This window comes from Uliginosibacterium sediminicola (genome assembly GCF_039631295.1).
GTDB lineage: Bacteria > Pseudomonadota > Gammaproteobacteria > Burkholderiales > Rhodocyclaceae > Viridibacterium > Viridibacterium sediminicola.
On sequence record NZ_JBDIVE010000003.1, the window covers coordinates 77,335 to 133,231 of the forward strand.

A 55,897-nucleotide genomic window follows, 5' to 3' on the forward strand; every position below is an offset into this window, starting at 1 on the left:
TTTTGTCACCCAGGTGGCGGTCGGCAAGCGCGAAAAGCTCAGCGTTTTCGGCGATGATTACGCCACGCCGGACGGTACCGGCGTGCGTGACTACATTCACGTCGTGGACCTCGCCGATGGTCACGTCAAGGCGCTGCAGCGTCTGGCGCAATCGCCTGGCGTGCTGACCGTGAACCTGGGGACCGGGCGCGGCTATTCGGTGCTCGAAGTGGTCAAGGCGTTCGAAGCGGCCAGCGGGCGCAGCGTGCCTTACCAGATCGTTGCCCGCCGCCCTGGCGATGTCGCGCAGTGCTGGGCCGATCCGGCGCTGGCCGAGCGGGAGCTGGGCTGGCGCGCCACGCGCGGCCTCGACGACATGTGTGCAGATTCCTGGCGTTGGCAGAGTGCCAACCCGGACGGTTATTGATCTTAGAACTCTATAGAGGGATTTCTCCATGTTGCAACCCGTCATTCTTTCCGGTGGTTCTGGCAGTCGTTTGTGGCCCCTGTCGCGCGAGCAATACCCCAAGCAGCTGCTGCCGCTGACGGCCGATGAAACACCGCTGCAGATCACCGCGACGCGCCTTAACGGCCTCAAGGATGTGGCCGTGGCTGAGCCGATTGTCGTCACCAACGAAGAGCACCGCTTCATCATTGCCGAGCAGCTGCGCCAGATTGGCAAGGCCAGTGAGCGCATCGTGCTCGAACCGGTGGGCCGCAATACGGCGCCGGCGCTGCAGCTGGCGGCGGTGGTGGCGCAACAGGAGGGCGGTGATCCGGTGCTGCTGGTGATGCCGGCCGATCACGTGGTCAGCGATGAAGCGGCCTTCTGCGCCGCGATCCAGGAAGGTTTCGCGCTGGCGCAAGCGGGCGCGCTGGTCACCTTCGGCGTGGTGCCGGATCGTCCCGAAACGGGCTACGGCTATATCCGCGTTGGTCAGGCCGTGAGCGGCGCAGCAAGTGCCAAGCAGCTGGCCGCTTTCGTCGAGAAACCGAATGCTGCGAAGGCGGCTGAATATGTGGCCAGCGGCGAGTTTCTGTGGAATAGCGGCATCTTCATGATGAAGGCCTCGGTCTGGCAAGCGGCCTTGCTGGCACTCAAGCCGCTGATCGCCAAGGCCGGCCTGGATGCCGTCGCAGGCGCCAAGCGCGATGCCGATTTCATCCGTGTCGACAAGGCGATTTTCGCTGCCTGTCCGTCTGACTCGATCGATTACGCCGTGATGGAAAAGCTCGGCGAGCACCCCGAACTGGGCGCAGCCATCGTGGTGCCGCTGGATGCCGGCTGGAACGATGTCGGCGCCTGGGACGCGCTGTGGGATGTCAGCAAGAAGGACGCGCAAGGCAATGTCACGCGTGGCGATGTGATGCTGCACGGCAGTGAAGACAGCCTGGTGTTTGCCGGCAGCCGCCTGGTTGCCGCAGTCGGCGTCAAGGGTCTGGTCGTGGTCGAAACCCCGGATGCCGTGATGGTTGCCGACAAGGCGCATGCGCAGGATGTCAAAGCCATCGTCACGCGCCTCAAGGCAGAGGGCAAGACCCTGGCGCTCAACCATCGCAAGGTCTACCGTCCCTGGGGCTGGTACGACTCGATCGACATGGGCCCGCGCTTCCAGGTCAAGCGCATCGTCGTCAATCCGGGCGCCAAGCTGAGCTTGCAGATGCACCATCACCGCGCCGAGCACTGGATCGTCGTCAGCGGTACGGCCGAAGTCACCAATGGTGACAAGGTGCTGCTGCTCTCCGAGAACCAGTCGACCTATATCCCGCTGGGCACGGTGCACCGTCTGGCCAATCCGGGCAAGCTGCCGCTGGAAATCATCGAGGTGCAGTCGGGCTCCTACCTGGGCGAAGACGACATCGTGCGTTTTGAAGATACCTACGGCCGTACAGCCTGAGCGTAAGGGCCGCGCGTCGCGCGGCCCGATTTGTGCAAGAAGTGGAGCGTGGCATGAGCGAGCAGCGCAATGTTCTGGGTGGTCCGCTGATGGCCTGCAGCTACGCCCCGCTGACCGGTTTTTTCCGCACTGGCTGCTGCGAGACCGATGCTTCGGACCGCGGTCTGCATGTTGTCTGCATCAAGGCGACGGCAGGCTTTCTCGACTACAGCCGCCGCGTCGGCAATGATCTGTCCACGCCGCGCCCCGAATACCGCTTCCGCGGTGTGCAGCCGGGCGACCGCTGGTGCTTGTGCGCCTCACGCTGGCTGGAGGCGCATGAAGCCGGCGTGGCGCCGCCGGTGGTGCTTGAAGCCACCAATGAGGCGGTGCTGCAGCTGATTCCGCTCGAACTGCTGCGCGCCCACGCGCTGGCCTGAGCGCAGACGCCTCAGCTGAAGCTCAGGCGATCAGCGAAGGCCACCGATTCCAGCAAGACCCTGTTCACTTCACTGCTCGACAGTCCGAGCGCTTCGGTTTGCGTGCGCAAGGCATCCGGGCGGAAGCTTTCGCTGGCAACCGCCAGTTTCAGCAGCGGCGCATACGAGCCCTCGTTGCGCAGCAGCGCGTCGCCGATGGCTGGCGGCAGGTTCATTTGCGCCAGCACCGCGTCGAGCCGTGTGCCGAGCAGGATGTGCAGCAGCGAGAAGGCGCCGGTGATGAACAGATTGTCCAGTTCGCCCTTGGCAAAGAATTGCGCACCGAGCTTTTCCATGAAATGCCCGCGCGTGATCGCGGCCTGCATCACCGCAGGCGCGGTGGCGCTGCGACTGGCGGAGACCAGCAAGACCGACAGCCATTTGTTGAGCTTGTCCATGCCGAGGATGGTGACGGCGTGGCGGAACGACTGCACCTCGACCATCAGGCCGAAGGCAGCGGAGTTGATGTACTTGAGCAGCTGGTAGGAGAGCGTCACATCCTGCTTGAGCGCCGCTTCGACCTTGGCCACTTCGGCCTCCTCGCGAACCAGATTGAGGACGCGGATGATGCCGGCGTAGGACGGCGCCAGTTCCTTGGCGACCGGCACGCCATGCAGGAAGAACCAGCCCGCCGCCCCATCGTAGCCGCGTTGCACGGCCTGGCTGAAGGCCGGCAGATCGGGCAGCCCCCAGGCCAGGGACAGGCCGGGAACCGGGCCGGGCGAGGGTAGCTTGTTGGCATCGGCCATCACGAAACGGCAGTCGACATCAGCGGGCCATTGCGCGCCCGGCTGGTACCAGCTGAGCGCCAGCGGCATGCCGGAGGCGTTGAGCTGGGCGATCAGCGCCTGGGTTTGCGGATATTGCAGGGCCGGGCCGGGGATTTCGACCAGGGTGTTCTCGGGCGCTTGCCAGTTGAGCAGCTCGGCGGTGGGCACCAGCTTGCCCAGACTCACGAACACCAGACGCCCCTGCGGCCAGTCGGCACTCAGCTCATTCAGGGCGGCGGCGGCGGTCGCCACATCCGGCGCGTGAAAGATCAGGCGGTTGGCGGTGATGGCGCCTTGCTTGTTGATGACCGGCTCACGGGTGATAAGCACTCCGGCTGACATGTTTGCGTTTCCTCGATGGCAGGTCTGGCCTGCCTGCTGCAAGCGGATCTTGCGATCCGTGTGGGTCGTCAGGGCCCGAGGCTTGCGTACCGGGCGCCGTGTGGCGCCGGTGTGCAAGGCATTCAGGTGCTTTGCGTGTTATCGGCAGAGAACGTGAAAGCATCAGCAAAAAATGCGTCAGCCGACAATCGGCACTGCGTTACAAAGTCCTGGCGCGCGGCGTCGATCATCGCCGGCGCGCCACAGGCATAGACCTCGAAGGCGGAGAGGTCCGGCAGGTCGGCGATCACCGCCTGGTGCACCAGGCCGCTGCGGCCCGACCAGCTGTCGGCGGGCGCATCGGAGAGCACCGGCACGTAGTGCAGGTCGATGCCCGCGTCGCTCGCCCAGCGCGTGGCCAGCTCGTGCTGGTAGAGGCCGTCGAGCGTGCGTGCGCCCCAGTAGAGGTGCATCGGCCGGCGAATGCCGCGCGCGATCATGTCTTCAATGATGCTCTTGATCGGTGCAAAGCCGGTGCCGCCGGCAAGGAAGACGATGGGCTTGTCACTCTCGCGCAGGTAGAAGCCGCCCAGCGGGCCTTCGATGCGCAGGATGTCGCGCTCCTTCATCGTGCCGAACACCTGCTCGGTGAAGAAGCCGCCCGGTACATGGCGGATATGCAGTTCGATGGCTTCGCTCTGCTGTGGCGGATTAGCCAGCGAGAAACTGCGACGACGACCGCCCGGCAGCAGGAAGTCCACGTACTGGCCGGCGAGGAAGCGGAACGGGTCATTGGCCGGCAGCTTGAGGCTTACCACCATTACATCGGGCGCTGCCTTGCTGAGGCTTTGCACGCGGCAGGGCAGCTTGCGCACCGGGATGTCGGTGCTGCGGCGTACTTCGCGGCATTCCACCGTCAGGTCTGACAGCGGGCGGGCGCAACACATCAGTGCCATGCCCTGATCGCGCTCGGCCTGCGGCAGGGTATTGGCGGGCGAGCGGCCATGATCGACTTCACCGCTGAGCACGCGTGCCTTGCAGGCGCCGCAGGCGCCGTCCTTGCAGCCGTAGGGCATGATCAGTTCGGCATCGAGTGCCGATTGCAGCACCGAGGTATCGGCCTGGGCGCTGAACTGGTGGCCGGCGGGTTCGAGTTTGACGCTGAATGAGGCGGGTGAGGACATGATGAAATGGGGCGTGTGATAATCGGCTGAATGAAAAGAATCCTGATCCTTGGCTGCGGTGACGTTGCCCGTCGCGCCTTGCCCTGGCTGTGCCAGCGTTTCGAGGTGCGGGCGCTGGCGCGCAGCGCCGAGTCGGCCGCAGCCTTGCGCGCGCTCGGCGTCGTGCCGGTGATGGGCAACCTCGATACGTTACGCAGCTTGCGCCGCCTCGCCGGGCTGGCCGACATCATCCTGCACTGCGCGCCACCCCAGGAGCAAGGGGCGGACGACCTGCGGACGCGACATCTGCTGGCCGCCTTGGCGCGGGGCCAAAGTCTAGCACGCAGCCTGGTCTACATCAGCACCAGCGGCGTCTATGGCGATCACGCCGGCGCAGCAGTCAGCGAGGCCGCGCCGCAGCGCGCCAGCACCCCCCGTGCGCGTCGCCGCGTGGCGGCCGAGCAGCGCTTGCGGCGTTTTGCGATCACCCATGGCGTGCGTCTGAGCATTCTGCGCGCGCCCGGCATTTACGCCGCCGAGCGCCTGTCGCTAGCGCGTCTGCAACGTGGCGATCCGGTCTTGCAGGCTGACGAGGATGTGTTCACCAACCATATCCACGCCGATGATCTGGCGCGTGCGCTGATCGCCGCGATGTTCCGCGCGCGGGGTGGGCGCAGCTACAACATCAGCGACGATGCCCAGCTCAAGATGGGCGACTACTATGATGCGATGGCTGACATCTTCGCGCTGCCGCGGCCGCCCCGTGCGACGCGTGCAGAGTGCGCGCAGCGCCTCTCGCCGATGATGATGTCGTTCATGGGCGAATCGCGCCGTCTCGACAATCAGCGCATGAAAGCCGAATTACGTCTGCGCCTGCAGTGGCCCGATGTGCTGTCGGGGCTGCAGCGCATCGCCCGGACGCAGGGACGCAGCGCTTGATGTACGCTGTCAGCTTCTCCGGCCTTGTTTCCATGCAGTCTTTTGAGGATCAAACCTGATGCTTTACCTGTGGCTCAAAGCGATACACGTGTTCTTTGTCATCAGCTGGTTTGCAGGCCTGTTTTACCTGCCGCGCATCTTCGTCAACCTGGCCCAGGTGCCGGAAGCCGGCGCCGAGCGTGCGCGCCTGCTGGGCATGGCGCTGCGCCTCAAGCGCTTCATGCTGCCGCTGATGATCGGCACCTGGCTGTTCGGCCTGGCGGTGATCTTCAGCAATGGCATGGAAAGCGCCAGCGTGTGGTTCCACCAAGGCTGGCTGCATGCCAAGCTGCTGTTGGTGCTGGTGCTCACTGGCTATGATGGCTACTGCAAGCACCTGCTGCGCGACTTCCAGAACGGCCGCAACAGCAAGAGCCACGTCTGGTTCCGCTGGTTCAATGAAATTCCGGCAGCATTGCTGCTGATCATCCTGATCCTGGTGATCATCAAACCTTTTTGAGTACTGCGCCCTGTGCGCGGATGAAATGAACCGATATGAGTGAAACCTTTTTTTCGCCCTGCCCGCGTGGTCTGGAGCAGTTTCTGGTCGACGAGCTGCGGCGCTTTGGCGCGCATGACATCGAGACCGTGCACGGCGGCGTGCAGTACGGCGGCGACTGGCAGCTGGCCTGGCGCACCAATCTCGAAAGCCGCATCGCCACGCGCGTGCTGTGGAAGGTCGGCCGCACGCGCTACCGCAGCGAGGACGAGATCTACAAGCTCGCGTATGCCACCACCTGGGCCAAGTGGTTCACGCCCGAGCAGACCATTCGCGTGTATGTCACCGCCATCAAGTCGCCGCTCAAAAGCCTCAACTTCACCACGCTGAAGATCAAGGACGGCCTCTGCGATCACTTCCGCACCGTCACCGGCAAACGCCCCAGCGTGAATACCGAAGCGCCGGACATGCGCATCCACGCCTTCATTACCGAAGACAGCTGCACGCTCTATCTCGACACCTCGGGTGAGCCGCTCTACAAGCGCGGCTTCAAGCCGGCCAAGGTCGAAGCGCCGCTCAAGGAGAATCTGGCCGCCGGCATCCTGCTGCTTTCCGGCTGGCAGCCGGGGCAGAACTTCCTTGACCCGATGTGTGGCAGCGGCACCTTCCTCGTCGAAGCCGCGCAGATGTCGCTGGGCATTGCGCCGGGCCTGGGCCGCAGTTTCGCTTTCGAAAAATTCCGTCACTGCGAGCAGGCAGCCTGGAAGCGCGTGCGCGCCATGGTGCAGCAACAGCGCAAGGGCGCCCAGGCGCTACCGATCTTCGGCGCCGACATCGATCCCTATCAGGTCGCCGCGACCGAGGAAAACCTCGCTGCCGCAGGCTTTGACCACACCCAGGTGGAGATCGTCGTCAACGACGTCATCGATCTCGAACCGCCTGCCGACGAAGGTGTGTGGGCCAGCAATCCGCCGTATGGCGTGCGCCTGTCGACCGGCGACGAGCTGGCGGAGTGGTATCCCAAGCTGGGCGACACGCTGAAGAAAAAGTGGGCCGGCTGGAACTGCTACCTGCTGTCAGCGGATACCGAGCTGCCCAAGCTGATCGGCTTGCGCGCCAGCAAGAAAACGCCGCTGATGAATGGTGATCTGGATTGCCGCTTGTATGAATACAAGATGCTCGCCGGCAGCGCGCGGGAGACATTCCGCTAGAGCGGGAAGCGCAAGCTCAGACAATGTCCAGATTTTGCGCGCCGGCGAGGAAGTCCTTGTCGGAGTGCTTGCTGTTGAGCTTGATCTGCAGGCGCAGGTCGTTGACCGAGTCGGCGTTGCGCAGCGCGTCTTCCAGTGTGATCAGCCCTTGCTCGTGCAGCTCGAACAGCGACTGGTCGAAGGTCTGCATGCCCAGCTCGCGCGAGCGCTTCATGACTTCCTTGATCTCGTGCACTTCGCCCTTGAAGATCAGGTCGCTGATCAGCGGTGAGTTGAGCATGATCTCGACGGCGGGGACGCGGCCCTTGCGATCCTTCATCGGCAGCAGGCGCTGCGAAACCATCGCACGCAGGTTCAGCGACAAGTCCATCAGCAGCTGTGCGCGACGCTCTTCGGGGAAGAAGTTGATGATGCGGTCAATCGCCTGATTGGTGCTGTTGGCGTGCAGGGTGGCCAGGCACAGGTGGCCGGTTTCGGCGAAGGCGACGGCGTAGTCCATGGTTTCACGGTCGCGGATTTCGCCCATCAGGATCACGTCGGGCGCTTGCCGCAGGGTGTTCTTGAGGCCGGCTTCCCAGCTGTCGGTATCGATGCCGACTTCGCGCTGGGTGATGATGCAGTTCTTGTGCGTATGCACGAACTCGATCGGGTCTTCCAGCGTGATGATGTGGCCGTAGCTGTGTTCGTTGCGGTAGTCGACCATCGCCGCGAGGGTGGTGGTTTTACCGGTGCCGGTGCCGCCGACGAAGATCACCAGGCCGCGCTTGGACATGCCGATGTCTTGAATGCTGAGCGGCACGCCAAGCTCTTGCAGGCTGGGAATCTTTTGCGAGATGGTCCGCGCGACGAGGCCGACACGGCCTTGCTGCAGGAAGGCATTGACGCGGAAGCGACCGATGCCGGCCGGCGAGATGGCGAAATTGCATTCTTTGGTGGCTTCGAAGTCGGCCGCCTGGCGGTCGTTCATGATCGCGCGGGCCAGCTCCGAGGTGTGCTGCGGGGTGAGCACCTGGTTCGACTGCGGAATGATCTTGCCATCGACCTTGATCGCCGGCGGAAAGCCGGCGGTGATAAACAGGTCGGAGCCGCGCTTGCTGACCATCAGCTTGAGCAGGTCGTTCATGAACTTGCTGGATTGATCGCGTTCCATGGTGCTCATCCTTGTCGGGGTCGCTTGCCCGCTGTCTGCGGGTCAGTCTGTGTGAGTGTCGCGGGTGGCTCAGTTGCCGCCGGGGAAGTTGTCCTTGTTCATCGCGCGCGGTCTGGCTTCGGCCGCCGAGATGATGTTGCGCCGGACCAGGTCTTGCAAGTTCTGGTCCAGGGTCTGCATGCCATATTGCTGACCGGTCTGGATCGAGGAGTACATCTGCGCGACCTTGTTCTCGCGGATCAGGTTACGGATGGCCGGGGTGCCGATCATGATCTCGTGTGCGGCGACGCGGCCGGTGCCGTCCTTGGTCTTGAGCAGGGTTTGCGAGATCACCGCGCGCAGCGATTCGGAGAGCATCGCGCGCATCATTTCCTTTTCTTCAGCGGGGAAGACGTCGACGATGCGGTCGACGGTTTTGGCGGCAGACGAGGTGTGCAGGGTGCCGAACACCAGGTGGCCGGTTTCAGCCGCTGTCATCGCCAGGCGAATGGTTTCCAGATCGCGCAATTCGCCGACCAGGATGATGTCCGGGTCTTCACGCAGCGCGCTGCGCAGTGCGTTGGAGAAGGACAGCGTGTCGCGCGAGACTTCGCGCTGGTTGATCAGACAGCGCTTGGATTCATGCACGAACTCGATCGGGTCTTCGATGGTCAGAATGTGACCGTACTCGTTTTCGTTGATGTAATCGATCATCGCCGCCAGCGTAGTCGATTTGCCCGAACCGGTCGGGCCGGTGACCAGCACGATGCCGCGCGGTTGCGTCGCAATGTCTTTGAAGGTGCGCGGCGCATTGAGGTCTTCGAGCGACAGCACCTTCGAGGGAATGGTCCGGAATACCGCGCCGGCGCCACGGTTCTGGTTGAAGGCATTGACGCGGAAGCGCGCCAGATTCGGCACCGCGAAGGAGAAGTCGCATTCGAGGAATTCTTCGTACTGCTTGCGCTGCCCGTCGTTCATGATGTCATACACCATGGCGTGCACGTCCTTGTGCTCCAGCGGCGGCAGGTTGATGCGGCGCACGTCGCCATTGACGCGGATCATCGGTGGCAGGCCGGCCGACAGGTGGAGGTCGGAAGCCTTGTTCTTGACGGAGAAGGCAAGCAGTTCGGTGATGTCCATGGCGGTCGGCAGTCTCGAAGTTGAACGTTGCGATACGGGAAGGCCGGGCCTTCCGCGCTGCTATACTTTCGGCGGCATTCTGTTGAAGTCGAGGCCGCGGGCCTCGTTATGCACACGGACGATTATATGACGGCGATTGCCGGGAACCTGCAAGCAATTCGCGCTCGGATCGATGCCGCTCGGCGGGAAGCTGGCCTGGGCTCGGCGGTCGATCTGCTCGCGGTGGCCAAAACCTGGCCCGCCAGCGCGGTGCGCGAGGCGGCTGCGGCCGGGCAGCAGGCGTTTGGCGAGAACTATGTGCAGGAAGGCGTCGAAAAAGTGCAGGCGCTGCGCGATCTGGCCCTGCAGTGGCACTTCATCGGGCCTTTGCAAAGCAACAAGACGCGCGCCGTCGCCGAGCATTTCGACTGGGTGCATACCATCGACCGCCTGCGCATCGCCCAGCGCCTGTCCGAGCAGCGTCCGGCGGCGCTGGCGCCCCTGCAGCTGTGTATCCAGGTCAATGTCAGTGGCGAGGCGAGCAAGAGCGGCGTGTCGCCGGAAGCCGTCCATGAGCTGGCACATGCCGTCGCCGCCTTGCCGCGCCTGCGTCTGCGTGGCCTGATGTGTATTCCCGAAGCGACTGAAAATGCGGCACTGTTGCGCAGTCGTTTCGCCCAGTTGCGTCAGTTGCGCGATGCGCTCAATGCCGAAGGGCTGGCGCTCGATACCCTGTCGATGGGCATGTCGCATGATTTCGAGACGGCGATTGCCGAGGGCGCGAGCATGGTGCGTGTCGGCACCGCCATTTTCGGCGGCCGCCCGCCGAAAGCCGAGAGTGGCAAGGAGGCAGCCGTTCTGCCCTGAGCGTCGAGAGGCGTCAGGCGTGCGGAGTTGTGCAACTCCCCAGGCCTCACTCCTCACACCCCTAGGGAAACATGAAAATCAGTTTTCTCGGCGGCGGCAATATGGCCTCCGCACTGATCGGTGGCCTGCGTGAGCAAGGCTTTGCCGCGCAGGACATCCAGGTCGTCGAATTGCTCGAAGCCGGCCGCCAGCGCCTGGTCGAGCAGTTCGCTGTGCGCGTCCAGGCCGCTCCTGACGCCGCCTTCCTTGCCTGCGATGTGCTGGTGCTGGCGGTCAAGCCGCAGCAAATGCGCGAGGCCCTGCAGCCGCTGGCGGGCCAGCTGGCGCAGCAGATCGTGGTGAGCATTGCGGCGGGCTTGCGCCTCGCCGATCTGTCGCGCTGGCTGGGTGGCTACACGCGTCTGGTGCGTGCCATGCCCAATACGCCCTCGCTGATCGGCATGGGCATGACCGGTCTTTACGCCGATGCCAGCGTGCCGGAGCAGGGGCGCGAGGCCGCCAGCCGCATCATGCAGGCGGTCGGGCGCAGTGTCTGGCTCGACAGCGAGGCGCAGATCGATGCGGTCACCGCCATCTCCGGCAGTGGTCCGGCCTACGTGTTCTATTTCCTCGAAGCCCTGCAGGCGGCGGGCGAGTCGCTGGGCCTCGACAGCGCTGCGGCGCGCATGCTGGCGCAGGAAACCTTCGTTGGCGCCTCGGCCCTGGCCGCGCGCAGCGAAGAGAGCCTGGCCGTGCTGCGCGAACGTGTCACCTCCAAAGGTGGCACGACCGAGGCCGCGCTGCGCAGCATGACGGCGGCCGGCTTGCCGGCAAGCATTGGCCACGCGGTGCTGGCGGCTGCACAGCGCAGCGCCGAACTGGGCGAACAACTTGGCAAAGATGCCTGAACCGACGCGAACCTGACATGCTCATCCAAATCCTTGTCTATCTGTTGCAAACCGTCATCGGCTTTTTCACCATGGTCCTGCTGGTGCGGACCGTGATGCGCTGGATGCGGATCTCCTTCATCAACCAGGTCGGCCAGTTCATCCTTGCCACCACCAATTGGGCGGTGCTGCCGGCGCAGCGCTTCCTGCCGATGGTTGGCCGCCTGGATACCTCGGCGCTGGTGCCGGCCTGGTTGCTGCAAGCCGTGCTGGTGGCGATCATTGCCCTCTTGCAGGGCTACGGCCTGGCCGATCCGGTCGCGCTGGCGGTCAAAGCCTTGCTTGGCGGCGCCATCGAACTGCTGCGTTCGGCGCTCTATTTGCTGATGTTTGTGGTGATCATCAGCGCGGTGATTTCCTGGGTGAATCCCTATTCGCCGATCGCGCCGACGGTCAATCAGCTGACCCGTCCCTTCCTCGATCCGATCCGCAAGATCGTGCCGCCGGTGGCCAATGTCGATCTCTCGCCGCTGGTCCTGCTGGTGGTCGTGCAGATCCTGCTGATTGTGCTGGGTCAGCTGTGAGCTGGTTGCGGCGGGCCTCGGACGGCTCGGTCACCTTGACCCTGCATGCGCAGCCCGGCGCCAAGCGCACGCAGTGGGCGGGCATGCACGGTGAGGCGCTGAAGATCCGCCTCGCCGCGCCACCTGTCGATGGCAAGGCCAATGCGGTCCTGATCAAGTTTCTGGCGGAGTTTCTGGGCGTGCCCAAGATGGCGGTGAGCATCCTCGGCGGCGAGTCTTCGCGCCACAAGATCGTCTGCGTGGAGCAGGCCAGCGACGAAGCACTGGCGCGCCTGGAGCAGGCCGCGCGCGACGACGATACCCGCTTGGGCGCCTGATCAGACCGCTTCGACGCGGTTCTTGCCGGCGCGCTTGGCGCGGTACATGGCTTTGTCGGCGCGTTCGATGACCGGCTGGGCCTCTTCGCCGATCTGCCGTTCGGTGACGCCGGCGCTGAAGGTGATCAGCAGCTTCTGGTTTTCGTAGAGGAAGAAGCGCTTGGTCAGCTCGCGCTGCAGGCGCGTGATGGCGATGATCGCGTCATCGATGGGTGTATCCGGCAGCAGGATCACGAATTCCTCACCGCCATAGCGGCCACAGGAATCCTGCGGGCGCAGTGTTTCGCGAATCACCTGGGCCAGATGCTTGAGCGCATCGTCGCCGGTAGCGTGGCCGTAGGTGTCGTTGAGCTGCTTGAAGTTATCGACATCGAGCAGCGCAATGCACAGGCGCGACTGGCGGCGTTGCTGGCGAGCCATCTCGCGGGCCAGCATTTCGTCGAGCCCCTTGCGGTTGAGGGCGCCGGTCAGCGGATCGTGGCGCACCAGCTCGCTGGCCTGCTGCAATTCGTCTTCGAGGCGGCCGATTTCGCGATACGCCTGATCAACCGTGGCGCGCAGGCTGGTGAGTTCTTCCTGCGAGTGGCGGGTGCGGTTCTCGATGATGCGTGTTTCGCTGAGCACATCATCGACCAGGCCGGAGAGTTCGATGATGCTGTCGGCCTTGCTGACGCGGTCGGCAAAAATTTCGATCTTGCTCTGGTACTGGCCGGTCGAGGTGGCCAGCTCGCTGAGGTGGTCGATGAAGTGCGCCAGCATGTTGCGCAGCTTGTCGTGCGCTTCAGACAGGCTGCGCTTGAGCGTGCCTTGTTTGTAGATCACGTCGCGCAGGCGTTCGCGCAGCTCGTCGAGCACGTTCTTGTCGAGCGGGCGCGAGAACAGTTCGAGCACCATGCTCATCTGGCCTTGCAGCCATTTGTCTTCGACCGAGAGTTCGGCGATGTTCTCGATGACCAGCTGCAGCAGATTCATCAGCGCCTGGCGGATATAGCTCTGGTCCTGCACGACCAGCTGCACCTTGCGCGAGAATTCCTTGAGATGCGCGCTGAATACCTGCTCGTCCAGATCATTCGGGTTTTGCAGCGCGCGTGACAGGCTGGCTGCTTGCTGCACCAGCTCGGGCGTGTCGATCAGCAGGGTGCCGATGGCGGTTTCCAGGGTCTGGCCGATCAGCTCGCGCCAGGTGTCCGGTGCGCTGAGCAGGCTGTTGCTGGGGGCCGATGTCGTCGTCGGCCCGGAAGCGGCAGCGCCGGACTCCGCAGGCAGCGCGCCCGGCGTCAGGGCGCCACTCACCGGCTCGGCGGTGCCGCCCTGGGTCCAGCCGCGCAACAGGCCTTGCAGACGGGTGTAAAGCAGGCCGCTGTCGCTGCTGCTGGCGTCGAGCACATGGGAGAGGGCGTCAAGCTTGTTCAGCGAAGTCAGGCCGGTGATCGGCCGCTCATACTGCATCACCAGTTCGCGGATCAGCGAGCCCCAGGCCGGTGGTGTGGCGGTGGTGTCGCTGAAAAAGCTCACGAATTGCGTCTTGAAGCCTTGCCAGTTCTGCTCTGCGATGGCGTTTTCAAAGCGCCGTGCCAGCTTGACCTGTTCGCTGTTGACGCGTGGCAGTGCCACGGCAATCTGCTTGAGCTGACGTTCGGGAAAGATTTCTTCCGCGCTGGTGCCGGCGATCTGGTGGTAGAGGTCGCGGTAATTATCCGGCGTCGGCGGCTTGCGCTGCGTGGCCAGGCGAACCAGCACTTCGCGGGCGATTTCCGAGGGAGTCAGTTCTGCCATGTCATCACACTATTCGACGAGGCCATGCTTGAGGCCGTAGTGGGTGAGCTCTGCATTGTTGCGCAGCTTCATTTTTTCGAGCAGCCGGGCGCGATAGACGCTGACCGTCTTGACGCTCAGATTCAGCTGCTCGGCGATCTGCGTCAGGGTTTTGCCCGAGGAAATCATGCACAGGGTCTGGTATTCGCGGTCGGAGAGCTTCTCGTGTGGCGGGCGCTCCACGTCTTCGCCGATGGCATTGGCCAGCTCTTCGGCTACCGCAGCGCTGACGTATTTCTTGCCCGAGGCGACCTGGCGAATCGCCGTCACCAGCTGTTCGGGCGCGCCTTGCTTGGACAGATAGCCGGCCGCGCCAGCGCGCAGCGCGCGCACTGCGTACTGCTCTTCCGGGTGCATCGAGAGGATCAGCACCGGCAGTTTGGGGAATTCTTTCTTGACCAGTTTCAGGGTGTCGATGCCATTGCGGTCGGGCATCGAGACATCCATCAGCACGACATCGCAGGGCGTTGTGCGCAGCAATTGCAGCGCCTTGACGCCACCGTCGGCCTCGACCACGACCTCCATATCATCGGTGTCGGAGAGGATCTGTTTGAGTCCATGCCGGATGATGGCATGGTCATCTGCAATCAGTACGCGAATCTTGGAAGCCATGGTGCCGAATCTATCTGTCGCTTTCATCCCTGTCCACCGGGAAAAGCGATGCTCTCCCTGCCCATTTCCTGTCGCAGCGGATGCAGGGGCGCGCGCAGCACGACCGTGGTGCCATGTGGTGCGCGCGGCAGCAGTTCCATGGTGCCGCCGAAACCCTTGAGCCGTTCGCGGATGCTGCGCAGGCCGAATGACTTGGGTTTATGCAGATCGGCACTGTCCATGCCACGGCCATCGTCGCTGACTTCGAGGACGATCTCATCACCCTCCTGCATCAGGCGCACTTCAACCTGCTTGGCACCGGCGTGTTTGCTGATATTGGTGAGCGCTTCCTGATAGGTGCGGAACAGGGCAATCGCCGCTTCCTCCGAGGTCTCGATGTCGTGGTCGGCGCACAGCACTTCGCAGGGAATGCCGGTACGGTGCTGGAAGTCCTCGGCGTGGCTCTCTACTGCCGCAGCCAGGCCGAATTCCTTGAGGATGCCCGGCCGCAGTTCGCGTGCGACGCGGCCGGCGGTGGTGATGGCGTCATCGATCATCGCTTCGATCTGGCGTACACGCTCGATCAGGGGTGACTGCGGATCGAGCTTGCCACCGAGCAAGGAGACCGAGATCTTCATGCCCACCAGGGTACCGCCAAGCACGTCGTGGATGTCGCGCGCAATGCGGTCACGTTCTTCTTCCTTGATATTTTGCAAGTGGTTGGACAGCTCGGCCAGCTGTAGACGCGAGCTGCGCAGCTCGGCTTCGGCCAGCTTGCTCTGGGTGATGTTCCACATCACGCCTTCCCAGATGTGCTGGCCATTGTCGAGGTCACGCGGCGAGCAGCGCAGATTGATCCATTTGACGTCGCTGCCCGAAGTCAGCACGCGGCCTTCCCAGTTGAGCGTGGTATGCCGCTGCGAGGCCAGCTGCAAGGCGCTAAGGAAGTCCTCGCGGTCTTCCTGCACGATCAAGCCCACCAGCGGATTGTCGAGGGTCAGGAACTCGTCGGCATCGAGCCCCAGCAACATCTGGCAGGCCTCGCTGACATACAGGAACTGCGGCAGGCCTTCGACCGAGACCTGCATCTGGAACAGCATGCCCGGCACATTGGCGGCCAGGGCCTGGAAGCGGGCGTCGTTGACCCGCATGGCGTCAAGCGCAGCGCGGCGCTCCTGGCGCATCCGCGCTTCGCGGCGTTCGCGCTCGATCACCGCCGCCAGCCGGCCGACATGCTCCTTGTCCAGGCAGTCCTGTGCGCCGGCCTGCATCACCTCGCACGCCGCCGCTTCATCAACGGTGCTGGAGATGGCGATCAGCGGAATGTCACGATTGTTTTGCTGCAGCAGGCTCAGCGCGCTGAGCACCGGACAGTCCTGCGCGTCGAAATCGGCAATCACCAGATCCCAGGCATCGCCGAGCAAGGCATCACGCAAGCCGGCTGTGCTGGCCACGCGGCTCGCCTTGACGCTGTAACCGAGCTCGCCAAGCTGCGCACATAGCTTTTGCATCTGCGCTTCATCGTCCTCGACAAACAAGACGCGCAAGGCGTTTGAACCGGTGTCGGCCTGCATTGATGACTCCTGGGCAATGATGGTGAGCGGCCCATGATGGCGTGGTCATGGGGGCGGCGCCTGAAGATAGCATGAAGGCGCAGCCTGCAAAGTTTTACCCCGTTCGGGCAGGTGTTGAGCTGTCCGCCGAACTGTCATTTGACAGTCTATCGGCCGGCCCACTAAACTGCGTGCCCCTGCTTCTGGCAGGGAATGTGTCGCCGCTTTAGCTCAGGGGTAGAGCAACCGCCTTAAACATGTATGAGTGCCTCGGAGGAAACTCCGGGAGTAGAACTGCTCAAATTCGGGGAACGCTCCAGTTCGCAAGAACCAGCCAATCCCGAGCCAAGCTCCGGCAACGGGGAAGGTGTAGAGACTAGACGGGCAGCACCTAAAGCTACGGCCAGGGTGAAGGGATAGTCCAGACCACGAACATCCATCAGGGTGGCGGCGAAAGCCGAAGTGCGTAAGGTAAGCGGTAGGTCGTCAGTTCGAATCCGACAAGCGGCACCAGGAATTTCAGGGCAGTGTTGTCAGACCGCCTCAGCGGCAAGGTTTATTTGTGAGGTTTTCGGCGAATATTCTTGACAACAGTGAGTCTGTACTACATAATCTTTCTTCTCTGACGCGGGGTGGAGCAGTCTGGCAGCTCGTCGGGCTCATAACCCGAAGGTCACAGGTTCAAATCCTGTCCCCGCAACCAAATAAACAAGGGCTTAGTCATCTGACTAGGCCCTTTGTTTTTGTGCTGTGCCGTTCAGTTGGCGAGCAGTGGCACGCCGGTCAGGCTCTGGATGTGTTCAAAGCTGACGCCGGGTGCGCGCTCGACGAGTTGAAGCCCGGTCGCGTTGATGTCCATGACGCCCAGGTCGGTGATGATGCGCTGCACGACGCCCTGACCGGTGAGCGGCAGGGTGCAGTGAGGCAGGATCTTGAGCTCGGTGCTGCCATCTTTCTTGCGGGCCACATGCTCCATCAGGACTACGACCCGCTTGACGCCCGCCACCAGATCCATCGCGCCACCCATCCCCTTGACCATCTTGCCGGGGATCATCCAGTTGGCCAGATCGCCCTGGGCGCTGACCTGCATGGCCCCGAGAATGGACAAATTGATTTTGCCGCCGCGAATCATGGCGAAGCTGTCGTGGCTACCGAAAATGGCGGAGCCGGGAATTGTGGTGACGGTCTGTTTGCCGGCATTGATGAGGTCAGGGTCGACTTCTTCTTCGGTCGGGAAAGGCCCCAGGCCAAGCATGCCGTTTTCGCTCTGCAGCCACACCTCGATGTCGCCCGGAACGTGATTCGCGACCAGGGTGGGCAGACCAATCCCCAGATTGACGTAAAAGCCGTCTTGCAATTCGGCTGCAGCACGCGCAGCCATTTCCTCGTGTGTCCAAGCCATTATGCGTGCTCCTGCAATTGACGGGTCGTGCGTTTTTCGATGCGTTTTTCCGGGTGGGCGTTGTGCACTAGGCGCTGCACATAGATACCGGGCAGATGAATCTCATCGGGTGCCAGGGTGCCCAGTTCGACGATTTCTTCCACTTCAGCGACGCAAACCTGGCCTGCCATGGCAGCGGCTGGATTGAAGTTGCGCGCGGTCAGGCGGAATTGCAGATTACCGGCGCGATCAGCGCGCCAGGCCTTGACCAGCGCGACATCGGCGCGCAGGGCGCGCTCCATGACATAGATTTCGCCGTCGAATTCGCGCAGTTCCTTGCCTTCGGCGACGACGGTGCCGACGCCGGTGCGTGTGAAAAAGGCCGGGATGCCCGCGCCGCCTGCTCGCAGCTTTTCGGCCAGGGTGCCTTGCGGAGTGAATTCCAGCTCCAGCTCACCGGCCAGGTACTGGCGTTCAAATTCCTTGTTTTCGCCGACATAGCTGGAAATCATCTTGCGGATCTGGCGGCTCTCCAGGAGTTTGCCGAGCCCGAAGCCATCGACGCCGGCATTGTTGGAAATGACCGTCAGATCACGCACGCCGCTGTCACGCAGGGCGTCGATGAGGGCTTCGGGGATGCCGCATAAACCGAAACCGCCGACAGCCAGTGTCTGGCCGTCGGCAACGAGATCGGCCAGGGCCTGCGTCGCAGATGGGTAGAGTTTGTTCATGTCTCGCTATCTCTGTTGGACGCAGGCATGCACGCCCTAGGCCTGCCTGCGGACTCGGGTGGAACGGCTTGTTTTGCTTGTTTCTGCTTGTGCAGGGGCGTCCGGATAGACACTGAGCAGAGTCAGGTCTAGATGTTCTGCCAGGCTGTCGCAGGCCTGTGCCTGATTGCGCGACAGGATGGCCTCGACCAGCTGGCGATGGATGTCGACGAACTCGTCGAGATCCTGGCTGGTTTTCTGCAGCATCAGCTGGCGATAACGCTGTGCCTGGTCATACAGAATGCTGCGCACCATGCGCATGCGTTGGGAGCTGCAGGCGGCCAGGAAGGCTTCATGCAGATTGCGGTGGGCTTGTTCCAGATCGTGCGCACCGGCGCTGCTGCGCCCTGCCTTGATGACAGCAGCAAGACCCTCAAGTCGGGCAAAGGCGGCACGGATGCCCAGTTCCCACTCGTGATCGCCGGCCGCAAGGGCATCACGCAAAGCAGCCAACTCGACGAGCTGGCGCAGACGGGTGATGTCTTCCAGATCCTCACGCGAAATGGCCGCCACGCGGAAGCCGCGCCGGCTGTCAGCCACGACAAAACCCTGGGAACTCAGCTGTGACAGCGCTTCGCGCAGGGGCGAGGCGCCCATGTCATAGCGTTCCTTGAGTTCGGCGATCAGCAGCTTCTGCTCGGGCACCAGCACGCCATTGACGATGTCGGCGGATAGGCGTTCAACGGCAATCTCGGTCAAGGTGCGGGCAGTATCGCTCATCCGGGTGTCTCCCTTTTCTTTCTATTGAAGCCGGAAATTTTGCCATAGTTTATCGGGGAAACACCTATTTATCGATTTGTTGACTTTTATCGATAAAATTTTATAGTACCGACAAACAGAGCGAGACATCGATTTCGCCGAACATACGGGACCGCCATGCCGGCCCAACAGGAGACAACACGTGAAAGTCCAAAGATTTGTGGACCTGTCTGTCGCGCTCGACCCCGCGGTTGCGTCTGATCCGCCGGGCTTGCAACCGCAGATTGACTACATCGACCACCAGACCGGCGCACGTCATTTATGCGCCATGTTCCCGGGCCTGCGTGCCGAAGATCTGCCGGATGGCGAAGGCTGGGCGGTGGAGGATCTGCGGATCCATACGCATTGCGGCACCCATATGGATGCGCCTTGGCATTACGCCTCGACGATGGATGGCGGCAAGCCAGCCATGCCGATCGACGAGGTGCCGCTCGATTGGTGCTTTCGCCCTGGCGTCAAACTGGACTTCCGAGCCGTGCCCGACGGGCATGTGGTGAGCGCAGCGGAGATTGCGGCAGCTTTCGAGGCCATCGAGTATCGCCTGGCCCCTTTCGATATCGTTCTCATCAATACCTCGGCAGGGGCTGCCTACGGCCAGCCGGACTACATCAATCGCGGCTGCGGTCTCGGGCGCGAGGCCACGCTGTGGTTGCTGGAACGTGGTGTGCGCGTGGTCGGTACGGATGCCTGGAGCTGGGACGCGCCCTTTGCTTACACACGGCAGCGTTATGCAGCTACTGCTGATCCTCGCATCATCTGGGAAGGTCACAAGGCGGGCCGTGAGATGGCTTACTGCCAGATGGAAAAACTGGCGCAGCTTGATCAGTTGCCCGCGCATGGCTTCATGGTCAGCTGCTTTCCTTACAAGATTCGCGGCGCCTCGGCGGGCTTCACCCGCTGCGTCGCTCTATTCCTGGAAGAGGTAACCCAATGATTCTGGCTACATTCCATCGCCAGGATGGTGCACTTGCACTGGGACTGGTGCAGCGCGAAGCCGGGCTCATCATTGATGCGCAGGTCGCAGCGCAAAGACTGGATGGACGCCCGGAGCCGCGCTTTCAGAGCATGTTGAGCCTCATTGATGGTGGCCCGGCGGCACTTGATCGCCTGCGCGAGCTCGGGCGGCGTGCCATGGCGGAGGGGCTTGCCTGTCTGCCCCTGTCGTCAGTGCGACTGGCAGCTCCGGTGCCACAGCCACCACAGATGCGCGATTTCTCTGTGTTTGAAACGCATATGCGCAATGCCGCTGTGGGTATGGCGCGCTTGCGCCGCCACAGACAGCAGGCGGATTGGCCTTTGCCGGTTCCCGAGCAGATTCAGATACCGGAGGCTTTTGTGCAGCAGCCGGTGTATTACAAGACCAACCGCTTCAGCGTAGTCGGTCATGAGCATGAGGTGCAATGGCCGCGTTACAGCCAGCGTCTTGATTACGAGCTGGAATTCGGCATCTTCCTGGCCCGCAGAGGACGGGATATCAGCCGCTCGCAGGCACGCGACTACATCTTCGGCTACACGATTTTCAATGATTTTTCTGCGCGTGATGCGCAGGAATTCGAAATGACTGCGCCATTTGGTCCGACCAAGGGCAAGGACTTCGATACCGGCAATGTGCTGGGTCCGTGGATCGTTACGCCAGATGAGCTGCCAGATCCCTATGCCCTCAGAATGAGTGCACGGGTCAATGGCGAGCTGTGGTCGGATTGTTCCAGTGCGGGCATGGTGCATCAGTTCGAAGACATGATTGCGCATGTCTCGCGTGACGAGACCTTGCATGCCGGCGAGTTTTTCGGTTCGGGCACAGCGGGTGGTGGTTGCGGCCTCGAACTGGATCGATGGATTCAGCCTGGCGATGTCATCGAGCTTGAAGTCGAGGGCATCGGCAAGCTGCGTAACAGGGTCGTCCGGAGTCCGTGATGAGCCCTTGACCTGAATCGCAGCCGTTCATTCCGGGAGAACCACAAGCGTCATCAAGGCGCCCCCCGTGCTGGCATCCGACGCGGATGCCAGAAGGATCCGGCAGCATCACCCACCAGCAGAGGAGACAGCAATGCGAAAGCAACACTCGCAGGGCGGCGGCTTGCCCGCCGCAGGAGGCGCCCCGCGGATTTTACCGATGGTTCTTGCCCTCAGCCTGGGCTTGGCCATAGGCCGGCCGGCCTTGGCGTTCCAGTTTGATTTTGATGACCCGGACTTCAAGGGCGCTTGGGACAATACCCTCAAATACAATGCCGCTTGGCGTGTTGCAGGGCGTTCCAATAACTTGGTCAGCGCCACGCCGACAGGTGGCAACAATAATCAGGATGATGGCGACCGTAATTTCACGAAGGGCCTCATCTCCAATCGCATCAATCTGCTCTCCGAGCTGGATCTGGCCTATCGCAAGACCGGCCTGCGGGTCAGCAGCGCCGCCTGGTATGACAGCGTCTACAACGGTAAAACCGGTAATAACCAGGCCAGCACGCTGAATCAGACCTCCACGGCGGCGGGTGAATTCCCGACGGCGACACGTGATCTGATGGGGCATCACGTTGAATTGCTGGATGCCTTTGCCTACAGCAGTTTCGGCATTGGCAAGGAGAGTACTGCCACCGTGCGCGCGGGTCGTCACACTCAGGTGTGGGGCGAGTCGCTGTTCTTCGGATCGAACGGCATGGCGGGCACGATGGCGCCAACCGATGTGCAGAAGCTGCAGGCAGTGCCGAATACCCAGTTCAAGGAGGCGATGATGCCGGTCAATCAGCTCTCCGGCAATCTGCAGCTGAACAGTGATGTGACACTGGGAGCCTTCTACCAGCTTGAGTGGGAGCCGAATCGTCTGGCGCCGTCTGGCAGCTACTTCTCGACCAGCGATACCACGGGTGCGGGCGCCGAGAGTCTGAAAGCCGGCCCTTTCCGCTATGACCGGACTGCCGATGTATCGGCGCGCGATCAGGGGCAGTATGGTCTGCAGACCAAGTTCCACCTGCCATTCAGCGATGCGGACTATGGCCTGTATTTCGTGCGCTATCACGACAAGTCGCCGCAGGTTGTGCAGTCGAATTTCCTGACGGGTCCGGCCAACGGTGTGCTCGGCACCTACGCCCTGGTTTATCCGGAAAAGGTCAGTGCTTTCGGCGCCAGTGCCTCGAACACCTATGGTCCGGTGAATCTCGCGGGTGAAACTTCGATCCGCTACAACGCTCCGCTGGTCAGTGCGATTCCTGCCGTCACGGGCGGCGCTCAGTCAGATAACAACAATAACCCGCGCTATGCCGTCGGCAAGACTGCGCACGCCAATCTGTCGATGATCTGGAGCATCGCGCCGAACGCCCTGTTCAATGAATCGAGCCTGGTGGCCGAGGTGGCGGGTAATCGTCGTCTCAGCATCAAGCAGAACGCTGCTGCGCTGGACCCGAATACCACGCGCAATGCCTGGGGCTTCCGGATGGTGTTCACACCAACTTACCGACAGGTCTTCGATGGTCTCGACCTGAGCTTCCCGATCGGAACCGGCTACAACCCGCAAGGTCGCTCGTCGGCAGTGTCTTCCTTCAATAACAACTTCATCGATGGCGGTGGTGATCTGAGCATCGGCATGACGGGCAGCTACCTGGATGCCTGGCGCTTCAGCCTCAACTACACGCATTACTACGGTAGCAAGCGCGGCATGTTTGTCGTTGGCCAGGTGCCGCCACCGCGTACCTACGATCAATCGCTGGGAGATCGCGATTTTGTCGCCTTCTCTGTGTATCGCACATTCTAAGAATTCCAGGAGACTCACATGCATGCTCATCTACGCGCCTGCCTGCTGATCAGCTTGACCGCGGCCGCTACGCACTTTGGCGCAGCGCAGGCCGCTGTCAGTGCCGAGGAAGCTGCCAGCTTGAAAACCAGTCTGACCCCCATGGGGGCAGAGAAAGCTGCGAACAAAGACGGAACCATCCCGGCCTGGGATGGCGGCGTCGCATTCAGCAACAAGCCGATCACTGGTCGGCGCAGTGATCCCTACGCCAACGAAAAGCCGCGTCTGGTGATTACGGCCAAGAACATGGAGCAATACGCCGACAAGCTGAGCGACGGCGTCAAGGCCATGCTCAAGCGCTATCCGGACAGCTTCCGTCTGGATGTCTACCCCACCCATCGCACGGCGGCGTTGCCACAGTGGGCGTATGACAATACCTTCAAGAACGCTACGCGCGGCAAGCTCATCGAAGGGCCCGGCGGTCCGCAGCCGGACAATGTGCAAGGTGGCGTGCCTTTCCCGATCCCCAAGTCGGGAGCCGAAGTCATGTGGAACCATCTGTTGCGCTGGAAGGGTGAGGCCTGGCATTGGGATGCCACCCAGTACGTGGTGACCGCCGATGGCAAGGCGGTGCTGACCAATAATGGCGCTGCCGATCAGCAGTCACCGTACTGGTTCAAGGATGGCTCGCCGGAGAATTTCAGTGGTGACTATTACAACCTGCGTCTGGTCAACGCCGGGCCGCCGATCCGCGCCGGCGAAGCCATTGTCGCGCGCTTGAACCTGAATGAGGATAAGAGCAGTACCTGGGTCTATCTGACCGGGCAACGCCGCGTCCGCAAATTGCCCAACTCCTGCTGCGACACGCCGTCACCTACCACGGCTGGATTGATGAGTGTTGATGAGCTGGAGGTGTTCACCGGCAAGCTGGGGCGCTTCGACTGGAAGCTGCTGGGCAAGAAAGAGCTGTTCGTGCCCTACAACTCGAATCGCACGCTGCAGCCTGGCAAAGATGCCGATGTGCTGGGCAAGGGGCACCTCAACCCGGATGAAGTGCGCTGGGAGTTACACCGCGTGTGGGTGGTCGAGGCCACCTTGAAGGCAGGTGAGCGTCATACGGCGTCGCGCTCGGTCTACTACGTTGATGAAGACTCCTGGTATGCCTTGCTCGGTGATCGTTGGGATTCCAAGGGCCAGCTGTGGCGAAACATGTGGGCGCTCCCCATTGTGATGCCCGATCTGCCGGGTATCACAGCCAAGACCTTTGGCTATTACGACTTGCTGGCAGGTACCTGGTACGTCAATGGCCTCTTCAACGAAAAGAAGGAGCAGTACCGCCTCGTGCCGACATTCCCCGCAACGCACTTCACGCCGGATGCGCTGGCGGCTGAAGGTGTGCGCTGATGCCTCGCAGGGTTGCCGAACAGCCTTGTCTGGCAGCCCGGACTCCGAGCAGGAAACGATGATGAAAATCCTTCAATCTCTTTTGCGCGCAGCAATGATTCTGGGGGCCTGGCTGGCCGTGCAGAGCGGTGTTGCTGCGCCACTTGAAGATCCATTGCTGCGCCCAGCCATGCGCAGCTTGCGCGCGCAGGGAGCCGTCATGCAGGCGGTGGTGAGAGCCGGATCGCGCCTGGTCAGTGCTGGCGAGCGGGGCATCATCCTGCTGTCGGACGACAATGGTTTGCATTGGCGCCAGGCTGCGGTGCCGGTGAGTGTCAGCCTGACTGCGCTGAGCTTTCCGAGTCCGCGCAAGGGTTGGGCTGCTGGCCACGCCGGCGTCCTGCTGCATACCGAAGACGGCGGTGAAACCTGGCAGCTGCAGCTCGATGGTCGCCGTGCCGCCGAGCTGTATGCTGAATCTGCGCGCAACAGTAGCCTGAGCGATCAGGCTGCGCTGACGCGCCTGCGCCAGGATGCCGAGCGCATGCTGGCGGATGGCCCGGACAAGCCTTTCCTGGACGTGCACTTCGTTTCCGATTACGTGGGCTTTGCCGTCGGAGCATACGGTCTGGTTTTTCGCACCCGCGACGGTGGCCGCCAATGGCAGCCGTTGATGGGGCGCCTGAGCAATCCCAAGGCCTTGCATTTCTACGCAGTGAAAGGCATGCCGCGAGCCATCTATCTGGCTGGGGAGCAGGGCATGTTATGGCGCAGCACTGATCTTGGTGAGCATTTCGAGCGCTTGAGCAGCCCGTATTCCGGCAGCCTGTTTGCGCTGCAAGTCTTATCCGACGAGGCCTTGCTGGTGGGGGGCTTGAAAGGCCAGGTCTTCCGCTCCAGCGATGCTGGTCGCAGTTTCAGCCAGGCCAGCGGTGTCATGCCTGTCTCGATCAATGCATTCGCCAAGCAGGGTGACGGCACGCTGTGGCTCATCAACCAGGCGGGCTGGCTGCAGTTCAGCATCGACCAGGGGGCGCACTGGCAGACCCTTGATGCACTGCGTCCGGGGCGCATCAATGCTCTGGAGCTCTCTGCAGACGAGCGCCTGATTGTTGCGGGTTTCCGTGGCCTGCAGCGTCTTGACCTTCCGACCAACAAGCCCTGAGAGCGCAGCATGCATACCCCTTCAGTCGTGCAAGCAATGGGTCTGGATGAATTTGATCGCCAGTCCGGCTCGTTCTTCGAGCGCTTGCTTTTCAATAATCGCCTGGCAGTGTTGCTGGCCTGCGCCTTGATCACCCTCGTGCTGGCCTTGCAGCTGGGACGTTTGAGCCTCAACGCCAGTTTCGAGAAAACCATTCCGACACATCACCCCTTCATTCTCAACTATCTCAATAGCCGCGATGAACTGACCGGCCTCGGTAATGCCTTGCGCATCGCCGTCGATAATCGTGGGCAGGGCGGAATCTACGATGTGCAGTACATGGAGGTACTGCGTCGTCTGAACGATGAAATTTTCTTGCTGCCCGGCGTGGATCGCGCCTATATGAAATCCTTGTGGACGCCAGCTACCCGCTGGGTGGGTGTGACGGAAGAGGGACTCGAAGGCGGTCCGGTCATTCCCGATGGCTATAAGGGCCAGGCGCCTCAGCTCGAACAGCTGCGCAGGAATGTCGAACGCTCCAACGAAATCGGTCAGCTGGTGGCGCTCGACCAGAAATCCAGCGTGATCTACGTACCGCTGCTGTCGAAGTATGCGGACGGCAAGCCGATCGATTACGCCCAGTTGTCTGCCGCCCTGGAGGGCTTGCGCAGCAAGTACGAGAGTCCGCAGATCGGTATCCACATCACGGGTTTTGCCAAGGTGATTGGCGATTTGATGGCGGGACTGCGTGCCATTCTGTCCTTCTTTGCCGCCGCCATCCTGATCACCGCGGCCGTGCTTTATTTTTACACCCGCTGCGTGCGGAGCACCCTGCTCGTGGTGAGCTGTTCGCTGGTCGCGGTGGTCTGGCAGCTCGGTCTGTTACCCCTGCTGGGCTATGAGCTTGACCCGTATTCGGTGCTGGTGCCGTTTCTGGTCTTCGCCATCGGCATGAGTCATGGCGCACAGAAAATGAACGGCATCATGCAGGACATAGGGCGTGGCATGCATCGGCTGGTGGCGGCGCGCTTTACCTTCCGGCGCTTGTTCCTGGCGGGTTTGACGGCTTTGTTGTGCGATGCCGTGGGCTTTGCGGTGCTGATGATCATCGACGTCCAGGTGATCAAGGATCTGGCTGTGATTGCCAGCATGGGAGTGGCGATCCTGATTTTCACCAATCTGATCCTGCTGCCCATCCTGCTGTCCTACGTCGGCGTCACGCAGGAAGCCGCGCAACGCAGTCTGCGCGAGGAACTGCAGGCGACCGACGAGGTGGCGCAGCGGCAGCGCTTGTGGCGCTGGCTGGATTTATTTACCACCCGGCGCTGGGCGGGTATTGCCGTAGCGGGCGCGGCCGTACTTGCTGCAGCGGCTTATTTGCAGAGTACTCAGCTGAAGATTGGTGATCTCGATCCAGGGGCGCCGGAACTGCGTGCGGATTCGCGTTACAACCGTGATAACGCCTTCATGAACCAGCATTACGGTGCCAGCAGCGACGTTTTTGCGGTCATGATCAAAACGCCGGAGGGCGCCTGTTCGGCCTACGACACTGTGATGCGCGTCGATGCGCTGGAATGGCAATTGGCCAGTTTGCCGGGCGTCGATGCGACCAATTCGGTGGCTTTGCTGAATCGACGGCTGATGGTTGGCTTCAGTGAAGGAAATCCGAAATGGTACGAACTGATGAACAGTCAGAGCATGCTCAACGAGATCATCGGGCGTGCTCCCCGCGGTCTTTATAACGAATCCTGCAGCCTGCTGACCCTGTATGTCTATCTCAAAGACCACAAGGCGGACACCTTGCAGAGCGTGGTGGAGACGGTCGAGCGTTTTGCGGCCGATAACAGCACGCCGCAGACCAGCTTCCTGATGGCGGCGGGCAGCGCAGGTATCGAGGCGGCGACCAATATCGTCGTGAAAAAGGCTAATCGGGAAATGCTGATATGGGTGTACGCCGCGGTGATCCTGCTGTGTCTGCTGACCTTCCGCTCATGGCGCGCCGTCGTCTGCGCGATCCTGCCGCTGATGCTGACCTCGGTGCTGTGCGAGGCGCTGATGGTCAGTCTGAATATCGGAGTCAAGGTGGCAACCTTGCCGGTGATTGCGCTGGGCGTAGGCATCGGTGTCGATTACGCCCTCTATGTGATGAGCATCACGCTTTCGCAGCTGCGCGTGGGTCAGTCGCTGTCCGATGCTTACTTCTGCGCGCTGCGTTTTACCGGCAAGGTGGTCATGCTGACCGGTATCACACTGGCGATTGGCGTAGCAACCTGGGCTTTCTCGCCGATCAAGTACCAGGCCGACATGGGCATCCTGCTCGCCTTCATGTTCCTCCTGAACATGCTGGGGGCCTTGATTCTGGTGCCGGCGCTGGCGCATTTCCTGCTGCCGGGCCGCGTGTTTAAAAATTCATAACGAGAACGATTCAGATTCTTCAACGGAGACTACTCATGTCGGACATGCATACCGAAATACGCAGGCAGGGCTTGCCGGGACACTTGGCCTGGTACCTGCTGGGCGTGGTGCTGATTGCCAATGTGCTGTCGTATGTGGATCGCCAGATCCTGACGCTGTTGGTGGCACCGATTCGTGCCGACCTGGGTATTTCGGATACGCAGCTGAGTCTGTTGCACGGTCTTGCATTCACCGTGCTTTACTCGGTACTGGGCATCCCGCTCGGGCGCTATGCCGACCGCCACAACCGCAAGCGTCTGATCTTCTGGGGTATCGTCATCTGGAGCGCGATGACCGTCGCCTGTGGTCTGGCCAATAGCTATTTCGAACTGTTCGCTGCTCGCGTCGGTGTCGGCATCGGCGAGGCGACACTGGCGCCAGCCGCCTACTCGATGATTTGCGATGCATTTGACAAGTCGCGGCGCGGAACAGCGCTGGGGGTCTACAGCAGCGGGATTTTTCTGGGGATCGGTTCCTCCATCGCCATTGGCGGTACTGTCCTCGCTTCGCTGCGTGGCGCCAAGGAAGTCGTGCTACCCATCATCGGATCGGTGCATACCTGGCAAGCCGCTTTCATCTATGTCGGTATGCCGGGCTTCCTGATGGCCCTGCTGTTGCTGACGGTGAAAGAGCCCGTGCGTGATAACGCGGTGCCGGCCGGCGGGCCCGAGCTGGACCAGACGCTGGGTTACTTCAGGCAGCATCGCGCCCTGTTCGCCATGGTTTTGCTCGGCTATGCACTGATTGCGCTGGCCGCCTACGGCACGGGCAGCTGGATGCCGACTGTCCTCATGCGCTTGTATGGCTGGACGCCCCCGCAAGCCGGTATCAATTACGGTCTGGCCGTGACCATCATGGGCACCATCGGCGGCGTGGCGGGTGGTTATCTTGGTGATCGCTGGTTGCGCATGGGGCGTGCAGACTCACGTTTGTGGCTGACCATCGTGGCTGTCCTGGCCTGGCTGCCGCTCGCCTATGCCGGCATGCGGGCCAGCGATGCCTACAGCACGCTTTATCTGATGGGCGGGGCGGTAGCCTTCAGCAGCTGGGCCAATGGCCTGGGCCCGACGGCCATCCAGGACCTGGTGCCTGGGGCTTTGCGCGGTCAAGCAACGGCGATCTTCTTCTTCGTGATCAACATGATCGGTCTGGGCATCGGCCCGACCGTGGTGGCACTCGTCAATGACCATGTCTATGCCGACGAGAAGGCACTGCCGCTGTCCATTCTGAGTGTCGGCATCCCTGCCATGTTACTGGGCATCGCACTCTTGTATCTGGCGCGCGCGCGTTACCGCGCGGTGTCGCACAACCTGCGCTAGGAGCAACGCGCATGACTGCGTCTGAATATCGTCCTGTGCGTTTTGGCGAGGCTGCGGTGGAAATCTCGTTGAACGATTCTTCTGCCGCATCAAGCAATTCAGACGTTTGGCAACCCGCGACGACTAATTGGCTACACGCTTCAATGCCTTCTTGCAAATCGCTTGTGCTTACATCTGGCTACTGTGAACACGCCCTAGGCCCTTTTTGTCTTGTGTCGACGCTTTTGGCTGCTTCTGCGCCTCAGTCCAGGATTTTCGACCATTGCACCAGGCGCACCAGATCGGTGGCGAAGCCGTGCTTGAACTTGGCGATTTCGTTGAGTTTGCGTGAGGGCGTGCCGTCGGCGTCGAAATTGCCGAGGTTGAAGCGCGTGTTGCCACGCGCCTTGGCGCGGCGGATGGCGTCCCACAGCGCGAGGTGCGAGGTTTTGGTGAGCGGGTCGAGCACCGGGCCGGCCGAGCGTCCCCAGCAGTAAGTCGAGAAGCCGAAGTAGTCGGTGATGATCGAGGCTGCGATAGGCCCCAGGCGCTGGTGCCAGACGATGCAGATCTCGCCGCCGAATTCCATGATCCAGTCGCGATAGCTGTCAAATTGCCCGCGCGCGAAAAACAGCCCGTTGGGGTCTGCATTGCCCAGGTAGAGCAGGATGTCCTTGGTCTGCGCCCAGTCCAACTGGCGCGTGCCGAGCTGCAGCGCGTGCTGTTCGCGATTGAGGTGGTGCAGCGTGGTTTGCGCGGCGGTTTTCGAGATGATGGACTTGAAGGACTTGCGTACGCTGGTCCACAGCTCGGCCTCGCTGCGTTGCAAATCGGTATGCGATTCATAGGCCAGCATGGCCGCGTAATTGGCCTGCAGGAAGGGCTCCGGCGCGCATTGAGCCTCGTCGAGGCTGATGCTCAGCGAGCGGCCGCCGTGTGCGCTCACGCGCAATTCGGCTTGTTCGAGGAGCGCGGGCATCAGCTGTTCGAGTTTTGGCCCATCGGCGCTTAGCGGGTGCAGGCAAAGACTCCAGTTGGCGTCAGAGGCCGTGTATTGCGTGCTCAGCTCGCAATAGAGCAGCGCTTGCTCCCCCTCCGCGAGCACGAACGAGGCATCCCGGAAGCTGATCAGATCACGGGTGATCGGGGCGTAGCTGTGGATATAGCTGACCCGATGGGCGCCACTGAGTCCGGCGCGTGACAGGATCTGGCCGCGCCGCAGCCAGTCCTGAACCTCGGGACTGTCGAGTCCGGCATCGCGGAAATGCAGATGCTTTTTGCCGAGTTTGAAATGCGCTGAGGCGGCCAGTGCGCGGGCCAGACGCTGGGCATGGTGGGCTTGCGCCAAGGCTGAGTCGGGCGTTTGCTTGCGGTGCAGGGCCAGCAGACGCTCCGCTGCCGCCGGACGCTGCAGGGTCTCGCTCATCAGCTGGACGATGTAGTTGATGCCGCCCTCGCTGTTATTGAGCGCGCCTTTGGAAAACAGCAGCAGCAGCAGTTCGATGGCGACATCGACGTAGGCCTCGGTATCGCAGAGCTGCATGGTGTGTTGCAGCAGTTGCGCGGCGTCCATGCCGCCGCCGAGCAAGGTGCGGATGAGCGCCAGGAGTACCGGCGGTTCATCGTCACGCAGGGAGAATTGCTGCAGGAAGGCTTCTGCCTGCACTGATTTATGGCTGAAGTACTCGCGCAGGGCGCGTGCCAGGAAGGGGCTGGCGCTGGTTTTGGCGGCGGCTTCATCGCCGCTCAGTGCGACTTCGATCAGGACCTGCAATCCGGCGACGATTTCCGTGCGCATCCCCGGCGCATTGCTTAGCCCGCTGCCGATGGTCTGCATCTGGGCGAGGGAAAGCGGACAGGGCCAGTCGCTGGCGGGGACTGGCGGATCACATGGCATGTTCATGTCGGTAGCGCGGCGGCGAGCGGCGGCAAAGGGTTAGCTTGCACATTAAGCGCATCGCAGCGGTAACTATACGTTTAAAAGCTGCGCCATTGCCGGCCAATTCTGCAGCAGCGCAGCGCTGGCCTCTTTGCTTGGCATGGCAGCTCAATAGACGAAGGCTACGGGCGATCTGGCATCATCCGGGCATGCGTTGCCATCACAGGGAGTTGCCGGTGCAGGACATCGTGACATCGATCAAGCGCTACAACGCCGGGCGCGACCCGCAGCGGCTGGCCATGAAGTACGCGAATCTGCGCCGCGATCCCTTCGTTTTCCTGCGTGGCAGCTGTCACCGCTTCTACGAGACACTGCCGCGTGACAAGCTGCTGCGCGCAGCGCCCCTGGCCTGGGCCTGTGGCGATCTGCATCTGGAAAACTTCGGCAGCTACAAGGGCGACAATCGCCTGGTCTATTTCGACATCAATGATTTTGACGAGGCCGCGCTGGCGCCGGCGAGCTGGGATGTGCTGCGCCTGCTCAGCAGCATCCTGGTCGCCGAGCGGGTCTTGCACCTCAATCCCGGCGAGAGCGTGGCGCTGTGCCAGCGCTTCCTGCAGCGCTATGCGGCCACGCTGGCCAGCGGCAAGGCGCGCTGGCTCGAGCGCGATCTGGCGCAAGGGCTGGTCGGCGATCTGCTCGATAGCCTGCGCGTACGCAAGCGCGCCGATTTCCTCGATTCGCGTACCGAGCTGCAGGGCAAGCGGCGATGCCTGCGCATCGATGGCCGCAAAACCTTGCCGGTGACCGACAAGCAGCGTGACAAGCTGAAGCGCTTCATGGCCGAGTTTGCCGCCACCCAGGAGAAACCGCGCTTTTTCCGTCTGCTCGATGCCGCGCGCCGCGCCACAGGCAACGGCAGTCTGGGCGTCGAGCGCTATGTGCTGCTGGTCGAAGGGCGCGGTTCGCCGGCGGACAATTACCTGCTCGACATCAAGCAGGCGCTGCCTTCGTCCTTGCTGCCGCATCTGCCCAATCCGCAGCCGCACTGGGCTTCGGAGGCGCTGCGCGTGGTCACCGTGCAGCAGCGCATGCAGGCGATACCGATGGCATTCCTGCATGCCGTCAAACTGGGCAAGCGTTCCTGCGTGCTGCGTGATCTGCAGCCCTCGGATGACCGCGTGGAGTTTGGCGAGGCGCATCGCAAGCCGCGTCAGCTGGCGGGGCTGATCGACAATCTGGCGGAGTTGCTGGCCTGGGCGCAGCTGCGCTCAGCAGGGCGCGAGGGAGCCGCCAGCGTCGACGCGCTGGTCGACTTTGCCGAGGGTCACAAGTGGCCCGCGCGGCTGCTCGATCTGGCGCGCCACTGCACTACGCAGCTTGAAGCGGATTGGCGCGCCTACTGTCTGGCCTACGATGCGGGGGCTTTCGCCCTCGAAGCTTGAGTGTCAGCGCTCAGGCGGTGGGCGCCTTGTCGGCCATCGCTTCGCCCATGCGCACGCTGCCGCCGGCTTGCCAGCCGGCATTGAACTGCAGGGCGGAGGGCAGCAGCATGACGACGGTGGAGCCGAGCAGGAAGCGGCCCATCTCGTCGCCCTGTTGCAGGCGGATGTCCTGATCTTCATAGCGCCATTCGCGGATCTCGCCAACACGCGGCGGATTGACCACGCCATGCCAGACGGTGGCCATGCTGCCGACGATGGTGGCGCCGACCAGCACCATCACCAGCGGGCCGTGGGCCGTCTCGAACACACAGACCACGCGCTCGTTGCGGGCAAACAGGCCCGGCACCATGCGCGCGGTGAGCGGCTTGACCGGGAACAGCGTGCCCGGCACATGGCGCATGCGCAGCAGGCGGCCGGCGCAGGGCATGTGGATGCGGTGGTAGTCCTTGGGGCTCAGATACAGCGTGGCGAAATTGCCGTCGCGAAACTGCCGCGCCAGGGCCGGATCGTCACCGAGCAGGGTGCTTGCCGAATACTGGTGGCCTTTGGCCTGGAAAATCTGCTCGCCGGCAATGCGGCCAAACTGGCTGATCGCGCCATCGACCGGGCATAACCAGTCGGCGCTGGCGAGCGGGCGGGCACCCTCGCGTAGCGCGCGCGTGAAGAAGCTGTTGAAGCTGTCGTAGTGCGCGATCTGCGGATCAGCCGCTTCACTCATGTCGACGCCATAGTGGCCGACGAACCAGCGGATGATGGCGGTCGTGACGGCGCCCATGCGCGAGGAGGCAACCAGACCGCCAAAGGCAGTCATCGCGCGTTTGGGCATCAGGTAGTGCGGAATTATGGCAAGTCGATCAGACACGGGATTCCCGGAGGCGCAGCAAAGGGCGCCATTGTATCGGCCTCAGCGCTCGCGCGGAACGCGAATGCCCTTGTCGGCTTCGAGCTGATCGAAGAAATCGTCGAGCCGGCGACCGCGCTGATCGGCGAACTGCGCACCCTGAAGCCGCAGGGCCAGGATGCGGTCGACGCGGAAATGGCGGAAGTCTTCGCGCAGCTCGCACCAGGCGATCAAGGTCCAGTGCTGACCCCAGAAAAACAGGCCGAGCGGCCACAAGCTGCGCTGCGAGGGCGTGCCGTCTTCGCGCTGGTAATCGATGTCGATGATGTCACGCTGGCGCATCGCACGGCGCAGTTCGGCCAGCCAGGGCGGCCGGTTGCGCGGCAAGTCGGGGGCGAACAGGCGCGCCAGGCTGGCTTCGCGCCGCCGCGCAGCGGGCAGCACATTCTGGATCTTGGCCATCGCCGCTTGCGCTGCGCGGGCCAGTTCCGGGTCGGCCCAGGTCTGCACCATGCGCGTGCCGACCAGCAGGGCTTCGAGTTCGTCGATATCGAAGCTCAGCGGCGGCAGGTCGATGCTGTGTTTGAGACGGTAGCCGACGCCGGCTTCGCCCTCGATCGGCACGCCGGACAGGCTCAGATCCTGGATGTCGCGGTACAGCGTGCGCAGCGAGACCTGCAGCTGCTCGGCCAGCCAGGCGCCGGTACAGCTGCTGCGGCTGCGCAGGAGTTCAACGAGGCGGTAGAGGCGGTCGGCGCGGCGCATGGGGTGGCGAAGCTGAAGATGCAGGCATTCTATTGGGCTTTGTCGCCGCCGTCGCTGCCGCAGGGTTTGGCGCGGCAGGCGTGCTTGGGGGTGCGTTGCGCCGGCCAAGTGCGTACCAGATCAGCATGATGCCTCTTGTTCATTGCGGTGAAGCGTGTGCCGGGCCAGGCCCGGCTCCGGGCGGCCTCAGTGCAGCGAATGCAGACCGATCACATTGCCTTCCGTGTCGCTGAACAAGGCGATGTGGCCGATCTCGTCGCTCAGCTTGGTCTTGGGCATCAGTACCGCGCCGCCAGCGGTGGCAACGCGATTCAGCACGCTGGCCAGATCTGCACCGCCATTGAGGTAGATGCGCACGCCATCGGCATGGGGCTTGGCCTGCGGCATGTCGACCACGGCGCCGCCGACGCCCTGATCCCCGTGCGCAAACACCGCCATGCGGATGCCCTCGAAGCTGTCATCGACATGCAGCGAGGTGGCAAAGATCGTTTCGTAGAAGCGCGTGGCGCGGGTGAAGTCGTGGCTGGGGATTTCGAACCAGTGGATGGCGTTCATGTTGGGCTCCTGTGTGTTGGAGCCCGCATCATGCGGGTGGGCTACTGACAGCGTGGTGTCAGCAGACTGTCAGTTGCTTAGTGCTCTGCGCTGCCCGAGAGCGCCGCGCGTGCGCGCAAGCCCACCATTGCCGCGCTGAGGCCGATGAGGATCAGCGCCAGCGGCAGGCCGAGCAGCTGGGCGAGGGCGCCGATCAGCACCGGGCCAAACAGCAGGCCGAGGTAGGCGATGCGCGCCATGTCGGCAATTGCCTCGCTGGCCGCCATGCCCGGCACATTGGCTGCGGCGGCAAACAGCACCGGCATCATGTTCGAGGTGCCCAGGCCGATCAGGCCGAAGCCGAGCGCGGCCGGAATCGGCGCCGGCCACAGCAGGGACAGCGCGATGCCTGCCGCGCACAACGCCGCGCTCCAGCGCAGGGTGCGCACATTGCCCAGGCGTGCGCGGATCGCATCGCCGGTGAAGCGTCCGCCTGCCATACCGAGCGAGAAAGCCGCGTAGCCGGCATTGATCCAGGCGAGCGAGGCCTGGGTGTAATCGCGCATGTAGACCGTGCTCCAGTCATACATCGCGCCTTCTGCAATCAGGCCGAGAAAGGCGAGGATGCCCAGCTGCAGCAATTGTCGCTTGGCTTGGCCCTTGGCTTGCGCGCTGGCATGTTCTTCGTGTGTTGGGTCGGCACGCAAGGCCGGGCGCGCGGCAAGACAGCAGGCGGCGGTGATCAGGCCGACACAGAGCATATGGCTTTGTGCGGACGCCTCTGTCGCACGCCACAGCGCGCCGAGCGCGGCGCCGGCAAAGCCGCCGAGGCTGAACAGGCCGTGCATCGAGGACATCACCGCGCGCCCGTAAGCGCTTTCGACGATGGCCGCCTGCGCGTTCATCGCCACGTCCAGCGCTGCCATCACCGCGCCGAAAAGCAGCAGGACGACGATCAGCGCCGGCAGGTTCGGCATCAGCAGGATCAGCAGCACGCCCAGTGCCAGCAAGAGCCCGCTCCACACACTGGTGCGCGCACTGCCCAGCGCTGCCGACAAGCGCCCGATGCGGCCCATGGCCAGCACCGCACCGAAGGCCATCGCCAGCATGGTGAGCGACAGCGCGCCTTCGCTGAGCTGGAATTTGTCCTTGATCGTCGGGATGTGCGCCCCCCAGGAGGCGAACACGAATCCGTTACAGAAGAACAGCAGGGAGGTAGCGACGCGGCTGGCGCGTGGGGAAGGCGATTTCACCGGGTTCAGAGTTCGCCGATCTCTTCGAGTTCGGTCTGGATCTCCAGCCAGCGCTCTTCGCCCGCATCAATGCTTTGCCCCAGTTCGCCCTGGCGCTTGAGGAAGCCTTGCAGCTGCGCGCTATCGCCACTGGCGTACAGGGCCGGGTCGGCGAGTCGCTCATCGAGCAGCTTTTTCTCGCCCTGCCAGCCTTGCAGCTTGCGTTCGAGCTGTTCAAGTTCTTTCAGCAAGGGGCGGCGGCGCTGCAGCTTGGCCTGGCGTTCGGCGGCCGCATCGGCACGCGCCTGCAGGCGGCTGGCCTTGTCGCTGGCCGCTTCGCTGTTGGTGTTGCTGGTGGCGGTGTTGGCGCGACGTGCGTCGAGCCACAGCAAGTAGTCGTCCAGATCGCCATCGAAAGGCTTGGCGACGCCGTCGGCGACCAGCAGGAAGTCGTCGCAGACCGTGCGCAACAAGGCGCGGTCATGGCTGACCAGCACCATGCTGCCCTCGTACTCGGATAGCGCCAGGGTCAGTGCGTGGCGCATTTCGAGGTCGAGGTGGTTGGTCGGTTCGTCGAGCAGCAGCAGGTTGGGCTTGTGGCGGATCAGCAGGGCCAGGGCCAGGCGCGACTTTTCGCCGCCGGAGAAGGGGCCGACTTTCGCGTCGACCTGGGCGCCGCGGAAATCGAAGCCGCCGAGGTAGTCGCGCAGATCCTGTTCGCGCGTCATCGGTTCCTGGCGGATCAGGTGCTGCAGCGGGCTTTCCTCGCTGCGCAATTGTTCAAGCTGATGCTGGGCAAAGTAACCGAGCTGCACGCCCTTGCCGAACAGGGCCGAGCCCTGCTGCGCAGCCAGATCGCCGGCGAGCAGCTTGATCAGCGTCGATTTGCCGGCGCCATTGGGGCCAAGCAAGCCAAGCCGCGCGCCGGGGCGCAGTTCGAGCTTGATGTTGTCGATGATCACTTTGTCGCCGTAGCCGAGGCGCACATCCTTGAGCGTGACCATCGGATCGGGCGCGCGGTCCGGTTCCGGGAAGCTGAACGAGAAGGGCGTGTCGACGTGGGCGGCGGTGACGCGCTCCATGCGCGAGAGCGCCTTGATGCGGCTCTGCGCCTGGCGCGCCTTGGTCGCTTGCGCGCGGAAGCGGTCGATGTACTTCTGCAGATGCGCCACCTCGCGCTGCTGCTTGGCGAACATTGCCTGCTGCTGCGCCAGCTGTGCCGCGTGCTGGTCTTCGAAGCTGTCGTAATTGCCGGTGTAGAGCGTGAGCTTCTGCTGATCGAGGTGGGCGATGTGGGTCACGCAGGCATTGAGGAAGTCGCGATCATGCGAGATCAGCAGCAGCGTGCCGCGGTAGGCACTGAGCCAGCGCTCCAGCCAGATCACCGCATCGAGGTCGAGGTGGTTGGTCGGCTCGTCGAGCAGCAGCAGGTCGGAGCGACACATCAGCGCCTGCGCGAGATTGAGGCGCATGCGCCAGCCGCCGGAGAAGTCCGACACCGGCCGCGTGAAATCACTGTCAGCAAAGCCCAGGCCGGCGAGCAGGGCGCTGGCCCGTGCGCGGGCGCCGTAGCCGTCGATCTCGGCGAGGCGCGCATGCAGCTCGCCGATGTGCTGGGCGTGCGGGTCTGCGGCCAGCTGGCGCTCGATCTGCATCAGCTCGGTATCGCCTTCGAGCACGTAGTCGATGGCGGCGGTGGCGAGCGCCGGCGTTTCCTGCGCGACCTGGGCGATGGTCCAGTGCGCGGGCATCTCCAGATCGCCCTGATCCTGATGCAGCAGGCCGCGCAGCAGCGCGAACAGCGTAGACTTGCCGCTGCCATTGGCACCCACCACGCCGACGCGCCAGCCGGGGTGGATTTGCAGGGTGAGGGATTCGATAAGACGGCGTGCGCCGCGGGCGAGGACAAGCTGACGGAACTGGATCACTTTGAGCAGAGAGCAGACAATGGCAAGATGCAGCGCATTTTACGTGGCCCTTGCCCTGCGCATTCCGGAGAATCACTTTATGTACAGAATTTTGGCCTGCCTGTTGTGCGCTCTGGCGCTTCCCGTCCAGGCGCAATCGGCACCTGCCGGAGAAAACGACCCGGCAGTATGGGCGGCGCGGCGCCAGCGCGCAGAGAGTCTGCGCAAGGATGCATCGAAGATCACCCGCGCGGCGGACGCGGCACGGGCGGAGGAAACGCGCGCCTGCAGGCCGCACTTCTTCGAAAACGCCTGCAAGGACGCAGCGCGTGACCGCTGGATTGAAAAGGTCAATCAGGCACGTGCCATGCAAATGGAAGCGGCAGGCCTGGAGCAGGCGCTGCGCGCTTACGAGCTGAGCGTGCGTGAGCAGGAAATTTCGCGGCGTGCAGCCAAGCGTGAAGGGCAGGTACTGCAAGCCATCCTCAATGCGCCACCTTCGGCGGCGCACGCCGAAAAGCCGGCGGCCAAGCCCTTGGTGCCGCGTCAGGCGGTCAGCAGTGCAGCGCCCAAGCACGAGGATCGTGCCGAGCGCGAACGTGAGGCGGCTGCGCGTGCCGCCCAGGCGCGCAAGGATGCGGAACGCTATGCGGCACGTGCGCGTGCCAAAGCTGCGCAATCTTCATCGGCCGCCGCCAGCAAATAAATTCGTTGCGGCTTTCCGGGCGTACCGGGGAGAAAGCTCAGGACGAAAAAAAACGGGAAGTCTGGGACTTCCCGTTTGCAATTGAGGAAATCCAGAAACAGGACTTCCCTCCCCCTAAATCGTTCTTGCATCCAGTCTTATGCCTAAGTGACAAGGCCATCCGGAAAGCAAACTCTGCTTTCCGCATGGCCCCGTTGTGCTACTGGCCGGGCCCGTAGGCCCGGCTTGCTGCTTCGGCAATCGATACGAATCCAGTTCGTTCGTCGCTCGCATGGCCTGCTGTCTTTGCAGCGGCCGTTTTGTCTCCTGCCTGCTTCCTCTCGGTGTGCTTGGCGCATCTCTGCGCGGAGCTCAGTCCGGACGCGAATTGTTACACATCATCAGAATTTATGTACGCATTAATGTAGCTTTTTACTTAAAAGTTTTTGATGGTGCACTGCACGTTAGGGTAATCCCTTATGCCCGCCAATACTGGGTTTGCGGCCGATTGCGCTGCAGCATGGCGGGCCCGGTTTCAGGTCCGCAGGAACATCTTGCATGCCAGCAGAATCAGCAAAACAGCGAACACGCGCTTCAAGGTGGCCACCGGCAAGCGGTGCGCTGCACGTGCGCCGAAGGGCGCGGTCAGCATGCTGGCGATGAACAGCCACAACAAGGCGGGCAGATAGACATAGCCGACGCTGCCGGCGGGCAAATCGGCGTGCTGCCAGCCATTCCACAGATAGCCAGCAGTGCCGGCCAGCGCAATCGGCAAACCCATGGCCGCCGAAGTACCGATGGCGTGCTGGACGCGCACATTGCACCAGGACAGCCAGGGCACGGTCAGCGAACCGCCGCCGATGGCAACCAGGGCCGAGACCACACCAATGCCGACGCCAACACTGGCGCGACCAACTGTGCCGGGCAGCTCGCGGCTGGCTTGCGGTTTGAGGTTCAGGCTCATCTGCAAGGCGATGAGCAGCAGGAAGCAGCCGAAAAACAGGGTCAGTGCGCGGGTCGGCGCGTGGGCGGCGATCATTGTGCCGAACAGGGCGCCGAGTACTACGCCGGGGCTGATGTCGCGTACCAGGTCCCAGCGCACTGCGCCGTGCGCATGGTGGGTACGCAAGCTGGAGATGGAGGTAAAGATGATGGTGGCCATCGATGTGCCCAGCGCCAGCGGTAATACCTGGGCGTGCACGAAGCCTTGCGCGTCGAAGGCGCTGGTGAGCACGGCGACGATGATCACGCCGCCGCCAATCCCCAGCAAGCCGGCCAGAAAACCGGACACCAGCCCCAGCAGGGCATAGCCCAGACACCATAGATCGAAATACTGCATGACAAAGCCCGTCTGACTCACAGCCCGCCAGTTTAGCCCGCATGGGCTGCGCTGATCAGGATTTGGGATTCATCAGACGGGTGGTGATGGTGCGCCATTCGTCCGGATCGACCGGGGTGATCGACAGGCGGCTGGCCTTTTGCAGCACGCGCATATTGGCCAGCGAGTCGTGCTCGCGCAGGGTGGCGAGGTCGACGAAAGGCGTCTTTTCCACCAGGCGCACGTCGACATTGATCCAGCGCGGCGCGTCCTGGCTCGACTTGGGATCGAAGTAGGGGCTGGCCGGATCGAACTGGGTGGCGTCCGGGTAGGGCGTGCTGGCGATACAGACGATGCCGGCAATGCCCGGGCGCGGACAGGAGGAGTGGTAGAAAAACGCCAGGTCGCCCAGGCTCATCTGGTCACGCATGAAGTTGCGCGCCTGATAGTTGCGTACGCCGTACCAGGCGACGGTCTGTCCCGGCATGGCGGCCAGGTCGTCGATGGAACAGTCGGCCGGTTCGGACTTCATGAGCCAGTAACGCATGATGGAATGGGCGGTGGAGTGAGTGTTCAGCTTGGGATTGCTGCGCCGCAGTGTCAAGCGCTCGAATGGGCATGACGGGGCGCTGCATGCGGGGCCGGATAGCACGAACGCGGCCGGAGCCGCGTTCGTGAACCTGCGATGGGATCCCCCGCCTGTGCCGTCAGACCGTCATCCTGAACCGGGGTTCAGGTGGTCGCCGCCAAGCCGCATCAGGTGCGCCCGTTAGAAGGGCGCTCACAACAGCGGTGAGTTCGGTCAGCAACCATGTCGTTAGACATTGGTTCAAGGAGTGTATGGCCTTGACGAACACCGCAGGGGAAAACTTTCGTCGCGCCGCAGCGCCCGATGAGAGGGACGCTTCGTCACGACCGGAGGCCGTGGCCCCCTGTATTCATGACTCCTTTAACGACTCTTGCCAGATGAATCTGAACGGCTACTTGCTCAGAACAGATTCTCCTGTTTGGCCAGCGCCTGTTCGAACTGCTCGCTGACAGCTGAAATTCTACGCCTGTAATCGGGCAGATCAATGCCTGCCGAGCGCTGATGGCTCACAAATTCATTGGCGATGTCCAGCGCCGTCATCAATGCCAGCGCTTCGCCATTGCTGGCGCCCTTGTCCGCGATCTTGCGCATGCGCTCATCGACCATGCGTACCGCGGCGAGCAGCGCCTCGCGTTCTTCGGGCTTGACCGACACGCTGTACTCGCGGCCCATCAGGCTGATGTCGATTTTCTCGCTCATGCGTCTTCCTGTTCGGGCAGGCGCGCCAACAGTGCTTCAAGCCGGCTGATGGCCTGGCTCAGTTTGTCGCGTAGCACGCTGTTTTCCGTTTCGAGCGCATCGACGCGGGCGCGCAGGCTGCTGTGCTCGCTGCGCAGCTGGCGATAGTCGCTCAGCAGCAGGGCGGCGCGGGCTTCAAGCTGGGAGATTTCGGATTCCATGCTGCAGATGGTAGGCCGCCGCCGGAAACATGGTCAAGCGCATCTGTTGCGCAGTGTCGGCCTTGACCGACCGCAAGCGCTCAGGTTGGAGGGCGACTGCCGAGTCCTGTAAGATGCGCGCACGCTTCAGGTGTCCCGTCCGCGTGTAACGGACGGGGTGAAACGGGAAGCCGGTGCGATGAGTCTTCAACAGACCTTCCATTCCGGCGCTGCCCCCGCAACGGTAAGCGAGTCAAGGTGTAACAGACAGCCACTGTGCTCAGCACGGGAAGGCGTTACATCGGTCGGCCAGCAATGGCCGCTACTTGCGAGCCCGGAGACCGGCCTGAAGCCAGTTCTGGCGCATCACGGTGGGTGATGTAGGCTGCCGTGCTGCCGTCCTGGCCGCACAAGTCTGCATGCTCCATCGGCGCCCTGCCCAATTGTCATGAACCGTGCGGGCGGCACGGATGGAGTTCTTCCTTGAAAAAAATGCTTGTTTTGCCGGCAGCTTGCCTGCTTGGCACCTCTCCTGCGCTGTACGCGCAACAAACCCAAAACAAAGAGACGCAGCACGAAACGGTGGTGGTGACGGCCAATCGCGTGGCACGTACGGTTGATGAGACCCTTGCGCCGGTCAGCGTGCTGACGCGCCAGGACATCGAACGTCTGCAGGCGCAATCTCTCCCCGACTTGTTGCGCGGCTTGCCTGGCGTGAGCTTTGCCAATAATGGCGGGCCGGGCAAGGCGACCTCGCTGTTCCTGCGCGGGACAAATTCGGATCACGTACTGGTGCTGGTCGATGGTTTCAAGATCGGTTCGGCCACCAGCGGCGGAGCTTCCTTGCAGGATATTCCTGTCGATCAGATCGAACGCATCGAGATTGTGCGTGGCCCGCGCGCCAGTCTCTATGGCTCGGATGCCATCGGTGGCGTGATCCAGATCTTCACCCGCAAAGGTCAGCAAGCGCCCGGCTTTGCCTTGACCAGTGGCAGCCGCCACACCTTCGGAGCCTCGGCTCAGGGCGGCTTTGGCAGCAAGGATCTGTGGGCTTCGGCGGGCGTGAAGACGGATACCACGCGCGGGATCAACGTCTGCCAGGGCACGACTTCGGCCAGTTGCAGTCCTGATCGTGACGGCTACGCCAATACAGCATTCAATCTGCATGCAGGCGCACATCTGACCGATAAGCTGGACGCCGAGCTGATCGCATTGCAGATCGACAACCACAACGAGTTCGATGGTTCCTCGCAGGACAATGCCGATGGTCGTCAGCAAGTCTTTGGCGGCACGTTCAACTATCAGGCGCTGGATCGCTGGCTGTCCAGTTTGCGGATCGGTCAGACGACGGACGACTCGCGCAATTATCTGGGCGAACGGTATAAGTCGCGCTTTACGACGCGGCGTGACAGCCTTAACTGGCAGAACGACATCGAACTCGCTGCCGGCCATCAGCTCGTCGCGGGTGTTGATCTGACGCGCGAGAAGATCTTGTCGACGACCAATTACGCAGTACGCAGCCGCACCAATAATGCGGTGTTTCTGCAGTACCTCGCCGATATCGGTGCGTTCAGTGCTCAGCTCTCGGGCCGTCGTGATAATAACGAGCAGTTCGGCTCGCACAACACCGGCGGGCTGGCGACCGGCTACACGTTTTCGAAGTGGCTGCGTCTGACGGCGTCCTATGCCACCGCTTTCAAAGCACCCACCTTCAACCAGCTGTATTTCCCGTCCTATGGCACGGCGACTCTGCAGCCGGAGAAGTCGCGCAATCGCGAGATTGGTGCGGGCGGTGCAGTGGGTAATGGCAAGTGGCAGCTGAGTGTGTTCGACAATCACATCAATCAGCTGATCGTCACCGATCCAGTGAGTTTTACCGCCGTCAATTTGTCGAGCGCGCGCATCCACGGCATCGAGTTGAGTGCCGAGCAGCAGTTCGGCCAAACCCGCGTTGCGGCCAGCACGACGCTGCAGAATCCCAAGGATCACTCGGGCTCAAACACCGAGGGCAATCTCTTGGTACGCCGCGCGCGGCAGATGGCCCGCGTCGATGTCGATCACGATCTGGGGGCCTGGAGTGTCGGTTCCTCGTGGAACGGTGTTGGCAAGCGTTACGATAACGATACCAGCGCGAATACCATTGTGCACCTGGGTGGCTACAGTACCTGGGACCTGCGCACCGAGTACCGTATTGATAAATCGTGGCGCGTACAGCTGCGCGGTGAAAATGTGTTCAACAAACGCTATGAAACAGCCTATCTCTACAACCAGACGGGCGCAGGCGTTTTCGTGACGCTGCGTTATCAGGCTCTGTAAAAGCATGACGGGGCGCCAGCAGGCGCCCCGATGAAAGGATCGAAATGAGTGATGAACAATCCCGCCTGGAGCGCCACAAGGCGCGCATGCTGCGCAAAAAGGCGGTCATCGACGCATCGATTGCTGCCGCCGATGAAGAGCGCGGCCTGTTGCTGGTGAACACGGGTAATGGCAAGGGCAAGAGCAGTGCAGCGTTTGGCGTGCTGGCGCGTGCGCTCGGCCATGGCATGCGCTGCGCCGTGATCCAGTTCATCAAGAATCGCTCGGATACCGGCGAGGAAGCTTTCTTCCGCAGCAGCCCGAATGTCTGCTGGCATGTCATGGGGGATGGTTTCACCTGGGAGACGCAGGACGACACCAAGGACCGCGCCACCGCGCGTGCCGCCTGGGAGCAGGCGGTCGTCTATCTGCGTGACGACAAGATCGATCTCTTGATCCTCGACGAATTCACCTACACCCTCAAGTACGGCTGGCTGGCGCTCGATGAAGTGATGCAGGTCATCAACGAGCGGCCGCTGATGCAGCACCTGATCATCACCGGGCGCGCCGCGCCCGATGGCCTGATCGAAGAGGCCGATACCGTCACCGACATGACGCTGAAGAAGCACGCCTACCAGGCCGGCATCAAGGCCATGCCCGGCGTGGAGTGGTAATGCGATCTGCATGTCGCGCAGCCTTGATTGCAGCGCCGGCCTCGGGCCAGGGCAAGACCACGGTGACGGCGGCGCTGGCACGGCAGGCGCGGCAACGCGGCGAGCGTGTGCGCGTGTTCAAGACCGGGCCGGACTTCCTCGATCCGACCATCCTTGAACAAGCCAGCGGCGCGCCGGTGTATCAGCTTGATCTGTTCATGGGCGGCGAGGCGCATTGCCGCGCTTTGCTCGAAGCAGCAGCGCGCGAGGCCGATCTGATCCTCGTTGAAGGCGTGATGGGTGTGTTCGACGGCAAGCCATCGAGTGCCGATCTGGCGCAGGCTTTCGGCTTGCCGGTGCTGGCCGTGATCGACGGCAGCGCGATGGCGCAGACTTTCGGCGCACTGGCGCACGGGCTGGCGACGTTTCGCGAGGGGCTGAAGTTTGCGGGGGTGATCGCCAACCGTGTTGCCAGCGAACGCCATGCGCAGATGCTGTTTGAATCGCTGCCTGCGAATGTCGCGGGCTTGGGCTGGTTGCCGCGCGATGCAGAAATCGCCTTGCCCGAACGGCATCTTGGCTTGTTGCCGGCGAGCGAGTTGCATGATCTGGATCAGCGCATTGACCGGGCGGCAGCTGCTTTGACGATGCTGGATGTTGCGTGGTCGGCAGAGCATTCTCTTGCTGTGTGCACGCCTGCGGAAGCCTCGCTTGCCAGCGAACGAGCTTTGCCACTGCACGGCCGTCGCATTGCGATTGCGCGCGATGCAGCCTTCGCCTTCATCTATCCGGCCAATCTCGATTGCCTGCGCGCTTTGGGCGCCGAGTGCTTGTTCTTCTCGCCGCTGGCCGATGCGCGCTTGCCGGACTGCGATGCCGTCTGGTTGCCCGGTGGTTATCCCGAGCTGCATGCGGCGCGTCTGGCGGCCAATGTGGCGATGCGCGAAGCCTTGCGCGCGCATCACGCAGCGGGCAAAGCGATGCTCGCCGAATGTGGTGGCATGATGAGTTTGTTTGACGCCATCGAGTGTTCAGATGACAGCGTGCATGCGGGATTCGGTCTTCTGGCAGGACGCACGCGCATGCACAAGCGGCTCTCGGCACTGGGGCTGCAGGCGGTGAGCCTGCCGGAGGGCGATCTGCGCGGCCACAGCTTTCATTACTCCAGCTGCGAGACCGCGCTGGCGCCGATTGCACGCGGCAGCAATCCCAATGGCGGCAGCACGCAGGAAGCGGTGTATCGCCAGGGGCGCCTGACCGCCAGCTACATCCATTTTTATTTCCCCTCCAATCCTGGCGCGCTGGCCGCCATGCTGGCCTAGCCGGAGCGTGCAGTAGATGTGGCAAAGGGTTTTGCTTGCGTTGTGCTTGTCGGTCTGGCTGCTGTCTGCGCAGGCGAGCAGTGTGCTGGGCATCATCAGCGAGCGCAGCGCGCCGGAGATCGCCGAGCGCGCGCACGATGTTCTCCTGCAGCGCAAGGCGCGCGACCGCATCTTGCTGCGCACGCCGCAGCAGCTGGCGGCATTGTCGCCGGCAGAGCTGCGCCGCTTGCTCGACTCGGTTGATGTGGTCTTTGCTGTGGCGATGTTTGCCGAGCATGCTGCGCTGCTGCGTGGCGCCTTGCCCGGCAGTGCCGCCCAGCGGCTGAGAGCTTTCTGGGCTTTCAACGGTGACAGCGATCTGTCGCGCCTGAGTTTCGATGCACGCGGCAGCTTGCAGAGCTGGTCGGCCGCCGATATCACGGCCCTGGCGGGCGAGGCTTTGCCGGCTGCGTTGTCTGCGCGCTCGCTGCGTGAGCCGACCGCCACGCGCTGGCGTGCTTTGCGCATGTTGTGGCGCGAAGGTGGCGCACGCAATCAGGGCGAGTTTCTGGCCGCCTTGCTCGATGGGCGCGAGCCCGCTGCGGCCGAGCCCCAAGCAGCCGTCCAGTATCGTCAGCACGCGCAGCCGGTCAGCGCATTCAGGCTGGCGCCCGCGCAGCGTGTGTTGGCGGTACTCGATATGGATAACAGCGAGAACCGCAGCAGCGATGCCTTGTGCGCCAGCGTCGAGGCCACGGGCCTGGCCTGCGTGACGATCAAGGCGCGCTGGGGGGCCGCCTCGCGCGATGCGGTGCAGGCGCTGCCGGCTTTGCTCGGACCAGGGCAGTTGCGCGGTCTGGTGGTGGTGCAGGATTTTGTCGTCGGCGCGGCCGAGGGGCGTGACGAGGCGAGCGCCGCTATCGCTGCGCTGGACGTGCCAGTGTTCAAGGCCATCCGTCTGGCCGACCGCAGTGTGGCGCAATGGCAATTGTCCAGCGACGGTTTGCCGGCCGCCAGCGTGCAATACCGTTTGGCGATGCCGGAATTGCAGGGCATCGCTCAGCCGGTCGTCATCGCCGCCGCGGGCGAGGCGCAGCTCGATGCGCTGACCGGTGTGCGCGTGCAGCGCCCCGAGCCGATTGCCGCCGAGCTGCGCAGTCTGGCGCGTCGCGCCGCCAACTGGGCGCTGTTGCGCGACAAGCCGGTGGCGCAGCGCAAGGTGGCGATCATCTATTACAACCACCCTCCGGGGCGGCAGAACATCGGCGCGGACAACCTCGACGTGCCGGCCTCACTCCAGGTGATTTTGCAGGCCATGGCCCAGGCCGGTTACCGCACCGGCCCGCTGCCGCCAAGTGCCGAGCAGCTGCTTGAGCAGATCATGCAGCGCGGGGTGAATCTGCCCGAGGATGGTGGCGCCCTGGCCGAGCTGGCGCAGACTACGCACAGCATGTCGGCGGCAGACTACCAGCGCTATTTTGCCGGCTTGCCGGCGATTGCCCAGCAGGAGCTGGTTAACGGCCCCTTGGGCCGGCTGCGTGCCGAATTGCAGCAGGCGCGGCGCAGCAAGCAATACGATATCGGCATTGCCACGGCAAACAATGGTTTGCGCGAGCTGGGCCATCTTGTCGCGGGTCTGGAGCACGCCCAGCGCGGCACGGCGCTGGCCCTGCTGAGTGATGCGGAAAAGGCGGTGCCCTCTTGCCTGAGTGTGCTTGCCGCTGCCGCGCGCGCCTGTCAGCGCTTTGATCAGGATATCGATGCCTTGCTGGCCTTGCGCTTGCCGGGTGTGCGTGGCTGGGGGCCCGCGCCGGGCAAGGTGATGGTCAGTGCCGGGCGCATCGTGCTGCCCGGCATCGAGCTGGGCAATGTGTTCATCGGGCCGCAGCCGCCGCGCGGCTGGGAGCTCGACGAAGAGCTGCTGCACGCCAATACGCGCATCCCGCCGCCGCATCAGTACCTGGCCTACTACCACTGGCTGCGCGATGTCTTCAAGGCCGACGTGATCGTTCATCTGGGGCGGCATTCGACCTATGAATTCCTGCCGGGCAAGGCCAGTGCTTTGTCGGTCGAGGATTTTCCGCGCATCGTGGCGGGCGATGTGCCAGGCGTTTATCCCTACATCGTCGATGGCGTCGGCGAGGGCTTGCAGGCCAAGCGGCGTGGCTTGGCGGTGATGGTCGATCACCTGACGCCACCCTTGTCGGCGACGCCCTTGTACGATCGTTTGCTGAACTTGCGGCAGCTGGTCGAAAGCTTCGAGAGCAGCAGCTCCGAGGCCTTGCGCAGTCAGGCCGCTGCAGACATGCGCCGGCAGACGGAAGCGCTGCAGTTGCGGGCGGAGCTCGAAGCGAGCATGGCTGATGTGCTGCAGGTGCGCGGCATCGGCTTCGAGCAGGTCGACGACGAATTGCTGGCCCACGAGATCGGCCACTACCTGACCAAGCTGCAGGAGAAATTCATGCCGCATGGTTTGCATGTCTTCGGTCAGGCCTGGTCTGATGAGGCTTTGCAGACCATGCTGGCGTCGATGCAGCTGGGCGCGGACCAGGCCGCGCTGGCGCGCAAGCTGGCTGATTCGCCCGCGCAGGAAATGCGCAATCTGCTGGCGGCGCTGGATGGCCGCTTCGTGCCGCCGGGCAAGGGCAATGATCCGCTGCGTGCGCCGGAGGCCTTGCCGACCGGACGTAATTTCCATGGCGTCGATGGCGATGTGCTGCCGACTCCGCTGGGTTTTCGCCTGGGGCAGGAGCAAGCTGAACGGGTTCTCGCGCGCAAGCTGCCGGGCAGCGGCAGCGAGGCGGTGGTGCTGTGGGCCTCGGACGCGGTACGCGACGAAGGCGTGATGGTCGGTTTTACCCTGGCGATGATGGGGCTGGAGCCGCGCTGGAATGCGCGCGGCATCGTGCAGGGGCTCAAGCTGCTGCCATTGGCGCCTGCGCAGACGCGGCGCGATGTGCTGGTGACCAGCTCGGGGCTGTTCCGCGATCTCTATCCCAATCTGGTGAATCTGGTCGATCGCGCCGGCCGCCTGGCACTGGCGGCCAGTGCGCAGACCTTGCGCCGCGAGGCAGCCGACAGCCAGGCCGCGCTGGACGCCGCGCTGGCGCCGCTGGGCAGCGCGCCCGAGGAAGGCACCGAGAGCCTGACGCAAAACGGTGTGGCGCGCCAATGGCTGGCGCGCGTGCGCAGCTTGCAGGCGCAGGGCATGGCGCAGGCCGAGGCGGGACGTGAGGCCGCCTGGCGCATTTTCGGCGACGCGCCCGGCGCCTATGGTGCAGGCGTCAATCGCCTGACCGAGCGCTCCGGCGCCTGGCAGGATAGACGCGAGCTGGGCCGCGCCTACCTGCTGCGCATGGGCCACGCTTTCGGGCTGGATGCCGGCGGCGAAGCAGCGCACAGCGCGTTTGAAACCAGTCTGGCCAGCGTCGAGCGCAGTTACCACGGGCGCGCGTCCAATCTGTATGGCTTGCTCGACAACAACGACGCCTTCGATTACTTGGGCGGGCTGTCGCTGGCGACCGAGACCCTGACCGGGCGCGTGCCGCAAGCCATGGTGCTGTACCACGCAGATGCTGCGCATGCCGATGTCGAGCCGCTTGAGGCGGCCCTGCTGCGCGAGTTCCGCGGCCGCAATCTCAATCCGGTGTGGATCAAGGCGCTGATGAAGCACGGCTATGCGGGGGCGCGGACGTTTGGTCAGGAGTTTCTCGAGAATCTCTGGGGCTGGCAGGTGACGCGGCCAGACGTGGTCCGCGACTGGGCCTGGGATGAGGTCGATCGCACGTATTTTCGCGACGTCCATGGCATTGGCGTGAGTCAGTTTCTGGCCAGCGGCCAGGCGCAGCAGGTCAAGGCGCACATGCTCGGCATCATGATGGTGGCGACGCAGAAAGGCTTCTGGCATCCGGACACTGCGACGCGCCAGCGCCTGGGCAATGAACTGGTCGAGCTGGTGGCGCGCAATGGCTTGCCCGGCAGCGGACATACCAGCCCGGCCAACCCGATGTGGGACTGGCTGCTGCCACAGCTCGATGCCCGCCATCGCACGGCCTTGCAGGAGACGCTGCAACACGCGCGCCAGAGTTACACGCTGCCCGCAACCGAGCCAGCGCGGCGCGGGCCGGTACAGGCGGCAGACCAAGCCTTGCCGCCACGCCCCAGCGTGCAGCCGGAAGCAACCGCGCCCAAGCCCGCCTTGCGAGCTTCGGAAATCGCCCGCCGTCCGCTGTCGGCACGTGTCATCCATCCCCTGTGGTGGGGGCTTTTGGGGCTGCTGAGTGTGGCGTTGCTGGTGCTCGGCATCCGGCGCGGCATGCGCGCCCCGGTTTGAAGTCGAGGTCTGGATAGTCATGAACACATTGCTCAATCTCGCCTGGGTACACAGCCTGGTCAGCGCCCTGCTGCCCTTGGCGATTGCGGTGTTGCTGCTGGCCTGCATTGCCGCCCTGATCGAGGCGGGGATCGCCCTGGGTGAGCGCTTTCGCGGCCTGCGCCTGCTGGAAGCCAGCGCCGATGCGGCCCGCGTCGAGCGCCTCGCACGGCGGCGGATCGAGCGCAGCGATCTGCTGGCGCGGATTCCGCCGATGCTCGGTTTGATGGCCACCATCATTCCGCTCGGGCCCGGCCTGGCGGCGCTGGGGCAGGGCGATCCGGCCGCGCTGGCCAAGGCGGTCACGGTGGCGTTCGATGCGACGGTGCTCGGTTTGGTCGCCGGCATTGCCGGCTTGTGGATCGGACGCCTGCGTCGCCGCTGGTACGAAGAATTGCTCGAACGCATGGAGCAGGCATGAGTCAGCGCCACGTTTTGGCGAATCAACGCCGTCGTTTGCGCACCCGCTTTGACGGCGACGATGAGGATCCGCGCGCCAGCCTGGTCAATTTGGTCGATGTGATGCTGGTCTTTGCCTGCGGCTTGCTGGCGGCGATCAGCCACACGCAGACGGCGCAGCAGGCGGCCGTCAGTGAGGTCAGCCGCGTCAAGGCGCTGCCCGAGGCGACGCGTGCGCTCGAAGGTGGCGCCGAGGGCTACCTGTCGGTCGGCAAGGTCTACCGTGATCCGAAAACAGGCAAATTGATTCTGGTGGAACAACCATGAACGGCGCACAACGCATCGTCTGTCTGACCGAAGAGACGACCGAGACGCTCTACCTACTGGGCGAGGAAGCGCGCATTGTCGGCATTTCCGGTTACACCGTGCGGCCCGAGCGGGCACGCAAGGAGAAGCCGAAAATCTCGGCCTTCACCAGCGCCAAGATCGATGCGATTCTCGCGCTGGAGCCCGATCTGGTGATCGGCTTCTCCGACTTGCAGGCCGACATCGCCGCGCAGCTGATCCGCAGCGGCGTGAATGTGCTGATCACCAATCAGCGCAGCGTCGAGGAAATTCTGCAGACCATTTACACCGTTGGCGCCCTCGCTGGCGTGCCTGACAAAGCGCAGGCCCTGGTCGCCCAGCTGCAGCAGGGCATCGACGAAGTGAGCACAGCCGCAGCCAGCCTGCCGCGCAAACCGCGTGTGTATTTCGAGGAATGGGACGAGCCCCTGATCTCCGGCATCCGCTGGGTGGCCGAGCTGATCGTGCTGGCGGGCGGCGAGGAATGCTTCCCGGAACTCAAGCAGCACAAGGGCGCCAAGCTGCGCATCATTGCCGATCCGCTCGAAGTGCTGCGCCGCGCGCCGGACATCATCATCGGTTCATGGTGCGGCAAGAAATTTCGCCCCGAACAGCTCGCCGCGCGATCAGGCTGGGAGGCGATTCCGGCCGTGCGCGATGGCCAGCTGTTCGAGATCAAGTCCTGCGACATCCTGCAGCCGGGGCCGGCTGCACTGAGTGATGGCTTGCGGCAAATCGCGAGCATCATCCGCAGTTGGGCGGAGAACCGCGCATGATGCTGGCGCTGGCCTTGGTGCTCGGTGTGCTGCTCGACGCCGCCTTGGGCGAGCCGCGTCGCTGGCATCCGCTGGTGGGTTTTGGTATGTATGCCAAGTGGCTTGAGTCGCGCAGCAATCGTGCGCAGCCCGCAGCGCTGGCGCGTCTGGTGGGTGTAGCCAGCTGGCTGCTCGCCGTGCTGCCATGGCTGGTGCTGGCACTGCTGCTCAAGGCCTGGCTCGCGCAGGCGGCCTGGCTGCTCGATGCACTGCTGCTCTACTTCGCGCTCGGCGCACGCAGTCTGGGCGAGCATGCGCGGGCGGTCGCCGCGCCGCTGCTGGCGGGCGATCTGGCGGCCGCGCGTGCAGCGCTGTCGCGCATCGTCAGTCGCGACACGCGCCGGCTCGACGCTGCACAGGTGGCCGGCGCGACGGTGGAGTCGGTCCTCGAGAACGGCAATGACGCGATCTTCGCTACCTTGTTCTGGTTTGCGCTGCTCGGTGGCCCCGGTGCGCTGCTGTTCCGCCTCGCCAATACCCTGGATGCGATGTGGGGCTACCGCACGCCGCGCCTGCTGTATTTTGGCTGGGCCGCCGCGCGCGTCGACGATTTGCTCAATCTGCTGCCCGCGCGGCTGACCGCGCTGAGTTATGCCCTGGGTGGTGAGTGCCGCCAGGCGCTGCGCTGCTGGCGTGAGCAGGCGCCGGCCTGGGACAGCCCCAATGCCGGCCCGGTGATGGCCTCTGGCGCGGGCGCCCTGGGCCTGGCGCTGGGTGGGCCGGCGATCTATCACGGTGCGCTGGAAGAGCGCCCGCCGCTGGGCTGTGGCGCATCGCCCCAGGCGGCGGATATTGCCCGTGCCCTGCGCCTGGTGCGTGTGGCGCTGTGGCTGTGGTGCGGCCTGATCTGTGTGCTCTGCCTGAGCGGGAGTCTGTTGCGTGTCTGAATTACTTGAACATGGCGGGCGCTTGCGCGCGGCTGCGCATGACTTTCACATCCCGCTGCATCACTGGCTGGATTTGTCGACCGGCATCAACCCGCAGGGCTGGCCGGTGACGGAGTTGCCGGCCACGGTCTGGCAGCGCCTGCCGGAAGAGAACGACGGTTTGTACATGGCCACCGTGGCTTATTTTGGCAGCACGGCCGTGTTGCCCGTGGCAGGTTCTCAGGCCGCTTTGCAGGCGCTGCCGCGACTGCGTGGGCAGAGTCGCGTCGGCATCGTCTCGCCCTGTTACGCCGAGCACGCCAGGGCCTGGGCAAGTGCGGGTCACACGGTGTTGCCGCTTGCCGCCAGCGATGTTGCCGAGCAGATTGATCGCCTCGACGTGCTGCTCGTCGTCAATCCGAACAATCCGACGGGCGCCTGCATCGAACCGCAAGTCTTATTGGCATGGCATGCGCGCTTGCAGGCGCGGGGCGGCTGGTTGCTGGTCGATGAAGCCTTTGTCGAGCTGCAACCGGCGTTGAGCGTGGTTGCAGCGGCCGGCGACGGCGCCCATCCGGGCCTGATCGTGCTGCGCTCGCTGGGGAAGTTCTGGGGTCTGGCAGGGCTGCGTGCCGGCTTTGTCATCGCCGAAGCGGACTTGCTTGGCGAACTGCGCAGCCTGCTCGGCCCCTGGGCCTTGAGCCACCCGGCGCGCTGGGTGGCGCAACGCGCCATCATGGATAAGCCCTGGTGCGAGGCGACACGCGCGCGTCTGCACGCCGACAGCGAACGCCTGCGTGCGCTGCTTGCTGCGCATGGTCTCGATGCCGAACAGGGCTGCGGCCTGTTCCGCTGGGTGCCCAGCGCGCGGGCGGCGGATCTGTTCACGGCACTGGCGCAGCGCGCCGTGCTGGTGCGGCCATTCAGCGACGGCCTGCGCTTTGGCCTGCCGGGCAGCGAGGCGGGCTGGCAGCAACTGGATCGCGTGCTCGGCGAGGTGATGGCATGAGTGCCCAGACACCCGCGCAGATGCTGATGGTGCAAGGCTGCACTTCGGATGCAGGCAAGAGCACCGTGGTCGCCGCGCTGTGCCGCTGGCTGCTGCGTCAGGGCCTGCAGGTGGCGCCCTTCAAGCCGCAGAACATGGCGCTCAATTCTGCGGTGACCAGCGATGGCGGCGAAATCGGCCGTGCCCAGGCGGCGCAAGCGGCGGCCTGCCGCATCGCGCCGCATACCGACATGAACCCGGTGCTGCTCAAACCGAATAGCGATGTCGGCGCGCAGGTGATCATTCAAGGGCATGCCATCGGCAACATGGATGCGCTCGACTACCACGCCTACAAATCGACGGCGCGCGCAGCCGTGCTGGAGTCTTTTGCGCGCCTGCGTGCCCAGTATCAAGCGGTGATCGTCGAAGGCGCCGGCTCTCCCGCCGAGATCAATCTGCGCGCCAATGACATCGCCAATATGGGCTTTGCCGAAGCCGTCGATTGCCCGGTGATCATCGTGGCCGACATCGACCGTGGCGGCGTTTTCGCGCACCTGGTCGGCACACTGGCGCTGCTGTCCGAATCCGAGCAGGCGCGGGTCAAGGGCTTCGTCATCAACCGCTTCCGTGGCGACATCGCCCTGCTGCAAAGCGGGCTCGACTGGCTGGAGGAACGCACCGGCAAACCGGTGCTCGGCGTGCTGCCGTATCTGCATGGCTTGCAGCTCGAAGCGGAGGACGGGATTTCACGCGAAGTAGTGCCCGTCCCAAGCGCTGCTCAGCCATTGCGCGTCATCGCGCCCGTCATGCCGCGCATCAGCAACCACACTGATTTCGACGCGCTGCGCAGCCACCCGCAAGTCGATTTCCGCTTCATCGGCCCGGACCAGGAAATTCCCGCCTGCGATCTGATCGTACTGCCCGGTTCGAAAGCCGTGCGGGCCGATCTGGCCTTCCTGCGCGCGCAGGGTTGGGAGGCGGCGATTGCGCGCCACCTGCGCTATGGCGGCAAGCTGATCGGCATTTGTGGCGGCTTCCAGATGCTTGGGCAGACGCTGAGTGATCCGCAAGGCATCGAGGGCGCTGCGGGCGACAGCGCCGGGCTGGGCTGGCTGGCGATGCGCACGACCCTGCTGCCGCACAAGCAGCTGCGCAATGTGGCGGGCAAGCTGAGCTGGTGCGATGCAGCCTTCAGCGGTTACGAGATTCATGCCGGCGTCAGCGAAGGGCCTGCGCTGGCGCGGCCTGTCGCGCAGATCGGTGAGCTGAATGATGGTGCGCTGTCCGAGGATGGCTTGGTGCTCGGTACTTACGTGCATGGCATTTTCGATCAGCCCGCCGCTTGCGATGCCTTGCTTGCCTGGGCGGGCCTGGTGGCGCCGCGTTCGCCGGATCTGGCTGCGCAGCGTGAGGCGAGTATCGAGCGTCTGGCTGATACCATCGCGGATTACATGGATACGGACAAACTGATGGCGATTCTCAAGCACAGCGTGGAGCAGGCCGCGTGACACTCAAGCCGCCGCCTCTGCTGCGGGCCAGCTTGCTGGCCGCCATTACCGTGCCGCTGGTGCTGTGGCTGGGCCTGATGCTGGGCTCGTCCGGCTGGGGCTGGACCTCGCCGGAGATCGTCTGGATGATCCGCGTGCCGCGTGTGATGGCCGCCTTCGGCACCGGTGCGGCGCTGGCGCTGGGCGGTGCCCTGATCCAGCTGGTGACGCGCAATCCGCTCAGCGATCCGCATGTGCTGGGCGTCACCAGCGGCGCCTCGGTCGGCGCCTTGGTCGCCCTGATGCTGCTGCCGGCAAGCTTCGCCTTTGCGCCGGAGCTGGGTGCCATGCTGGGCGCCCTGCTGAGTACCTCGCTGGTCTTTCTGCTGGCCTGGCGCGGCATGGGGCGCGGCCTGCTGCCCGGCGCGCAGTCGGGCAGCATCGTCATGCTGCTGGTCGGCGCGATGATCGGCGCAGCCAGCAGCGCGGCCGTCTCTTTCATGCTGGCGATTGCGCGTGATCAGCAATTGCGCAATCTGGTCTTCTGGCTGCTCGGCGATCTCAACGGCGTCACGCACTGGTGGCCGGTGTGGGCCGGCTTGTTGCTGGCCATGCTGCTGGCCTTGCCGCATGCCCGCGAGCTCGATTTGATGTCGCGCGGCGACGGCTGGGCCTGGACCCTGGGCGTGCCGGTGGCGCGGCGGCGGCGGCTGGCGATCCTCGCCTCCTGCATCGCGGTGGGCACCGCCGTGGCGACGGCGGGCAGCATCGGCTTTGTCGGTCTGGTGGCGCCGCACGTGATCCGCTTGCTTGGCTTGCGTGCCGCGCAATGGCTGCTGCCTTTCTCGGCGCTGTTTGGCGGCGTCTTCCTGGTACTCGCCGACGCTGTGGCGCGCACCGTGATCGCGCCCTCGCAATTGCCGGTGGGCGTGGTTTCGGCCGCCGTCGGCGTGCCGGTGTTCCTGCTGCTGCTGTTGCGTCGCGGAGCCCATAAATGAGCGTGCCTGTGATGTCGCCCGCTTTGCCCCTGCTGATCGATGCCTTGCAGCTGCGTGCGGGCGGCCGGGCGGATGGCCGTGTGCTGATCGACAGGCTCGATCTGCACTGCCGCGCCGGCGAGCGCTGGGTGGTGCTGGGCCCCAATGGCGCCGGCAAATCGACCTTGCTGGCAGCGCTGGCTGGCCTGAGTACGCCCACGCGTGGCGGCATCGTACTCGGCGGCAAGATGTTGTCGAGCTGGACGCCGCAAGCCCTGGCGCGGCAGCGCGCCTGGTGCCCGCAGTTCTGGCTCGACCCCTTCGCGGTCAGCGCCTGGGAGACCGTGGCCAGCGCTGC

Annotated in this window: 51 protein-coding genes, 1 tRNA gene, 1 other RNA gene and 1 riboswitch (1 of these 54 cut by a window edge); of the genes, 32 read left to right on the forward strand and 21 right to left on the reverse strand. The window is 63.5% G+C overall.

Annotation, left to right across the window (positions count from 1 at the left end; translation table 11 throughout):
• The 3 genes from ABDB84_RS07335 to ABDB84_RS07345 all read left to right on the forward strand — a co-directional run.
• Positions 1-406, forward strand: a 406-nt coding sequence (locus ABDB84_RS07335; RefSeq protein ID WP_345919058.1) for a GDP-mannose 4,6-dehydratase, incomplete at its 5' end; no start/stop codon positions are given.
• A 28-nt stretch (positions 407-434) separates the two neighbouring features.
• Entirely contained in the window at positions 435-1,877 is a 1,443-nt protein-coding gene (locus tag ABDB84_RS07340; protein WP_345919059.1) for a mannose-1-phosphate guanylyltransferase/mannose-6-phosphate isomerase, read from the forward strand.
• Between the two features lie 53 nt (positions 1,878-1,930).
• Positions 1,931-2,296: a DUF2237 family protein gene (locus ABDB84_RS07345; RefSeq protein WP_345919060.1), complete on the forward strand. Its 366-nt coding sequence runs from the start codon at positions 1,931-1,933 to the stop codon at positions 2,294-2,296.
• Between the two features lie 11 nt (positions 2,297-2,307).
• Here ABDB84_RS07345 and ABDB84_RS07350 read toward each other — a convergent pair whose 3' ends face one another.
• Together ABDB84_RS07350 and ABDB84_RS07355 are read right to left on the reverse strand one after the other, a co-directional pair.
• Entirely contained in the window at positions 2,308-3,447 is a 1,140-nt protein-coding gene (locus tag ABDB84_RS07350; protein WP_345919061.1) for an EAL and HDOD domain-containing protein, read from the reverse strand.
• 122 nt (positions 3,448-3,569) lie between these two features.
• Positions 3,570-4,610, reverse strand: coding sequence for a CDP-6-deoxy-delta-3,4-glucoseen reductase (locus tag ABDB84_RS07355; RefSeq protein WP_345919062.1), 1,041 nt, complete (start codon positions 4,608-4,610; stop codon positions 3,570-3,572).
• Between the two features lie 30 nt (positions 4,611-4,640).
• Between ABDB84_RS07355 and ABDB84_RS07360 the strand changes: the two genes are divergently transcribed.
• The 3 genes from ABDB84_RS07360 to ABDB84_RS07370 are packed head-to-tail and all read left to right on the forward strand — an operon-like array spanning position 4,641 to position 7,217.
• Positions 4,641-5,528 carry an SDR family oxidoreductase gene (locus tag ABDB84_RS07360; RefSeq protein WP_345919063.1) on the forward strand — a complete coding sequence of 296 codons (888 nt, stop codon included), beginning with the start codon at positions 4,641-4,643 and terminating at the stop codon, positions 5,526-5,528.
• A gap of 58 nt (positions 5,529-5,586) precedes the next feature.
• Complete coding sequence (locus tag ABDB84_RS07365; protein WP_345919064.1) at positions 5,587-6,027, forward strand: CopD family protein; 441 nt, start codon at positions 5,587-5,589, stop codon at positions 6,025-6,027.
• Positions 6,028-6,062: 35 nt separating this feature from the next.
• A complete protein-coding gene (locus tag ABDB84_RS07370) occupies positions 6,063-7,217 on the forward strand; it encodes a THUMP domain-containing class I SAM-dependent RNA methyltransferase (protein ID WP_345919065.1) in 1,155 nt (384 codons plus the stop codon).
• Positions 7,218-7,233: 16 nt separating this feature from the next.
• Here ABDB84_RS07370 and ABDB84_RS07375 read toward each other — a convergent pair whose 3' ends face one another.
• Positions 7,234-8,367, reverse strand: a complete 1,134-nt coding sequence (locus ABDB84_RS07375; protein ID WP_345919066.1) for a PilT/PilU family type 4a pilus ATPase — start codon at positions 8,365-8,367, stop codon at positions 7,234-7,236.
• 69 nt (positions 8,368-8,436) lie between these two features.
• Positions 8,437-9,486, reverse strand: a complete 1,050-nt coding sequence (locus ABDB84_RS07380; protein ID WP_345919067.1) for a type IV pilus twitching motility protein PilT — start codon at positions 9,484-9,486, stop codon at positions 8,437-8,439.
• A gap of 126 nt (positions 9,487-9,612) precedes the next feature.
• Between ABDB84_RS07380 and ABDB84_RS07385 the strand changes: the two genes are divergently transcribed.
• From ABDB84_RS07385 to ABDB84_RS07400, 4 genes are all read left to right on the forward strand, one after another.
• Positions 9,613-10,332 (forward strand): YggS family pyridoxal phosphate-dependent enzyme, encoded by a 720-nt coding sequence (locus ABDB84_RS07385; RefSeq protein ID WP_345919068.1) that lies wholly within the window; start codon positions 9,613-9,615, stop codon positions 10,330-10,332.
• Positions 10,333-10,403: 71 nt separating this feature from the next.
• Positions 10,404-11,219 (forward strand): pyrroline-5-carboxylate reductase, encoded by an 816-nt coding sequence (gene proC / locus ABDB84_RS07390; protein ID WP_345919069.1) that lies wholly within the window; start codon positions 10,404-10,406, stop codon positions 11,217-11,219.
• Positions 11,220-11,236: 17 nt separating this feature from the next.
• Positions 11,237-11,782, forward strand: a complete 546-nt coding sequence (locus tag ABDB84_RS07395) for a YggT family protein (RefSeq protein WP_345919070.1) — start codon at positions 11,237-11,239, stop codon at positions 11,780-11,782.
• Complete coding sequence (locus ABDB84_RS07400; protein ID WP_345919071.1) at positions 11,779-12,099, forward strand: DUF167 domain-containing protein; 321 nt, start codon at positions 11,779-11,781, stop codon at positions 12,097-12,099. The genes ABDB84_RS07395 and ABDB84_RS07400 overlap by 4 nt, the downstream gene beginning before the upstream one ends.
• Here ABDB84_RS07400 and ABDB84_RS07405 read toward each other — a convergent pair whose 3' ends face one another.
• Genes ABDB84_RS07405 through ABDB84_RS07415 form a run of 3 tightly spaced genes read right to left on the reverse strand, consistent with a single transcriptional unit; the run spans position 12,100 to position 16,079 of the window.
• Complete coding sequence (locus ABDB84_RS07405; RefSeq protein ID WP_345919072.1) at positions 12,100-13,875, reverse strand: GGDEF domain-containing protein; 1,776 nt, start codon at positions 13,873-13,875, stop codon at positions 12,100-12,102.
• A 9-nt stretch (positions 13,876-13,884) separates the two neighbouring features.
• On the reverse strand, positions 13,885-14,526 hold the full coding sequence (locus ABDB84_RS07410) for a response regulator (protein ID WP_345919073.1): 642 nt from the start codon (positions 14,524-14,526) through the stop codon (positions 13,885-13,887).
• Positions 14,527-14,549: 23 nt separating this feature from the next.
• Positions 14,550-16,079, reverse strand: a complete 1,530-nt coding sequence (locus ABDB84_RS07415) for a histidine kinase (RefSeq protein WP_345919074.1) — start codon at positions 16,077-16,079, stop codon at positions 14,550-14,552.
• Positions 16,080-16,684: 605 nt separating this feature from the next.
• Here ABDB84_RS07415 and ABDB84_RS07420 point away from each other — a divergent pair.
• A tRNA-Met gene (locus ABDB84_RS07420) sits at positions 16,685-16,761 on the forward strand.
• 54 nt (positions 16,762-16,815) lie between these two features.
• On the opposite strand, the gene ABDB84_RS07425 is transcribed toward ABDB84_RS07420, so the two are convergent.
• The 3 genes from ABDB84_RS07425 to ABDB84_RS07435 are packed head-to-tail and all read right to left on the reverse strand — an operon-like array spanning position 16,816 to position 18,929.
• On the reverse strand, positions 16,816-17,460 hold the full coding sequence (locus tag ABDB84_RS07425) for a 3-oxoacid CoA-transferase subunit B (RefSeq protein WP_345919075.1): 645 nt from the start codon (positions 17,458-17,460) through the stop codon (positions 16,816-16,818).
• The gene (locus ABDB84_RS07430; protein WP_345919076.1) at positions 17,460-18,170 is read right to left on the reverse strand and encodes a CoA transferase subunit A; all 711 of its coding nucleotides are present in this window, start codon (positions 18,168-18,170) and stop codon (positions 17,460-17,462) included. Before ABDB84_RS07430 ends, ABDB84_RS07425 begins: the two co-directional genes overlap by 1 nt.
• Before the next feature lie 36 nt (positions 18,171-18,206).
• Positions 18,207-18,929 carry an FCD domain-containing protein gene (locus ABDB84_RS07435; protein WP_345919077.1) on the reverse strand — a complete coding sequence of 241 codons (723 nt, stop codon included), beginning with the start codon at positions 18,927-18,929 and terminating at the stop codon, positions 18,207-18,209.
• A gap of 181 nt (positions 18,930-19,110) precedes the next feature.
• Between ABDB84_RS07435 and ABDB84_RS07440 the strand changes: the two genes are divergently transcribed.
• The 7 genes from ABDB84_RS07440 to ABDB84_RS07470 all read left to right on the forward strand — a co-directional run bounded on the left by ABDB84_RS07440 (position 19,111) and on the right by ABDB84_RS07470 (position 28,989).
• Entirely contained in the window at positions 19,111-19,902 is a 792-nt protein-coding gene (locus tag ABDB84_RS07440; RefSeq protein ID WP_345919078.1) for a cyclase family protein, read from the forward strand.
• Positions 19,899-20,882, forward strand: coding sequence for a fumarylacetoacetate hydrolase family protein (locus ABDB84_RS07445; protein ID WP_345919079.1), 984 nt, complete (start codon positions 19,899-19,901; stop codon positions 20,880-20,882). Before ABDB84_RS07440 ends, ABDB84_RS07445 begins: the two co-directional genes overlap by 4 nt.
• A 199-nt stretch (positions 20,883-21,081) precedes the next feature.
• Positions 21,082-22,710 (forward strand): DUF1302 domain-containing protein, encoded by a 1,629-nt coding sequence (locus tag ABDB84_RS07450; protein ID WP_345919080.1) that lies wholly within the window; start codon positions 21,082-21,084, stop codon positions 22,708-22,710.
• A gap of 18 nt (positions 22,711-22,728) precedes the next feature.
• Positions 22,729-24,093 carry a DUF1329 domain-containing protein gene (locus ABDB84_RS07455; RefSeq protein WP_345919081.1) on the forward strand — a complete coding sequence of 455 codons (1,365 nt, stop codon included), beginning with the start codon at positions 22,729-22,731 and terminating at the stop codon, positions 24,091-24,093.
• Positions 24,094-24,151: 58 nt separating this feature from the next.
• Positions 24,152-25,237, forward strand: coding sequence for a WD40/YVTN/BNR-like repeat-containing protein (locus ABDB84_RS07460; protein ID WP_345919082.1), 1,086 nt, complete (start codon positions 24,152-24,154; stop codon positions 25,235-25,237).
• A 9-nt stretch (positions 25,238-25,246) separates the two neighbouring features.
• A complete protein-coding gene (locus tag ABDB84_RS07465) occupies positions 25,247-27,631 on the forward strand; it encodes an efflux RND transporter permease subunit (RefSeq protein ID WP_345919083.1) in 2,385 nt (794 codons plus the stop codon).
• 35 nt (positions 27,632-27,666) lie between these two features.
• Entirely contained in the window at positions 27,667-28,989 is a 1,323-nt protein-coding gene (locus ABDB84_RS07470) for a spinster family MFS transporter (protein WP_345919084.1), read from the forward strand.
• A gap of 241 nt (positions 28,990-29,230) precedes the next feature.
• Here the strand turns inward: ABDB84_RS07470 and ABDB84_RS07475 are convergent, their stop codons facing one another.
• The gene (locus tag ABDB84_RS07475; RefSeq protein ID WP_345919085.1) at positions 29,231-30,871 is read right to left on the reverse strand and encodes a hypothetical protein; all 1,641 of its coding nucleotides are present in this window, start codon (positions 30,869-30,871) and stop codon (positions 29,231-29,233) included.
• Between the two features lie 212 nt (positions 30,872-31,083).
• Here ABDB84_RS07475 and ABDB84_RS07480 point away from each other — a divergent pair, with 212 nt between their 5' ends.
• Positions 31,084-32,292 (forward strand): DUF2252 domain-containing protein, encoded by a 1,209-nt coding sequence (locus ABDB84_RS07480; protein ID WP_345919086.1) that lies wholly within the window; start codon positions 31,084-31,086, stop codon positions 32,290-32,292.
• A gap of 10 nt (positions 32,293-32,302) precedes the next feature.
• On the opposite strand, the gene asd is transcribed toward ABDB84_RS07480, so the two are convergent.
• From asd to ABDB84_RS07505, 5 genes are all read right to left on the reverse strand, one after another.
• Positions 32,303-33,154 (reverse strand): archaetidylserine decarboxylase, encoded by an 852-nt coding sequence (gene asd / locus ABDB84_RS07485; RefSeq protein ID WP_345919087.1) that lies wholly within the window; start codon positions 33,152-33,154, stop codon positions 32,303-32,305.
• Between the two features lie 42 nt (positions 33,155-33,196).
• On the reverse strand, positions 33,197-33,898 hold the full coding sequence (locus tag ABDB84_RS07490; RefSeq protein WP_345919088.1) for a helix-turn-helix transcriptional regulator: 702 nt from the start codon (positions 33,896-33,898) through the stop codon (positions 33,197-33,199).
• A 186-nt stretch (positions 33,899-34,084) separates the two neighbouring features.
• A complete protein-coding gene (locus ABDB84_RS07495; RefSeq protein ID WP_345919089.1) occupies positions 34,085-34,453 on the reverse strand; it encodes a VOC family protein in 369 nt (122 codons plus the stop codon).
• Between the two features lie 77 nt (positions 34,454-34,530).
• Positions 34,531-35,685 carry an MFS transporter gene (locus tag ABDB84_RS07500; RefSeq protein WP_345919090.1) on the reverse strand — a complete coding sequence of 385 codons (1,155 nt, stop codon included), beginning with the start codon at positions 35,683-35,685 and terminating at the stop codon, positions 34,531-34,533.
• Positions 35,686-35,690: 5 nt separating this feature from the next.
• Positions 35,691-37,592, reverse strand: coding sequence for an ATP-binding cassette domain-containing protein (locus ABDB84_RS07505; RefSeq protein ID WP_345919091.1), 1,902 nt, complete (start codon positions 37,590-37,592; stop codon positions 35,691-35,693).
• A 79-nt stretch (positions 37,593-37,671) separates the two neighbouring features.
• On the opposite strand from ABDB84_RS07505, the gene ABDB84_RS07510 reads away from it, so the two are divergent.
• Complete coding sequence (locus tag ABDB84_RS07510; protein ID WP_345919092.1) at positions 37,672-38,277, forward strand: hypothetical protein; 606 nt, start codon at positions 37,672-37,674, stop codon at positions 38,275-38,277.
• Between the two features lie 514 nt (positions 38,278-38,791).
• Here ABDB84_RS07510 and ABDB84_RS07515 read toward each other — a convergent pair.
• From ABDB84_RS07515 to ABDB84_RS07535, 5 genes are all read right to left on the reverse strand, one after another.
• Complete coding sequence (locus ABDB84_RS07515) at positions 38,792-39,595, reverse strand: sulfite exporter TauE/SafE family protein (protein ID WP_345919093.1); 804 nt, start codon at positions 39,593-39,595, stop codon at positions 38,792-38,794.
• 55 nt (positions 39,596-39,650) lie between these two features.
• Positions 39,651-40,121 carry an EVE domain-containing protein gene (locus tag ABDB84_RS07520; RefSeq protein ID WP_345919094.1) on the reverse strand — a complete coding sequence of 157 codons (471 nt, stop codon included), beginning with the start codon at positions 40,119-40,121 and terminating at the stop codon, positions 39,651-39,653.
• 141 nt (positions 40,122-40,262) lie between these two features.
• Positions 40,263-40,442: non-coding RNA, 6S RNA (gene ssrS / locus ABDB84_RS07525), on the reverse strand.
• 120 nt (positions 40,443-40,562) lie between these two features.
• A complete protein-coding gene (locus ABDB84_RS07530; protein ID WP_345919095.1) occupies positions 40,563-40,862 on the reverse strand; it encodes a cell division protein ZapA in 300 nt (99 codons plus the stop codon).
• On the reverse strand, positions 40,859-41,062 hold the full coding sequence (locus ABDB84_RS07535) for a hypothetical protein (protein WP_345919096.1): 204 nt from the start codon (positions 41,060-41,062) through the stop codon (positions 40,859-40,861). Before ABDB84_RS07535 ends, ABDB84_RS07530 begins: the two co-directional genes overlap by 4 nt.
• A gap of 111 nt (positions 41,063-41,173) precedes the next feature.
• Positions 41,174-41,405, forward strand: a riboswitch (cobalamin riboswitch).
• A 128-nt stretch (positions 41,406-41,533) separates the two neighbouring features.
• Here ABDB84_RS07535 and btuB point away from each other — a divergent pair.
• The 12 genes in view from btuB to ABDB84_RS07595 are tightly spaced (at most 46 nt apart) and all read left to right on the forward strand, a layout consistent with a single transcriptional unit that may run on beyond the window.
• Positions 41,534-43,357: a TonB-dependent vitamin B12 receptor gene (gene btuB, locus ABDB84_RS07540; protein ID WP_345919359.1), complete on the forward strand. Its 1,824-nt coding sequence runs from the start codon at positions 41,534-41,536 to the stop codon at positions 43,355-43,357.
• A 44-nt stretch (positions 43,358-43,401) separates the two neighbouring features.
• Positions 43,402-44,010, forward strand: a complete 609-nt coding sequence (gene cobO / locus ABDB84_RS07545; protein ID WP_345919097.1) for a cob(I)yrinic acid a,c-diamide adenosyltransferase — start codon at positions 43,402-43,404, stop codon at positions 44,008-44,010.
• Complete coding sequence (locus tag ABDB84_RS07550; RefSeq protein ID WP_345919098.1) at positions 44,010-45,311, forward strand: cobyrinic acid a,c-diamide synthase CobB; 1,302 nt, start codon at positions 44,010-44,012, stop codon at positions 45,309-45,311. The genes cobO and ABDB84_RS07550 overlap by 1 nt, the downstream gene beginning before the upstream one ends.
• Before the next feature lie 46 nt (positions 45,312-45,357).
• Complete coding sequence (locus ABDB84_RS07555; protein ID WP_345919099.1) at positions 45,358-49,623, forward strand: cobaltochelatase subunit CobN; 4,266 nt, start codon at positions 45,358-45,360, stop codon at positions 49,621-49,623.
• 19 nt (positions 49,624-49,642) lie between these two features.
• Positions 49,643-50,083 carry a MotA/TolQ/ExbB proton channel family protein gene (locus tag ABDB84_RS07560; RefSeq protein ID WP_345919100.1) on the forward strand — a complete coding sequence of 147 codons (441 nt, stop codon included), beginning with the start codon at positions 49,643-49,645 and terminating at the stop codon, positions 50,081-50,083.
• Complete coding sequence (locus tag ABDB84_RS07565) at positions 50,080-50,388, forward strand: DUF2149 domain-containing protein (protein WP_345919101.1); 309 nt, start codon at positions 50,080-50,082, stop codon at positions 50,386-50,388. Before ABDB84_RS07560 ends, ABDB84_RS07565 begins: the two co-directional genes overlap by 4 nt.
• Positions 50,385-51,182, forward strand: coding sequence for a cobalamin-binding protein (locus ABDB84_RS07570; protein WP_345919102.1), 798 nt, complete (start codon positions 50,385-50,387; stop codon positions 51,180-51,182). Before ABDB84_RS07565 ends, ABDB84_RS07570 begins: the two co-directional genes overlap by 4 nt.
• On the forward strand, positions 51,179-52,108 hold the full coding sequence (gene cbiB / locus ABDB84_RS07575; protein WP_345919103.1) for an adenosylcobinamide-phosphate synthase CbiB: 930 nt from the start codon (positions 51,179-51,181) through the stop codon (positions 52,106-52,108). The genes ABDB84_RS07570 and cbiB overlap by 4 nt, the downstream gene beginning before the upstream one ends.
• On the forward strand, positions 52,101-53,096 hold the full coding sequence (cobD, locus tag ABDB84_RS07580) for a threonine-phosphate decarboxylase CobD (protein WP_345919104.1): 996 nt from the start codon (positions 52,101-52,103) through the stop codon (positions 53,094-53,096). Before cbiB ends, cobD begins: the two co-directional genes overlap by 8 nt.
• Positions 53,093-54,583, forward strand: a complete 1,491-nt coding sequence (locus ABDB84_RS07585) for a cobyric acid synthase (protein ID WP_345919105.1) — start codon at positions 53,093-53,095, stop codon at positions 54,581-54,583. The genes cobD and ABDB84_RS07585 overlap by 4 nt, the downstream gene beginning before the upstream one ends.
• Entirely contained in the window at positions 54,580-55,560 is a 981-nt protein-coding gene (locus ABDB84_RS07590; RefSeq protein ID WP_345919106.1) for a FecCD family ABC transporter permease, read from the forward strand. Before ABDB84_RS07585 ends, ABDB84_RS07590 begins: the two co-directional genes overlap by 4 nt.
• Positions 55,557-55,897, forward strand: partial view of an ABC transporter ATP-binding protein gene (locus ABDB84_RS07595; protein ID WP_345919107.1) — the start only. 472 nt of this gene lie beyond the right edge of the window; the window shows 341 of its 813 coding nt (coding positions 1-341); the start codon lies at positions 55,557-55,559; its stop codon lies off the right edge, out of view. The genes ABDB84_RS07590 and ABDB84_RS07595 overlap by 4 nt, the downstream gene beginning before the upstream one ends.

Excerpts from the sequence above, each read along its gene's own strand:
- ABDB84_RS07340 (WP_345919059.1), top strand. The coding sequence starts at position 435 with ATGTTGCAACCCGTCATTCTTTCCGGTGGTTCTGGCAGTCGTTTGTGG.
- ABDB84_RS07345 (WP_345919060.1), top strand. The coding sequence starts at position 1,931 with ATGAGCGAGCAGCGCAATGTTCTGGGTGGTCCGCTGATGGCCTGCAGC.
- ABDB84_RS07350 (WP_345919061.1), bottom strand. The coding sequence starts at position 3,447 with ATGTCAGCCGGAGTGCTTATCACCCGTGAGCCGGTCATCAACAAGCAA.
- ABDB84_RS07355 (WP_345919062.1), bottom strand. The coding sequence starts at position 4,610 with ATGTCCTCACCCGCCTCATTCAGCGTCAAACTCGAACCCGCCGGCCAC.
- ABDB84_RS07360 (WP_345919063.1), top strand. The coding sequence starts at position 4,641 with ATGAAAAGAATCCTGATCCTTGGCTGCGGTGACGTTGCCCGTCGCGCC.
- ABDB84_RS07365 (WP_345919064.1), top strand. The coding sequence starts at position 5,587 with ATGCTTTACCTGTGGCTCAAAGCGATACACGTGTTCTTTGTCATCAGC.
- ABDB84_RS07370 (WP_345919065.1), top strand. The coding sequence starts at position 6,063 with ATGAGTGAAACCTTTTTTTCGCCCTGCCCGCGTGGTCTGGAGCAGTTT.
- ABDB84_RS07375 (WP_345919066.1), bottom strand. The coding sequence starts at position 8,367 with ATGGAACGCGATCAATCCAGCAAGTTCATGAACGACCTGCTCAAGCTG.
- ABDB84_RS07380 (WP_345919067.1), bottom strand. The coding sequence starts at position 9,486 with ATGGACATCACCGAACTGCTTGCCTTCTCCGTCAAGAACAAGGCTTCC.
- ABDB84_RS07385 (WP_345919068.1), top strand. The coding sequence starts at position 9,613 with ATGACGGCGATTGCCGGGAACCTGCAAGCAATTCGCGCTCGGATCGAT.
- proC (WP_345919069.1), top strand. The coding sequence starts at position 10,404 with ATGAAAATCAGTTTTCTCGGCGGCGGCAATATGGCCTCCGCACTGATC.
- ABDB84_RS07395 (WP_345919070.1), top strand. The coding sequence starts at position 11,237 with ATGCTCATCCAAATCCTTGTCTATCTGTTGCAAACCGTCATCGGCTTT.
- ABDB84_RS07405 (WP_345919072.1), bottom strand. The coding sequence starts at position 13,875 with ATGGCAGAACTGACTCCCTCGGAAATCGCCCGCGAAGTGCTGGTTCGC.
- ABDB84_RS07410 (WP_345919073.1), bottom strand. The coding sequence starts at position 14,526 with ATGGCTTCCAAGATTCGCGTACTGATTGCAGATGACCATGCCATCATC.
- ABDB84_RS07415 (WP_345919074.1), bottom strand. The coding sequence starts at position 16,079 with ATGCAGGCCGACACCGGTTCAAACGCCTTGCGCGTCTTGTTTGTCGAG.
- ABDB84_RS07425 (WP_345919075.1), bottom strand. The coding sequence starts at position 17,460 with ATGGCTTGGACACACGAGGAAATGGCTGCGCGTGCTGCAGCCGAATTG.
- ABDB84_RS07430 (WP_345919076.1), bottom strand. The coding sequence starts at position 18,170 with ATGAACAAACTCTACCCATCTGCGACGCAGGCCCTGGCCGATCTCGTT.
- ABDB84_RS07435 (WP_345919077.1), bottom strand. The coding sequence starts at position 18,929 with ATGAGCGATACTGCCCGCACCTTGACCGAGATTGCCGTTGAACGCCTA.
- ABDB84_RS07445 (WP_345919079.1), top strand. The coding sequence starts at position 19,899 with ATGATTCTGGCTACATTCCATCGCCAGGATGGTGCACTTGCACTGGGA.
- ABDB84_RS07450 (WP_345919080.1), top strand. The coding sequence starts at position 21,082 with ATGGTTCTTGCCCTCAGCCTGGGCTTGGCCATAGGCCGGCCGGCCTTG.
- ABDB84_RS07455 (WP_345919081.1), top strand. The coding sequence starts at position 22,729 with ATGCATGCTCATCTACGCGCCTGCCTGCTGATCAGCTTGACCGCGGCC.
- ABDB84_RS07460 (WP_345919082.1), top strand. The coding sequence starts at position 24,152 with ATGATGAAAATCCTTCAATCTCTTTTGCGCGCAGCAATGATTCTGGGG.
- ABDB84_RS07465 (WP_345919083.1), top strand. The coding sequence starts at position 25,247 with ATGCATACCCCTTCAGTCGTGCAAGCAATGGGTCTGGATGAATTTGAT.
- ABDB84_RS07470 (WP_345919084.1), top strand. The coding sequence starts at position 27,667 with ATGTCGGACATGCATACCGAAATACGCAGGCAGGGCTTGCCGGGACAC.
- ABDB84_RS07475 (WP_345919085.1), bottom strand. The coding sequence starts at position 30,871 with ATGAACATGCCATGTGATCCGCCAGTCCCCGCCAGCGACTGGCCCTGT.
- ABDB84_RS07490 (WP_345919088.1), bottom strand. The coding sequence starts at position 33,898 with ATGCGCCGCGCCGACCGCCTCTACCGCCTCGTTGAACTCCTGCGCAGC.
- ABDB84_RS07495 (WP_345919089.1), bottom strand. The coding sequence starts at position 34,453 with ATGAACGCCATCCACTGGTTCGAAATCCCCAGCCACGACTTCACCCGC.
- ABDB84_RS07510 (WP_345919092.1), top strand. The coding sequence starts at position 37,672 with ATGTACAGAATTTTGGCCTGCCTGTTGTGCGCTCTGGCGCTTCCCGTC.
- ABDB84_RS07515 (WP_345919093.1), bottom strand. The coding sequence starts at position 39,595 with ATGCAGTATTTCGATCTATGGTGTCTGGGCTATGCCCTGCTGGGGCTG.
- ABDB84_RS07520 (WP_345919094.1), bottom strand. The coding sequence starts at position 40,121 with ATGCGTTACTGGCTCATGAAGTCCGAACCGGCCGACTGTTCCATCGAC.
- ABDB84_RS07530 (WP_345919095.1), bottom strand. The coding sequence starts at position 40,862 with ATGAGCGAGAAAATCGACATCAGCCTGATGGGCCGCGAGTACAGCGTG.
- ABDB84_RS07535 (WP_345919096.1), bottom strand. The coding sequence starts at position 41,062 with ATGGAATCCGAAATCTCCCAGCTTGAAGCCCGCGCCGCCCTGCTGCTG.
- btuB (WP_345919359.1), top strand. The coding sequence starts at position 41,534 with ATGCTTGTTTTGCCGGCAGCTTGCCTGCTTGGCACCTCTCCTGCGCTG.
- cobO (WP_345919097.1), top strand. The coding sequence starts at position 43,402 with ATGAGTGATGAACAATCCCGCCTGGAGCGCCACAAGGCGCGCATGCTG.
- ABDB84_RS07550 (WP_345919098.1), top strand. The coding sequence starts at position 44,010 with ATGCGATCTGCATGTCGCGCAGCCTTGATTGCAGCGCCGGCCTCGGGC.
- ABDB84_RS07560 (WP_345919100.1), top strand. The coding sequence starts at position 49,643 with ATGAACACATTGCTCAATCTCGCCTGGGTACACAGCCTGGTCAGCGCC.
- ABDB84_RS07565 (WP_345919101.1), top strand. The coding sequence starts at position 50,080 with ATGAGTCAGCGCCACGTTTTGGCGAATCAACGCCGTCGTTTGCGCACC.
- ABDB84_RS07570 (WP_345919102.1), top strand. The coding sequence starts at position 50,385 with ATGAACGGCGCACAACGCATCGTCTGTCTGACCGAAGAGACGACCGAG.
- cbiB (WP_345919103.1), top strand. The coding sequence starts at position 51,179 with ATGATGCTGGCGCTGGCCTTGGTGCTCGGTGTGCTGCTCGACGCCGCC.
- ABDB84_RS07585 (WP_345919105.1), top strand. The coding sequence starts at position 53,093 with ATGAGTGCCCAGACACCCGCGCAGATGCTGATGGTGCAAGGCTGCACT.